The sequence below is a fragment of the Achromobacter denitrificans NBRC 15125 genome (assembly GCF_001571365.1).
Classification (GTDB): domain Bacteria; phylum Pseudomonadota; class Gammaproteobacteria; order Burkholderiales; family Burkholderiaceae_B; genus Achromobacter; species Achromobacter denitrificans.
Genome location: NZ_BCTQ01000007.1, coordinates 111,134 through 163,941 on the forward strand (window position 1 = coordinate 111,134; position 52,808 = coordinate 163,941).

The 52,808-nt window shown below is 68.5% G+C and carries 55 protein-coding genes and 1 tRNA gene (2 of these 56 running past the window's edge); 33 read left to right on the top strand and 23 right to left on the bottom strand.

Translation table 11 applies throughout. From position 1 onward, the window contains the following. The 10 genes in view from sctN to sctC are tightly spaced (at most 47 nt apart) and all read left to right on the top strand, a layout consistent with a single transcriptional unit that may run on beyond the window. On the top strand, positions 1-1,063 hold the 3' portion of the coding sequence (sctN, locus tag ADE01S_RS08240; protein ID WP_062681199.1) for a type III secretion system ATPase SctN. It extends 269 nt beyond the left edge of the window; 1,063 of the gene's 1,332 nt are visible here — the last part of the coding sequence; its start codon lies off the left edge, out of view; the stop codon is at positions 1,061-1,063. After that, on the top strand, positions 1,060-1,566 hold the full coding sequence (locus ADE01S_RS08245) for a type III secretion protein (RefSeq protein WP_062681200.1): 507 nt from the start codon (positions 1,060-1,062) through the stop codon (positions 1,564-1,566). Before sctN ends, ADE01S_RS08245 begins: the two co-directional genes overlap by 4 nt. Beyond that, complete coding sequence (locus tag ADE01S_RS08250; RefSeq protein WP_062681201.1) at positions 1,563-2,120, top strand: hypothetical protein; 558 nt, start codon at positions 1,563-1,565, stop codon at positions 2,118-2,120. Before ADE01S_RS08245 ends, ADE01S_RS08250 begins: the two co-directional genes overlap by 4 nt. A 15-nt stretch (positions 2,121-2,135) precedes the next feature. Beyond that, positions 2,136-3,215: a type III secretion system cytoplasmic ring protein SctQ gene (gene sctQ / locus ADE01S_RS08255; RefSeq protein WP_062681202.1), complete on the top strand. Its 1,080-nt coding sequence runs from the start codon at positions 2,136-2,138 to the stop codon at positions 3,213-3,215. Beyond that, entirely contained in the window at positions 3,212-3,883 is a 672-nt protein-coding gene (gene sctR, locus ADE01S_RS08260) for a type III secretion system export apparatus subunit SctR (protein WP_062681203.1), read from the top strand. The genes sctQ and sctR overlap by 4 nt, the downstream gene beginning before the upstream one ends. A 7-nt stretch (positions 3,884-3,890) precedes the next feature. Continuing rightward, complete coding sequence (gene sctS / locus ADE01S_RS08265) at positions 3,891-4,157, top strand: type III secretion system export apparatus subunit SctS (RefSeq protein ID WP_043544872.1); 267 nt, start codon at positions 3,891-3,893, stop codon at positions 4,155-4,157. A gap of 5 nt (positions 4,158-4,162) precedes the next feature. Further along, positions 4,163-4,963, top strand: coding sequence for a type III secretion system export apparatus subunit SctT (gene sctT / locus ADE01S_RS08270; protein ID WP_062681204.1), 801 nt, complete (start codon positions 4,163-4,165; stop codon positions 4,961-4,963). After that, positions 4,960-6,018, top strand: a complete 1,059-nt coding sequence (gene sctU, locus ADE01S_RS08275; protein ID WP_062681283.1) for a type III secretion system export apparatus subunit SctU — start codon at positions 4,960-4,962, stop codon at positions 6,016-6,018. The genes sctT and sctU overlap by 4 nt, the downstream gene beginning before the upstream one ends. Further along, the gene (locus tag ADE01S_RS08280; protein ID WP_062681205.1) at positions 6,015-6,410 is read left to right on the top strand and encodes a CesT family type III secretion system chaperone; all 396 of its coding nucleotides are present in this window, start codon (positions 6,015-6,017) and stop codon (positions 6,408-6,410) included. The genes sctU and ADE01S_RS08280 overlap by 4 nt, the downstream gene beginning before the upstream one ends. Positions 6,411-6,457: 47 nt before the next feature. Then, complete coding sequence (sctC, locus tag ADE01S_RS08285) at positions 6,458-8,359, top strand: type III secretion system outer membrane ring subunit SctC (RefSeq protein WP_062681206.1); 1,902 nt, start codon at positions 6,458-6,460, stop codon at positions 8,357-8,359. A gap of 8 nt (positions 8,360-8,367) precedes the next feature. Here the strand turns inward: sctC and ADE01S_RS08290 are convergent, their stop codons facing one another. From ADE01S_RS08290 to ADE01S_RS08305, 4 genes are all read right to left on the bottom strand, one after another. Further along, positions 8,368-8,979 carry an RNA polymerase sigma factor gene (locus tag ADE01S_RS08290; RefSeq protein ID WP_062681207.1) on the bottom strand — a complete coding sequence of 204 codons (612 nt, stop codon included), beginning with the start codon at positions 8,977-8,979 and terminating at the stop codon, positions 8,368-8,370. Positions 8,980-9,154: 175 nt separating this feature from the next. Continuing rightward, positions 9,155-9,727 (bottom strand): BspR family type III secretion system anti-sigma factor, encoded by a 573-nt coding sequence (locus ADE01S_RS08295; protein WP_062681208.1) that lies wholly within the window; start codon positions 9,725-9,727, stop codon positions 9,155-9,157. Positions 9,728-9,872: 145 nt separating this feature from the next. After that, positions 9,873-11,030, bottom strand: a complete 1,158-nt coding sequence (locus ADE01S_RS08300; RefSeq protein WP_062681209.1) for an ABC transporter substrate-binding protein — start codon at positions 11,028-11,030, stop codon at positions 9,873-9,875. Then, entirely contained in the window at positions 11,027-13,030 is a 2,004-nt protein-coding gene (locus ADE01S_RS08305; RefSeq protein ID WP_062681210.1) for a SpoIIE family protein phosphatase, read from the bottom strand. The genes ADE01S_RS08300 and ADE01S_RS08305 overlap by 4 nt, the downstream gene beginning before the upstream one ends. A 112-nt stretch (positions 13,031-13,142) precedes the next feature. On the opposite strand from ADE01S_RS08305, the gene ADE01S_RS08310 reads away from it, so the two are divergent. Further along, positions 13,143-15,611, top strand: a complete 2,469-nt coding sequence (locus tag ADE01S_RS08310; RefSeq protein WP_062681211.1) for an MFS transporter — start codon at positions 13,143-13,145, stop codon at positions 15,609-15,611. Positions 15,612-15,640: 29 nt separating this feature from the next. Here ADE01S_RS08310 and alr read toward each other — a convergent pair whose 3' ends face one another. Beyond that, positions 15,641-16,795 (bottom strand): alanine racemase, encoded by a 1,155-nt coding sequence (alr, locus tag ADE01S_RS08315; protein WP_062681212.1) that lies wholly within the window; start codon positions 16,793-16,795, stop codon positions 15,641-15,643. Between the two features lie 150 nt (positions 16,796-16,945). After that, complete coding sequence (locus ADE01S_RS08320; RefSeq protein ID WP_062681213.1) at positions 16,946-17,377, bottom strand: ATP-binding protein; 432 nt, start codon at positions 17,375-17,377, stop codon at positions 16,946-16,948. Positions 17,378-17,541: 164 nt separating this feature from the next. Between ADE01S_RS08320 and ADE01S_RS08325 the strand changes: the two genes are divergently transcribed. Then, a complete protein-coding gene (locus ADE01S_RS08325) occupies positions 17,542-17,877 on the top strand; it encodes an STAS domain-containing protein (protein ID WP_062681214.1) in 336 nt (111 codons plus the stop codon). A 9-nt stretch (positions 17,878-17,886) separates the two neighbouring features. Here ADE01S_RS08325 and ADE01S_RS08330 read toward each other — a convergent pair whose 3' ends face one another. Further along, positions 17,887-18,117 carry a hypothetical protein gene (locus ADE01S_RS08330; protein ID WP_062681215.1) on the bottom strand — a complete coding sequence of 77 codons (231 nt, stop codon included), beginning with the start codon at positions 18,115-18,117 and terminating at the stop codon, positions 17,887-17,889. A gap of 199 nt (positions 18,118-18,316) precedes the next feature. Here ADE01S_RS08330 and ADE01S_RS08335 point away from each other — a divergent pair, with 199 nt between their 5' ends. From ADE01S_RS08335 to ADE01S_RS08345, 3 genes are all read left to right on the top strand, one after another. Further along, positions 18,317-19,249 (top strand): NUDIX hydrolase, encoded by a 933-nt coding sequence (locus ADE01S_RS08335; RefSeq protein WP_062681216.1) that lies wholly within the window; start codon positions 18,317-18,319, stop codon positions 19,247-19,249. 82 nt (positions 19,250-19,331) lie between these two features. After that, positions 19,332-20,216 (top strand): carboxylating nicotinate-nucleotide diphosphorylase, encoded by an 885-nt coding sequence (gene nadC / locus ADE01S_RS08340; protein ID WP_062681217.1) that lies wholly within the window; start codon positions 19,332-19,334, stop codon positions 20,214-20,216. Positions 20,217-20,238: 22 nt separating this feature from the next. After that, on the top strand, positions 20,239-21,225 hold the full coding sequence (locus ADE01S_RS08345; RefSeq protein WP_062681218.1) for a tripartite tricarboxylate transporter substrate binding protein: 987 nt from the start codon (positions 20,239-20,241) through the stop codon (positions 21,223-21,225). 13 nt (positions 21,226-21,238) lie between these two features. Here ADE01S_RS08345 and ADE01S_RS08350 read toward each other — a convergent pair whose 3' ends face one another. Beyond that, positions 21,239-21,919 carry a tellurite resistance TerB family protein gene (locus ADE01S_RS08350; RefSeq protein ID WP_062681219.1) on the bottom strand — a complete coding sequence of 227 codons (681 nt, stop codon included), beginning with the start codon at positions 21,917-21,919 and terminating at the stop codon, positions 21,239-21,241. A gap of 183 nt (positions 21,920-22,102) precedes the next feature. Here ADE01S_RS08350 and ADE01S_RS08355 point away from each other — a divergent pair, with 183 nt between their 5' ends. Further along, a complete protein-coding gene (locus ADE01S_RS08355) occupies positions 22,103-22,501 on the top strand; it encodes an OsmC family protein (protein WP_062681220.1) in 399 nt (132 codons plus the stop codon). Positions 22,502-22,551: 50 nt separating this feature from the next. Here the strand turns inward: ADE01S_RS08355 and fabI are convergent, their stop codons facing one another. The 3 genes from fabI to gloB form a co-directional block, all read right to left on the bottom strand. Continuing rightward, positions 22,552-23,337 (bottom strand): enoyl-ACP reductase FabI, encoded by a 786-nt coding sequence (gene fabI, locus ADE01S_RS08360; protein ID WP_062681221.1) that lies wholly within the window; start codon positions 23,335-23,337, stop codon positions 22,552-22,554. Between the two features lie 121 nt (positions 23,338-23,458). Further along, positions 23,459-24,874 (bottom strand): transglycosylase SLT domain-containing protein, encoded by a 1,416-nt coding sequence (locus ADE01S_RS08365; RefSeq protein ID WP_062681222.1) that lies wholly within the window; start codon positions 24,872-24,874, stop codon positions 23,459-23,461. A gap of 7 nt (positions 24,875-24,881) precedes the next feature. After that, the gene (gene gloB, locus ADE01S_RS08370) at positions 24,882-25,703 is read right to left on the bottom strand and encodes a hydroxyacylglutathione hydrolase (protein ID WP_062681223.1); all 822 of its coding nucleotides are present in this window, start codon (positions 25,701-25,703) and stop codon (positions 24,882-24,884) included. Between the two features lie 20 nt (positions 25,704-25,723). On the opposite strand from gloB, the gene ADE01S_RS08375 reads away from it, so the two are divergent. From ADE01S_RS08375 to ADE01S_RS31770, 7 genes are all read left to right on the top strand, one after another. Beyond that, entirely contained in the window at positions 25,724-26,503 is a 780-nt protein-coding gene (locus ADE01S_RS08375) for a class I SAM-dependent methyltransferase (protein ID WP_062681224.1), read from the top strand. Between the two features lie 50 nt (positions 26,504-26,553). After that, the gene (gene rnhA / locus ADE01S_RS08380; RefSeq protein WP_062681225.1) at positions 26,554-27,015 is read left to right on the top strand and encodes a ribonuclease HI; all 462 of its coding nucleotides are present in this window, start codon (positions 26,554-26,556) and stop codon (positions 27,013-27,015) included. A gap of 199 nt (positions 27,016-27,214) precedes the next feature. Next, complete coding sequence (locus ADE01S_RS08385) at positions 27,215-28,309, top strand: efflux RND transporter periplasmic adaptor subunit (RefSeq protein ID WP_062681226.1); 1,095 nt, start codon at positions 27,215-27,217, stop codon at positions 28,307-28,309. 33 nt (positions 28,310-28,342) lie between these two features. Continuing rightward, entirely contained in the window at positions 28,343-31,459 is a 3,117-nt protein-coding gene (locus tag ADE01S_RS08390; RefSeq protein WP_062681227.1) for an efflux RND transporter permease subunit, read from the top strand. Positions 31,460-31,461: 2 nt separating this feature from the next. Then, the gene (gene dnaQ, locus ADE01S_RS08395) at positions 31,462-32,184 is read left to right on the top strand and encodes a DNA polymerase III subunit epsilon (protein ID WP_062681228.1); all 723 of its coding nucleotides are present in this window, start codon (positions 31,462-31,464) and stop codon (positions 32,182-32,184) included. Positions 32,185-32,244: 60 nt separating this feature from the next. After that, positions 32,245-32,319 (top strand) — tRNA-Val (locus tag ADE01S_RS08400). 381 nt (positions 32,320-32,700) lie between these two features. Further along, entirely contained in the window at positions 32,701-32,868 is a 168-nt protein-coding gene (locus ADE01S_RS31770; RefSeq protein WP_087881433.1) for a hypothetical protein, read from the top strand. A gap of 19 nt (positions 32,869-32,887) precedes the next feature. Here ADE01S_RS31770 and ADE01S_RS08405 read toward each other — a convergent pair whose 3' ends face one another. The 5 genes from ADE01S_RS08405 to ADE01S_RS08425 form a co-directional block, all read right to left on the bottom strand. Further along, positions 32,888-33,343: a YaiI/YqxD family protein gene (locus tag ADE01S_RS08405; RefSeq protein ID WP_062681229.1), complete on the bottom strand. Its 456-nt coding sequence runs from the start codon at positions 33,341-33,343 to the stop codon at positions 32,888-32,890. A gap of 4 nt (positions 33,344-33,347) precedes the next feature. Further along, entirely contained in the window at positions 33,348-33,614 is a 267-nt protein-coding gene (locus ADE01S_RS08410) for a ribbon-helix-helix protein, CopG family (RefSeq protein ID WP_062681230.1), read from the bottom strand. Between the two features lie 41 nt (positions 33,615-33,655). Then, complete coding sequence (locus tag ADE01S_RS08415; RefSeq protein ID WP_062681231.1) at positions 33,656-35,152, bottom strand: TAXI family TRAP transporter solute-binding subunit; 1,497 nt, start codon at positions 35,150-35,152, stop codon at positions 33,656-33,658. A gap of 2 nt (positions 35,153-35,154) precedes the next feature. After that, complete coding sequence (gene gltS, locus ADE01S_RS08420) at positions 35,155-36,363, bottom strand: sodium/glutamate symporter (protein WP_062681232.1); 1,209 nt, start codon at positions 36,361-36,363, stop codon at positions 35,155-35,157. A gap of 180 nt (positions 36,364-36,543) precedes the next feature. Further along, complete coding sequence (locus tag ADE01S_RS08425; protein WP_062681233.1) at positions 36,544-37,050, bottom strand: GNAT family N-acetyltransferase; 507 nt, start codon at positions 37,048-37,050, stop codon at positions 36,544-36,546. A gap of 163 nt (positions 37,051-37,213) precedes the next feature. Between ADE01S_RS08425 and ADE01S_RS08430 the strand changes: the two genes are divergently transcribed. Both ADE01S_RS08430 and ADE01S_RS08435 read left to right on the top strand, forming a co-directional pair. Then, positions 37,214-38,260, top strand: a complete 1,047-nt coding sequence (locus ADE01S_RS08430) for a glycosyltransferase family 2 protein (protein WP_062681234.1) — start codon at positions 37,214-37,216, stop codon at positions 38,258-38,260. Between the two features lies 1 nt (position 38,261). Beyond that, on the top strand, positions 38,262-39,845 hold the full coding sequence (locus tag ADE01S_RS08435; protein ID WP_062681235.1) for a glycosyltransferase family 39 protein: 1,584 nt from the start codon (positions 38,262-38,264) through the stop codon (positions 39,843-39,845). Here ADE01S_RS08435 and ADE01S_RS08440 read toward each other — a convergent pair. Then, on the bottom strand, positions 39,805-40,200 hold the full coding sequence (locus ADE01S_RS08440; protein WP_082775735.1) for a GtrA family protein: 396 nt from the start codon (positions 40,198-40,200) through the stop codon (positions 39,805-39,807). The genes ADE01S_RS08435 and ADE01S_RS08440 overlap by 41 nt on opposite strands. Positions 40,201-40,236: 36 nt before the next feature. Between ADE01S_RS08440 and ADE01S_RS08445 the strand changes: the two genes are divergently transcribed. Next, the gene (locus ADE01S_RS08445; protein ID WP_062681236.1) at positions 40,237-41,052 is read left to right on the top strand and encodes a ChbG/HpnK family deacetylase; all 816 of its coding nucleotides are present in this window, start codon (positions 40,237-40,239) and stop codon (positions 41,050-41,052) included. 16 nt (positions 41,053-41,068) lie between these two features. Here the strand turns inward: ADE01S_RS08445 and ADE01S_RS08450 are convergent, their stop codons facing one another. Beyond that, positions 41,069-41,932, bottom strand: a complete 864-nt coding sequence (locus ADE01S_RS08450) for a LysR family transcriptional regulator (RefSeq protein ID WP_062681237.1) — start codon at positions 41,930-41,932, stop codon at positions 41,069-41,071. A 126-nt stretch (positions 41,933-42,058) separates the two neighbouring features. On the opposite strand from ADE01S_RS08450, the gene ADE01S_RS08455 reads away from it, so the two are divergent. Beyond that, complete coding sequence (locus ADE01S_RS08455) at positions 42,059-42,541, top strand: multidrug/biocide efflux PACE transporter (protein WP_062681238.1); 483 nt, start codon at positions 42,059-42,061, stop codon at positions 42,539-42,541. A 25-nt stretch (positions 42,542-42,566) separates the two neighbouring features. On the opposite strand, the gene ADE01S_RS08460 is transcribed toward ADE01S_RS08455, so the two are convergent. Both ADE01S_RS08460 and ADE01S_RS08465 read right to left on the bottom strand, forming a co-directional pair. Further along, complete coding sequence (locus tag ADE01S_RS08460) at positions 42,567-43,454, bottom strand: alpha/beta hydrolase (protein WP_062681239.1); 888 nt, start codon at positions 43,452-43,454, stop codon at positions 42,567-42,569. Positions 43,455-43,492: 38 nt separating this feature from the next. Then, entirely contained in the window at positions 43,493-44,380 is an 888-nt protein-coding gene (locus tag ADE01S_RS08465; RefSeq protein WP_062681240.1) for a LysR family transcriptional regulator, read from the bottom strand. Positions 44,381-44,478: 98 nt separating this feature from the next. On the opposite strand from ADE01S_RS08465, the gene ADE01S_RS08470 reads away from it, so the two are divergent. Together ADE01S_RS08470 and ADE01S_RS08475 are read left to right on the top strand one after the other, a co-directional pair. Further along, positions 44,479-44,883, top strand: coding sequence for a CidA/LrgA family protein (locus ADE01S_RS08470; protein WP_062681241.1), 405 nt, complete (start codon positions 44,479-44,481; stop codon positions 44,881-44,883). Next, a complete protein-coding gene (locus ADE01S_RS08475; RefSeq protein WP_062681242.1) occupies positions 44,873-45,565 on the top strand; it encodes an LrgB family protein in 693 nt (230 codons plus the stop codon). Before ADE01S_RS08470 ends, ADE01S_RS08475 begins: the two co-directional genes overlap by 11 nt. 8 nt (positions 45,566-45,573) lie before the next feature. On the opposite strand, the gene ADE01S_RS08480 is transcribed toward ADE01S_RS08475, so the two are convergent. Further along, positions 45,574-46,218 (bottom strand): LysE family translocator, encoded by a 645-nt coding sequence (locus ADE01S_RS08480; RefSeq protein ID WP_062681243.1) that lies wholly within the window; start codon positions 46,216-46,218, stop codon positions 45,574-45,576. Further along, positions 46,218-47,138 (bottom strand): DMT family transporter, encoded by a 921-nt coding sequence (locus ADE01S_RS08485; RefSeq protein ID WP_062681244.1) that lies wholly within the window; start codon positions 47,136-47,138, stop codon positions 46,218-46,220. The genes ADE01S_RS08480 and ADE01S_RS08485 overlap by 1 nt, the downstream gene beginning before the upstream one ends. A 112-nt stretch (positions 47,139-47,250) precedes the next feature. On the opposite strand from ADE01S_RS08485, the gene ADE01S_RS08490 reads away from it, so the two are divergent. The 4 genes from ADE01S_RS08490 to fusA all read left to right on the top strand — a co-directional run bounded on the left by ADE01S_RS08490 (position 47,251) and on the right by fusA (position 52,055). After that, the gene (locus ADE01S_RS08490; RefSeq protein ID WP_062681245.1) at positions 47,251-48,711 is read left to right on the top strand and encodes an aminotransferase-like domain-containing protein; all 1,461 of its coding nucleotides are present in this window, start codon (positions 47,251-47,253) and stop codon (positions 48,709-48,711) included. Between the two features lie 39 nt (positions 48,712-48,750). Beyond that, positions 48,751-49,095, top strand: coding sequence for a protein tyrosine phosphatase family protein (locus tag ADE01S_RS08495; RefSeq protein ID WP_062681246.1), 345 nt, complete (start codon positions 48,751-48,753; stop codon positions 49,093-49,095). 98 nt (positions 49,096-49,193) lie between these two features. Then, complete coding sequence (locus ADE01S_RS08500) at positions 49,194-49,658, top strand: universal stress protein (RefSeq protein WP_062681247.1); 465 nt, start codon at positions 49,194-49,196, stop codon at positions 49,656-49,658. Positions 49,659-49,943: 285 nt separating this feature from the next. After that, entirely contained in the window at positions 49,944-52,055 is a 2,112-nt protein-coding gene (fusA, locus tag ADE01S_RS08505) for an elongation factor G (RefSeq protein ID WP_062681248.1), read from the top strand. 55 nt (positions 52,056-52,110) lie between these two features. Here the strand turns inward: fusA and ADE01S_RS08510 are convergent, their stop codons facing one another. Continuing rightward, positions 52,111-52,808, bottom strand: partial view of a DMT family transporter gene (locus ADE01S_RS08510; protein ID WP_242663438.1) — the 3' portion only. The gene runs 259 nt beyond the window's last position; the window shows 698 of its 957 coding nt (coding positions 260-957); the start codon falls outside the window, past its right edge — the gene reads right to left on this strand; its stop codon occupies positions 52,111-52,113.

Sequence of the window (52,808 nt, forward strand, 5' to 3'; positions counted from 1 at the left end):
GACCGGCCGCGCCCACATGGTGCCGGTGGGGCCCGGCCTGCTGGGCCGCGTGCTGGATGGCCTGGGCCGCCCGCTGGACGAGGCGGAGCTCGGCCCGCTGGAAGCCAGCAAGTTCTATCCGGTGTTCGCCGAGGCGCCCGATCCGCTGAAGCGCCGCATCATCGCCGAGCCGCTGGAGCTGGGCGTGCGGGCGCTGGACGGCGTGCTGACCTGCGGCGAGGGCCAGCGCATGGGCATCTTCGCGGCGGCCGGCGGCGGCAAGTCCACCTTGATGGGCATGCTGGTCAAGGGCGCCGACGTGGACGTCACCGTGGTGGCGCTGATCGGCGAACGGGGCCGCGAAGTGCGCGAGTTCCTGGAGCACGAGCTGGGCCGCGAAGGGCGGCGCAAGAGCGTGATCGTCTGCGCCACCAGCGACAAATCCTCGATGGAGCGCGCCAAGGCGGCCTACGTGGCCACCGCCATCGCCGAATATTTCCGCGACCAGGGCAAGCGCGTGCTGTTCCTGATGGACTCGGTGACGCGCTTCGCGCGCGCCCAGCGCGAGATCGGCCTGGCCGCAGGCGAGCCGCCCACCCGCCGGGGCTATCCGCCGTCGGTATTCGCGACCCTGCCCAAGCTGATGGAGCGCGCGGGCATGAACGAGCACGGTTCGATCACGGCGCTCTACACCGTGCTGGTGGAGGGCGACGACATGACCGAGCCCATTGCCGACGAAACGCGTTCGATCCTGGACGGCCACATCGTGCTGTCGCGCAAGCTGGGCGCGGCCAACCATTACCCCGCCATCGACGTGCTGGCCTCGGCCAGCCGGGTGATGAACGCCGTCATCACGCCCGAGCACAAGCGCGCCGCCGGCCGCCTGCGCGAGCTGATGGCCAAGTACCAGGAGGTCGAGCTGCTGGTGAAGATCGGCGAATACAAGCGCGGCGGCGATGCCGTCACCGACGAGGCCATCGACAAGATCGGCGCGATCAATACCTTTCTGCGCCAGCGCACCGACGAGCGCGCGACGCTGCCGGAGGCGCTGGCGCGCATGACCGAAATCGTGGGGACGTCATGAGCGTGTTCGACGAACTGCTGGCCATCAAGCGCTTTCGCGAAGGCCAGGCCGAGATTGCGGTGTCGCGCCAGCGCCAGCGTCATGCCGAGGCCGACGCCGCCCGGCGCGATTCGGAGTCGGCGCTGGTGTCCTACCGCGACGAGGCCGCGCGGCGCGAGACGGCGATGTACGGCGATCTGTGCAGCCGGGTGGTGCGAGTGCGCGAGATCGAGAACGTCCTGCAGGACGTGGCCGGTCTGCGCGAAGGAGAGCGGCAGCGCGAGCAGGCGGTGGAAGCCGCCGAGCGCCGGCTGGACGAAGAGAATCAGGCGCTGGCGGCCAGCCGCGAGCAGCATCGGCAGGCCGTGCGGCTGACGGGCAAGTTCGTGGAGCTGGCGCGCATCCACCTGGATGAACACCTGAAGGCGCTCGAACAGAAGGAAGACCTGGAAATGGAAGAGGCCGCCTCGGTATCGCGCGACCGCGAAGACTGGGAGCAGCACGAGGAGTTCGAGCCGGCATGAGCATAGACCGACGCATCGGGCTGGAAACGGCCATCCCCCAGGGCTCCGGCATGCTGTCGAATTCCGACGGCCAGGCCGCCGGCCGCCAGGCCAGCGACGCCGACCGCCACGCGTTCGAGCAAGCCATGGCGCGCGGCGAGCCGGACGCGGCGCCCGCGCCGGCCGCCGCGCCTTCGCCGTTCTCCCTGTTCGGCGCGGCAGTGGCGGCGGCGCCGGCTGGCGGCGAGGCGCAGGCCCTGGCGCGCGCCTTGGGCGACAGCGCCGAACAGCTGCTGGTGGCCGACGGCAGCAATGGCCGCCGACAGGTCCGCGTGGAATTGAAAGACGACGTGCTGCCCGGCGTCAGCGTGTCGGTCTACGAAGAGGAAGGCCGCTGCGTGGCCGATTTCATCTGCGCCAACGAGCGCTCGCGCGAACGTCTTTGCGCCATGGCGCCCGAGCTGGCGGCCGAGCTGGCCGACAGCCTGGGCAGGCCGACCCGGGTGCGCGTCGGCACGGACGACCCGGAAGACCCCTGCCTGTCGGAGACCGACGCCGATGCGCCGGTTCGCTGATCCCCACAGAATCCCATGACTGCCAGTCCCCATCCCTCCGTTTCCCCTCATCCCTTGCCGCGCCTGAGCGGCAATGAAGCGCGCGCCCGTTCGCTGATCGCGCGCCATGGCGCGGACCTGACGGTCACGCTCCGGCCCCAGGCCGGCGCCGACGCCGAACCCGCCCCGTGGCGCCTGGGCTTCACCCTGGGCGTGCCGGATGCGGTGCGCCAGTCAGCGACCCTGGCGGCCGACGTGGAATGGGCCGGCGCCCGCCTGCGCCTGGGCTTGCCGCCGTCGGCGCTCGACGCCTGGCTCGCCGCCCGGTTGCCGGGCATCGACCCCGGCGCCATGCCGGCGCCGCTGGCGGCCGCGGCCATCGAAACGCTGCTGGCCGAGGCGGCGGCGGCCCTGAACGAGGCGTCTCCCGGCGGCCCCGCGCGGGTCGTGGGCATGGGCGGCGCGCCCGCCGGGCTGCCGCAGTCCTGGACCATCGCCGCCCGCAATCCGGCCAATGGCGACACCGTCTACGCCACGCTGGACACGGACGGCCTGGGCCTGATGCTGCTGGCGAGCCTGATCGGCCGGGCCGAGCCGTCTGGCAACGGCGCCGACCTGGACGCGGTGCCGGTGCGCGTGGCCGCGCGCCTGGGCTGGACGGACCTGACGGCCGCCGAGCTGCGGGGCCTGCAGGCGCGCGACACGATTTTCCTCGACCACTACCTGGTTTCGCCCGAAGGCGAGCTGTGGCTGGCGGCGGGCGGGCAGGGCCTGCGCGTGCGCCAAGAACAATCCTCATACCTCGTTACCCAAGGCTGGACTTCCCTTATGACCGAGACGCCCCAACTGCCGGCCGATGCCGAGCCTGGCGCCAACGCCGCGTTCGACCCGGACGCGATACCCGTGCGCCTGACGTTCGAATTGGGCGAACGCCAGCTGACGCTGGGGGAGCTGCGCCAGCTGCAACCCGGCGAAACCTTCGACCTCGAACGTCCGCTGGCCGACGGCCCGGTGATCGTGCGCGCCAACGGGGCGCTGCTCGGCACGGGCGAACTGGTGGAAATCGACGGCAGGATAGGCGTGACCCTGCGCAGCCTGGGCAAGGCCGGCGCATGAGCGGCAGCGCGGATCCCATCAGCCTGGCGGTCGTCCTGGCGCTGCTGGCGCTGGTGCCGCTGGCCGCCGTCATGACGACCTCGTTCCTGAAGATCGCGGTGGTGCTGACGCTGGTGCGCAATGCCCTGGGCGTGCAGCAGGTGCCGCCCAATATGGCGCTCTACGGCCTGGCGCTGATCCTGTCGGCCTATGTCATGGGGCCGGTGGTCATGCAGATCGGCGACGAGCTGCGGACGCCGCCCGCCGCGGTGGCGCCCGGGGCGCCGGCGGCGGACCGGCTCGAAGGCATCATGGACGCGGTGGCGCGCGGCGCGGAGCCCATGCGCGCTTTCATGCTGAAGAACAGCCGGCCCGAGCAGCGGGATTTCTTCGTCCGCACCGCGCGCGAGCTGTGGGGCGAACAGGCCGCCCGCAACCTGAAGGAAGACGACCTGCTGGTGCTGATCCCATCGTTCCTGGTGTCGGAGCTGACGGCCGCTTTCCAGATCGGATTCCTGCTGTATCTGCCGTTCGTCATCATCGATCTCATCGTGTCCAACATCCTGCTGGCGATGGGCATGATGATGGTGTCGCCGGTCACCATTTCCATGCCCCTGAAGCTGTTCCTGTTCGTCATGGTCGACGGCTGGACCCGGCTGATCCAGGGCCTGGTCCTGTCCTACGGCTGAGCGCGCCATGGCTACCGTCGATCTCGTTTCCTACATGACCCAGGCGCTGTACCTGGTGCTGTGGCTGTCGCTGCCTCCGATCGCGGTGGCGGCCATCGTGGGCACCTTGTTCTCGCTGTTCCAGGCGCTGACCCAGATCCAGGAGCAGACGCTGTCGTTCGCGGTGAAGCTGATCGCCGTGTTCGCCACCATCCTGCTCACGGCGCGATGGCTCAGCGCCGAGCTCTACAACTTCACGGTTTCCGTGTTCGACCTCTTCTACAAGATCCACTGACGCAGATGATTTCGGGCATCACCTACGCTGAGGCGAAAGTCTTCCTGGGCACGCTGGCCTTGACGCAGCCCCGGATACTGGCGCTGTGCGCGATGCTGCCGCTGTTCAACCGGCAGCTGCTGCCGGGCATGCTGCGCTATGCCGTGTGCGCGGCCATCGGCGTCGTCCTGGTGCCCGCGCTGGCGCCGCGCTATGCCGTCATCGACCTGGGCACGCTCGACATCGCCCTGCTGGTGGTCAAAGAGGTGTTCGTCGGCATGGTGATGGGCTTTCTGGTTGCCATCCCGTTCTGGATCTTCGAGGCGGTGGGCTTCGTGGTCGACAACCAGCGCGGGGCCAGCCTGGGCGCCACCATCAACCCGGCCACGGGCAACGATTCGTCGCCCATGGGCATCCTGTTCAACCAGGCCTTCATGGTGTTCTTCCTGGTGGGCGGCGGCTTCACGCTGATGCTCACCATGCTGTACGACAGCTTCCGGCTGTGGGATCTGTGGGACTGGACGCCCACCCTGCGCCCGGAGAGCGTGCCGCTGATGCTGGACCAGCTTGGCCGTTTCCTGCGCCTGACGCTGCTGTTCGCCGCGCCGGCGATCGTGGCCATGTTCCTGGCCGAAGTCGGGCTGGCGCTGGTCAGCCGTTTCGCGCCGCAATTGCAGGTGTTCTTCCTGGCCATGCCCATCAAGAGCGCGCTGGCGCTGCTGGTGCTGGTGCTCTACATGAGCACGCTGTTCGAGTACGCCGGGGAGGCCACCGGGCAGATCGGCTCGGCGCTGCCGTTCCTCGACAACCAGTGGCGGGCGCCATGAGCGGCGAAAAGACAGAACAGCCAACCGGCAAGAAGCTGCGCGAGGCGCGGCAGAAAGGCGACGTCGCCCACAGCAAGGATTTCACCCAGACGCTGCTGGTGCTGGCGCTGTTCGGCTACATGCTGGGCAACGCGCACGGCATCGTCGAATCGCTGGGCCGGCTGATCCTGCTGCCTTCCACGCTGGTGGGCATGCCGTTCGAGCGGGCCCTGCCGGTGGCGCTGGACGCGGCGCTGCGCGAGGCGATCTTCCTGGTGCTGCCGTTCGTGCTGATCGTGCTGATCGTCGGCATGTTCTCGGAGTTCCTGCAGGTGGGGGTGGTGCTGGCCTTCGAGAAGCTCAAGCCCTCGGCCAAGAAACTCAACGTGATGGCCAACCTGCAGAACATGTTCTCGAAGAAGAACCTGGTCGAACTGTTGAAGTCCATCATCAAGATCGCGTTTCTTTCCGTATTGGTGACCCTGGTTGTGCGCGATGCTCTGCCGGAGCTGATGGCGGTGCCGCACAGCGGACTGGCCGGGCTGGAAGCGGGCGTGGGCGGCATGATGCGCACGCTGGTGGTGAACATCGCGTTCGCCTATGTGGTGATCTCGCTGGCCGACTTCGTCTGGCAGCGCATGCAGTACCGCAAGGGGCTGATGATGAGCAAGGAAGAGATCAAGCAGGAATTCAAGGAGATGGAGGGCGACCCTCACATCAAGCACAAGCGCAAGCACCTGCACCAGGAAATGGTGATGCAAGGAGCGGTGGGCAGCGCGCGCAAGGCGTCGGTGCTGGTGACCAACCCCACGCACCTGGCTATCGCCATCTACTACGAACCCGACGAGACGCCGCTGCCGATCGTGCTGGCCAAGGGCGAGGGCGCGTTGGCCGAGCAGATGATGCGGGCAGCGCGCGAAGCCGGCGTTCCCGTGATGCAGAACATTCCCCTGGCGCGTGCATTGATGGCCGACGCACAGGCCGACCAGTACATCCCCAGCGAGCTCATCGAACCGGTCGCCGAAGTATTGCGGCTGGTGCGCAAGATGGCCTCCGATCCGGAGCAGCAACCATGACAGCCCCGCACCCCCTGATTTCCGCCTACGCGCGCCGCCACGGCCTGCCGGTGCCCGCGCGCGCCGACGGCAGACTCACCGTCGTGATCGACGATACCTACCGCGTCCACCTGCAGGCCGCGCCCGACGGCTGGCTGGCGCTTACCGCGCGCCTGTGCGCGCTGCCCGCCGAAGGCGCCGCGCGCGACGCCCTGGCGCGCGAGGCCGGCAAGCTGGCCGCGGGCATGCTGAGCCGCCACGCGGCCGGCTGCGTCGTGGATCCGCAGGGCAGGGCGCTATGGCTGCAACAGACCTTGAGGCCCGACGGCGGCGACCTGGCGCTGGACGAGGCCATCGGCGCTTTCGCCAACGCCCTGTCGTTCTGGACGGGCGCGTTGCGGCGGCTGGCATGAACAAGATATCCGGGATCCCTACCCGAGGAGATAGAGTTTTGAAGCGGATGATTCTGGCGACCGCGCTGTCGCTGGGCCTGGCCGGCGGCGCGCCTGCGGCGCCCAACTGGCCCAATGTGCCTTATAGCTATTACGCGCGGGAAGAAAACCTGCAGACGCTGCTGCGCGAGTTCGCTGGCGGCTTCAGTCTGTCGCTGCAGATGGGGCCCAACGTCGCCGGCACGGTCAACGGCAAGTTCAATGCCAACACGCCCACCGAGTTCCTGGACCGGCTCGGCGGGGTGTACGGCTTCAACTGGTTCGTCTACGCCGGCACGCTCTTCGTCAGCCGCACGAACGACATGAAGACGCGCTCGGTCAGCGCCATGGGCAGTTCCATCAGCGCATTGCGCCAGGCCCTGCAGCAGCTGGGCATCCTGGATCCGCGCTTCGGCTGGGGCGAGCTGCCCGACCAGGGCATCGCCCTGGTGTCCGGCCCTCCGGGCTACGTGGACCTGGTCGAGCGCACCGTCGCCGCGCTGCCGATGGGCGCCGGCGGGCAGCAGGTGGCGGTGTTCCGCCTGAAGCACGCCTCGGTCAACGATCGCACCATCAGCTACCGCGACCAGAAGGTGGTGACACCGGGGTTGTCCACCGTGCTGCGCAACCTGATCACGGGTGGCGGCGGCGGGAACAACAACGAAACGCTGGCGGCCATCGCCGCGCCGCTGCGCGACAATCCGCCCGCGTTTCCGCAGGTCAACGGCGGCCCGGCGGCCGACAGCGCGCCGACGCTCGCGGCGGCCGGCATGCAGGCCCCGGCGCCGGTGGGCAAGCCCGGCTTGCGGTTGCGCGAACCCACCGTCCAGGCCGATGCGCGCCTGAACGCCATCATCGTGCAGGACATCCCGGACCGCATTCCCATCTACCGCAGCCTGATCGAGCAGCTGGACCTGCCCAGCACGCTGGTCGAGATCGAAGCGATGATCGTGGACGTGAACTCCGACCTGGTGAACGAGCTGGGCGTCACCTGGGGAGCGCGCGCCGGAACGACCAGCTTCGGCTACGGCAACCTGGCGCTCACGCCCAGCGGCGGCCTGCCGCTGGATAGCGCGGCGGGGCTATCGCCCGGCACCATCGGCGTCAGCGTGGGCAGCAACCTGGTGGCCCGCCTGCGCGCCCTGCAAACCAAGGGGCAGGCCAACATCCTGTCGCAGCCCTCCATCCTGACCGCGGACAACCTGGGCGCGATGATCGACCTGTCGGACACGTTCTACATCCAGACGCGCGGCGAACGCGTGGCCACCGTGACGCCCGTCACGGTCGGCACGTCGCTGCGCGTCACGCCGCGCCATATCGAATCGCGCGACGGCGCCCGCGTCGAACTGACGGTGGACATCGAAGACGGACGCATCCAGGAAGAACGCCAGATCGACAACCTGCCCACGGTGCGCAAGAGCAACATCAGCACGCTGGCCGTCGTGGGCAACGACCAGACGCTGCTGATCGGCGGCTACAACAGCAGCCAGAACACCGAGCAGGTCGACAAGGTGCCGTTCCTGGGAGACATCCCGGGCCTGGGCATCTTCTTCTCCAACAAGTCCAAAACGGTGCAGCGCCGCGAGCGCCTGTTCCTGATCCGGCCGCGGGTGGTCGCCATCAATGGCGAGGTGGTGGGCACGCCCGGCGGCGCGTCGAATATGGCGCCCATGCTGAACGCGACCTGGGGCGGCGGCGATACGCCCATGACGGCGGGGCAGTACCTGGACCTGGCGCAGAGCCAGCGCACGCGCGTGCTGTTCGGACCCAACGTGGAAGTGCGCAGCAGCGGCGGACCGGTGCGCGCGTCGGAATGGCTGCAGGGAATGCCGACCGCGGCGCCCCTCCTGGAAGGCAAATCCAGCGCCACGCAAGGGCCGGTGATCCAGGTGGAGCCGGTGGCCGCGCCGGGAACCGGGCGCGCGCCGTAGCGGGCGGCTCAGCCGTCCAGGCGCAGGCCCTTCTGGGCCAGCTTTTCGCGCAGCGCCGAACGCGCGCGCGACAGGCGGCTGCGCACGGTGCCGATGGGCACCGTGAGCAGCGCCGCGGCTTCTTCGTAGGAAATGTCGTCCAGCCCGACCATGAGCAGGATGTCGCGCATGTTCTCGGGCAGCTCGTCCAGGGACTCCTGCAGCAGGGCCATGGTCTGGTTCTGCTCGAGGATGCGGTCGGGGGAAAGGTCGGGGGAGGCCTGTTCTTCCAGCACGCTGTCGCTGACGAAGGCGTGGCGGCGTTCGGGCGCGCGCGACAGGTGATTGCGGACCAGGTTCAGCGCAATGCCATAGAGCCAGGATGACAGCTGCGATTCGCCGCGGAAGTTGCGGTACGAACGGGCCGCTTCGACGAAGGCCTGCTGGGCCAGGTCCTCGGCCTCGCTGGTATTGCCGATGTGCTTGATGATGAAGCGCTGCAGGCGGATGGAGTGGTCGCGCACCAGATCCCGCAGCAGGTATTCGTCGCCCGGGCCCCAGCCCGGCCCTTCTTCGTCGGAGCGAATGGGCGGCATTTCCGCTTCGGAAGAAGCGGGTGTGCTGTCGCTGGGGTAGGTCATGAGGTGGCGAAAAGAAACGTGTCTTAAGCTACAAGTTACTACCGAGATAACGAATTATCGCAGCTTAACTCCGTCACAATATTTCCAAAATCGAAATATTGGGCCAAAAGCCGGCTTTATGCGGCCATATATGTAAAAACAAGTAAGCGAGCGGGGTGCTGCCGCCAGCCGCGGGTCAGGCGGTTTTGAGCAGTTCGCGCAGCCAGCCCGCCGCGGTTGCCAGGGGAACGGGGCTCTGCCCCGACCGCGCCGCCTGATCGAAGCGGGCTTCCATGGCCTGGTCCAGCGCGGCCCGCCGCTCGGCGCCCAGGCTCGCGGGCGCCACGCCGGCATCCTTGCAGGCCTGCTGGAACGCGGGGGTATTGCCGGCCGCCGAGGTGGCCAGGCGCGTCATGAAGTCCACGCCGGACAGCGCGTGGGTGGAGGTTTCGGCCATGTCGATGGCGGCGGCCACGGTGCGCGCGGACAAGGGCTTGCCGGGGCTGGGCTCCAGGCCCAGCTCGCGCGCGACGGCGCTGGCGATGCCCTGGCCGTAGCTGTGCGCCAGCGTCTGCGCGAACATCGCGGCCGTGTCGACATCCGGGGCCACCCAGGCCACGCTGCGGCCGCCGGGCGTGGTGCCGGTGCCCAGCACCTGCAGCCTGCCGCCGGCGATGTCGACGTAGACGTCCTGGCCGCCTTCCGCCGCTTTGGCGAAGGCATCCAGGGAAGGAAATGGCGACGAAGGGGTAACCGATGAAATTGTCATGCAGCCAAGAAATCCGGCGTGTCCGATGCGTGGCCGTGGCGGTCCTACGACCCTGTGCGTGAGTAACTCAAGGTCTACTTTAGTTCCACGGCCGCGCGTTGCGCTTTATTTTATGTCATTGCGCGTGCCGGGCCGAAACACCGGGTTACTGCGCTTCGTACACTTCGTCGGCGGCCAGCAGGATGTCCACGGGCGGATCGAAGCCGATCACGCGCGCCGTTTCCAGGTTCAGCGCGATCTTGGCCGGGTCGATCCAGACCTGCGACAGGTCGCGCGGCTTGGCGCCGTTGAAGATGCGCGCCATGGTTTCCGCGTAGAACAGGCCGACGTAGGAATAGTCCGCCTGCGCCAGGCTGAGCAGCAAGCCATGCTTGACCTCTTCGGAGCCCAGCATCGAGAAGCTGGGCACGCGCGCCTGCCGCAGGATCTCGGCCACGGTGTCGATGGAGGCCGGGGTCACGCCCCGGTGCACCGTGACGTAGGCCGCGTCCACTTGCGGCGCGAGCTTGGCATAGCACTCCATCGCGTTGCGCGTGGCGACTTCGGGCGGAATGCCGTTGGACGGCGCGTTGCAGGTCAGCACCTCGAAATGCTGCTCGCGCGCCACCTGCTCGACCGCCTCGACGGCGCTGTAGGTACGGCCCTCGGGGCTGTCCTCGTAGACCAGCCCCAGCCGCTTGAAGGGCACGATCTCGTGGAACAGGCGCACCTGCCGCTGATAGCGTTCGGGCTGGACGCGCGCATGCAGGTTGTCTTGCCCGCTGTCCTGGGCCGAGCGCGTGATGCGGGCGCCGATGGCGTCGCTGGTGGAGGCCACGATGGTCGGCACGGGCGTGCCCATGGCGGCCATGTCCTGGCCCGCCCAGGTGCCCATGGCGATGATCAGGTCGATATCGCGACGGGTCGAGAGACGCTGCTTGATGGCCTCGCGCACCGCGGGCCGCTGGGCCGCGTCGAAGTTGCCCGGCTGCCACCAGGCGTCGCGCACGAACTCCAGGGTGTCGCTGCGCGCGTTGTCGGCCAGGAACTCCCACATCTGCCGGCCGCTCAGGCCATCGGGCATCGCGGGCAGGGACAGCCAGCCGAGCTTCTGCAGGCCCTCCACCGTGACGCGCAGGGTGCGGGGATATTCGCTGTAGTCGCCGCTTTCGAAGTAGCCGATGCGCCATTTCGCGCCGTCCGGCTTGGCGGCGGGCTTGGTGGGGAACACTTGGGCGGCGGGCGTCGCGGCCGTCTGCGCCATGCTTGCGGCGGGCGCCAGCAAGGCCAGGCACAGCATCAGGGTGGGCAGCGATTTCTTCATGGGCGGCGGATCACGATCAGGGTGATGTCATCGGATTGTTCCGCGCCGTCGGCGAAGGCCTGCACGTCTTCGAGCAGGCGCTTGGACAGCTTGGCCGAAGGCACGGGGGGATTGGACAGGACGGCCAGCAGGCGCGGATCGCCATACTGGGCGTTGTGGGGATCGACGGCCTCGGTGATGCCGTCGGTATAGCCCACCAGCATTTCACCCGGCGCCAGCACGGCGGAGAGGCCGCGGTATTCCAGGTCTTCCTGCACGCCGCAGGCGGGGCCGCTGCGGCCTTCCAGCAGGCGCACCACGCCGTCCGCGCCGATCACCGCCGGCGGCAGGTGGCCCGCGTTGGCCCATTGCAGTTCGCCGGTGGTCAGGTCGAGCACGCCCAGCAGCAGCGTGACGAACATCATGTTGGGGTTGTTTTCGGACAGCCGGTTGTTGATCTTCTGCATCATCAGCGCCGGGTCCGTTTCGTCTTCGGCCGTGGCGCGGATGAGCGTCCGGGTCACCGCCATGAAGAGCGCGGCCGGCACGCCCTTGTCGGACACGTCGCCGATCGCCAGGCACAGGCGCCCGTCGGGCAAGGTGAAGTAGTCGTACAGATCCCCGCCCACTTCCTTGGCCGGCAGCATCACGGCGTTCAGGTCGATTTGCTCGCGCGTGGCGCTGGACAGAGGCACGGGCAGCAGCCCCAGCTGGATCGCGCGGGCGATGTTGAGCTCGCTTTCGAAGCGTTCGCGCGCGGTGGTTTCGCGCATCAGGCGGGCGACGTTCTCGCGCAGCTTGTCGTTCATGAACAGGAAGGAGGCGGCCAGCCGGCCGACCTCGTCCTTGTGCCTGTCCGGCAGCGCGGCGATGTTCGCGGGCACGCTGGCCGCGGCGGTCAGGTCCTGCTCGGGCAGCAGGCGGGCATAGTGCGTGAGCGTTTCGAGCGGGCGCACGACGCGCGCCGCCACCAGCCACGCGCAGACCAGCGCCACCAGCATCATGCCCACGAAAATCAGGGCCTGGCGATTCAGCAGCTGGCGCGCCGGCGCGGTCAGGTCGCTTTCCGGCACGGCCGTCACCACGGTCCAGCCCAGCGGCGCGAACCGCGCGCTATCGATCTGCCACGGGCCGCCTCCGCCGTCGAAGCGCAGGCTTTGAAGCCCGCCGTCCGCGCCCTGGCGGGCCAGCAGGCTGCGCAGCGTCTCGCCCTTGCTGTCGGTGGCGTCGAGCAGGCCCGCCTGCCGTCCGGGTAGCGGCACCACCATGCGGCCGTCGTCGGCGGTGATGAAGATGAAGCCCGATTGCGCGAGCGTCAGCTTGGCCAGCATGCCGCGCACCGAGCTTTCCATCTGCTCGCGGCGCGTCTGGATCTGATCGATGACGTCCTGGGCGCTGTCGGTGATGACGAAGACCCAGTTCCACGGCCGGAAATAGCCGAAGTACGCGTAGCGCGTTTCGCTGTCGCCGCGTTGCGCGGAGGGCGGCCAGCGATAGATGGCGAAGCCGTATCCCGATGCCCGGCTTTCTTCGTACAGCGCCTGGGCGAGCGGACGGTTCTTGAAGTCGGACAGCTGCGACAGATCGCGGTCGATCATGTCGGCGTTGCCGCTGGCCACGACCTGGAAATCCGCGTCGTAGACGAAGGCGTAGCGCCGGTCGTCGAGCTTCAGGCGGTTGATCCAGGCGCGCGCCATGCCGCGCGCCGCGCCCGGCGTCATGAGGCCGCGATCGGCCATGTCGGCGTAGGAATTCAGCGCCGCAGCCACCACCGTGCCCGTCTGCATCAGCTGCCGGCGGCCGCTGCGCACCGTGGTGATCTTGTCCGTGAGCAGCGCCGCCCAGCGGGCCTCGGCGTCGCGCAGCACCAGTTCCATCACGTTGCTGACGGCGTGGCGTTCGCTGTTCATCACCGTGCGCGTGACGTTGCGCTGCGAGGTCAGCATCACGAACGCGGCCACCGCGAGAAGGAGCGCTACGACCAGAAGAAAAATCTTGCTACGTAGCGACCGGACGGGCATGGAGGCGGTGGCGGTGGGGGAGGACGATGAGGGTGTAAAAAAAGATGCAATTTGCATTAATTGTAAATACCATTGGTGCCCGTGTGTAAATACTTTGCGGTGTTTCAGCCTCATGCGTAGCGAGCCTATTCAAATCGTGCTGGAGGGACTGAGACGCCGCCCGGTACTGGAAGTCACCCTGGCCTGTCTGGCCGTGCTGTTGCTGGCGCAGGCGCTGATCGGCGCGCTGAGCCTGTCCGCGTTGAACCGGCTGGTGGTCGACACCACCGCCGACCGCGTGGAAGTCATCGCCCGCCGCGCGGCGGGCAACATCGAAAACGGATTGCGACTGGGCAAGCCGCTGGAGCAATACTTCGGCCTGCGCGACAGCCTGCTGGACAGCGTGGCCGGATCGCGCGACCTGCTTGGCGCCGCGGTGTTGCGCGCCGACGGGCAGACGCTGGCCGTACAGGGCGCGCAGCCCGACGGCGCCGTCGCGCTCGCGCAGGCGCTCGATGCCGGCGCCGCCCGCGACAACCGCGCGACGCGGCGCGCATCCGGCGCGCTCATGTCGGTGGCCGACGGCACCGTGACCCTGGCCGTGCCGCTGGCCGGCGCGGGCGGAAGCGTCGTCGGCGCCGTGGTGCTGTCGGCGGCCAAGGACGGCGAGGCCAGCCGGAGCCTGATCGTCGAGAACCTGCAGGTGCTGCTGGCCGTGACCGCGTTGGTCGGCCTGGGTCTGGCCGCGGTCTTCAAATACCTGGTGCCGCTGACCTCGCTCGCCGCCGGCGGCAGGGCGCGCTTCGTCGTGCCCCTGCTGGCGCTGATGTTGGCGCAAGGCGTTTATGCGGCCTACACGATTTCCACGTTCCGCAGCGGCTGGCTGGAGGTGACGCGCAACAACGTCGGCCTGCTCGCCGAAGGTTTGCAGCGCGATCTGAACCGCGTGCTGGGCTACGGCCTGACGCTGGACCGGCTGCGCGGCGTGGACGCGCCGTTCTCGCGCCTGGCCGCGACCTTTCCCGCCGTGGCGCAGATCGAACTGGTAAACGGCGAGGGGCGCGTGCTGAGCCGCGCCGACGCGAAAGGCGCGCTGGGGGTGGCGGGGCTGCCGGTGGCGCGCCCGCAGTCCGACGACCTGACGCTGGTGTTGCCGCTGGGCGCCTCGAATCCCGATCCGCGGGCGCGCGGCGACCTGGTGCTGCGGCTGTCCGACGACGTGATCGCGGCCGGCGTGCGCAGCCGCGCGCTGGACGCGGTGACCGTCGTGGCGGTGGCGCTGGTGGCCGCCATCGAGATGTTGCTGCTGCTGTCGCTGCTGATGAACCGGGCCTTCGCCGCGCGCGCGACCTTGCCCGACGGCAGCCGCGTGGGCCCCGATGACGAGTCCGAGGTCGGCCGCATCGCGCGTCCCGTGATGTTCGGTTTCCTGTTCGCCTGGGCCTTGCCGCTGGGTTTCCTGCCGCTGTATGCGCGCAGCCTGCCGTCGGGCGGACTGGACCTGCCGGCCAACCTTCTGCTGGCCTTGCCGATCTCCGTCGAAATGGGCTGCGGGCTGCTGACTTCGCTGCTCGCGGGCAGCCTGACCGACCGCAAGGGTTGGCAGGTGCCCGTGCTGGCCGGGCTGGCGGTGTCGTGCGCGGGCATGCTGGCCTGCGCGCTGGCCGGCGATCTGCTGATGTTCAGCGCGGCGCGCGGCCTCGTGGGCCTGGGCTACGGCCTGACCTGGATGGGGCTGCAGGGCTTCATCGTCACGCGCAGCCCCGCCCAGTACCGCGGCCGCAACATGACCGGCGTGATCGCCGGCCTGTTCGCGGGCCATCTGTCGGGCGCCGCGGTGGGCGCGATGCTGATGGAGCAGACGGGCTTTCGCGCCGTGTTCGGCGTGGGCGCCGCGATGCTGGTGCTGCCGCTGGCCGGCGTGCTGGTGCTGATGCGGCCGTACATGGACCGCGGACGCAAGCAGGTGGCGCAAGCCGCCGCGCGCACGCGTGCTCGCTTGTCCGACACCTTGCGGCTGTTGTGCACGCGCGATTTCGGCCTGCTGCTGCTGGGCAGCGTCATCCCGTTTTCGATCGCGCAGGTGGGCCTGCTGTCGTTCGCGCTTCCGCTGTACCTGGAAGCCGAGGGCGTGGCCGCGTCCAGCATCGGGCGCGTGCTGATGATCTATGGCCTTTGCGTGATCTACGTCGGGCCGCTGATGGGCCGCGTGGTGGATCGCAGCCGCATCAAGAAAAGCTGGATCGTGCTGGGCGGCCTGATCGGCAGCGTGGGCATGCTGGGCCTGTACTTCAACAGCGGCCTGCTGGCCGCGGCGGCGGCCGTGCTGCTGCTGGCGCTGGCCAGCTGCTTCGCCGGCGCATCGCAGTCGCCCTACATGCTGGCGCTGCCGGACGTGCAGCGCTATGGCGCTGCCGGCGCCACCAGCGTCATGCGCGCCGCCGACAAGCTCGGCCAGATGGCCGGGCCGCTGGTGGTGGGCGCCATGTTCGGCGCGGCCGGCATGGGCGCGGGATTGGCGGCCACGGGCATCATCTACCTGTGCGCCACGCTGCTGTTCCTGGTGCTGGCTCCGGCCAGGCCCAGGGATGGCGCTGCCTGAGGGCGTGCCGCGCCGGGCGCGGTCGCCGTTCAAGGCCCGGGGTCCCGGCCGGCCAGCTGCACCGGCACGCGCGCGCTCAGGCCGGTGAGCAGCTCGGCCGCGATGGTGCCCGCCGAGGCCGCCACTTCCTCCACCGCCAGGCCCGACGCGCCCCATAGCGTGACGGGCGCGCCGATGCAGGCGCGCGGAACCGGCGCGAGGTCGACGGCCATCATGTCCATCGAGACGCGGCCCAGCAGCCGCGTGCGCACGCCATCGACGATGACCGGCGTGCCGGTGGGCGCGTGGCGCGGATAGCCGTCGGCATAGCCGCAGGTGACGATGCCCACCGTCGTGGCGACGGGCGCGAGGAACGCGCCGCTGTAGCCCACGCCCGCGCCGGCGGGCACGCGCTGTATGCCCACGATCTGCGAGTGCAGCGACATCGCGGGCCGCAGATTCAGTTGCGCGGCGCTGCGATCGGCGAATGGGCTGGCGCCATACAGCGCCAGCCCGGGGCGCACCCATTGCGTGCCGGCGGCGCGCGCGCCATGCAGCAGCAGCGCGGCCGAATTGCTGGTGGACACGGGGCCGGGCAAGCTCGCGATCACCGTGCGGAACGCGGCGTCGGCGGCGTCGATGCCGTCTTCTTCATCCGCGCGGGCATAGTGGTTCAGGTGGCCGATCTCGCCGATGACGCCGCGCCGTGCGAGGGCGCGCGCCGCCTCGAACGCGCAGCCGTAGTCCTCGGCGCAGAAGCCGGTGTGATGGATGTCGCCGGCATAGCGCAGCCAGACGGCCGGCCGCTGCGCGAGCGGAGCCTGCGTCAGCCAATCGAGCTGGGCGGCGTGCGTGATGACCAGGTGCAGGCGGGGCGAATCCAGCAGCAGCGCGTCGGCCGGCGAGTAGAGGCCGCCGTAGACCAGGATGGGGCCGTCCCAGCCCATGCTGCGGCACGCGCGCGCTTCGGTCAGATGCAGCACCGCCAACCCGTCGGCCGCGCGCAGCGCGGGCAGGATGCGCGCCACGCCGTGCCCGTAGGCGTCCGCCTTCACCGTCGCCCAGAGCCGGGGCGCGCCATCGCCGGCCGGCAACGCGGCGCGCAGCCGAGCCAGGTTGTGGCGCACGGCGTCCGCGTCGATGCGGGCGTGCAGGGGGCGTGCGGTCAGTCCTTGCGGGTGATAGGGGGCGTTCACGGGCGGCATCAATGCAAAGCGTCGCGCAACCGGCGCGCAGTCCTTGCATGAGTGACAGTTGGGCCCGTTTCGTTCGGTACTTTCTGCCTATCGGGAACGGAAACCGATAGCGTGGTTCGATCGGCCCCGCGGAGCGCCTTGCGCCGCGCGCGATCCGCCTTACTCGGCGCGCGCGACCAGCGTCAGCCGATTGCGGTCGCCGCTGCGCGCATAGCGCAGGTCATGCAGGTAATGCCGCATGAGCCGCAAGCCGTGGCCGCCGATCTCGGCCTCGTCCAGCGTGGCGGCCAGGTCGGGCGGGGGCGTCTTGGTGGGATCGTGGGGGCGGCCGTTGTCGGTGATTTCCAGCGCGATCCCGGTGTCGTCCCGGCGGCACAGCAAGGTGACCGCGGGCGGCGATCCCGCGGCGGCGGGATCGTCGAAGGCGTAGTCCACGATATTGGTCAGCGCCTCGTCCAGGCTCAGCGACAGTCCGAAGCCCAGCTTGGGCGGCCATGCGTCGCGCTCGGCAATTCCTTCGAGCCATTGCAGCGCGGCGGCAACGGCGTTCTGGTCGGGAACGAGGTCCAGCGTATCGGGCTGAGGGGGCATGAGTCGCCTTGCGTTCAGTGGAGCACGTGCAGGCGCAAGTATGCACGATAGCCCCGCGCGGCGAACAGGGTGTGAGAGAGTGCGCGGGCTCGCGTATCATCTCGCCATCGCGCCGCCGTCCTCTTGCGCAGGCGCCCGGCGCCGGCCACTTTTCGGGAACCGCTATGAATCTCGCAATAGAAAAAATCGGAGAAGTCCTGGTCGTCTCGCCCGAAGGCCAGATCAACAGCGCCAACGCGGCGGGCATCGAGTCCGACCTGCTGTCCCACGTCGAAAAAGGCGAAACCCGCTTCGTGCTGGATCTGTCCAACCTGAACTACATCTCCAGCGCGGGGCTGCGCGTCGTGCTGGTCTTGGCAAAACGCCTGAAGCAGGGCGCCGGCGCGCTGGTGCTGTGCGCCCTGCAGCCGCATGTGCGCGAAGTGTTCGACATCAGCGGCTTTCTCGCCATCCTGACCGTGGTGGACACGCGCGACGACGCGGTGGCGAAGGTTGCCTGACGCGCGGGCTCAGCCCTTGCGGTTTTCGTAGGATGTGTCGAGCACGTCGTCTTCGGGCGTGATGACGCCGGGTTCGCCCGGCTCCGCGATGGCGCGGCCGCGGCGGGGCATGCCCGCGACGAGCGTGCTGCTCTGGTCGGGCATCGGCATCACTTCGGTGCCTTTGCGCGGATCGGGAGGCACGGGCTTTTCAGCGACGTCGGCCTTGGCGGCGTTGGGATCTGGGGCAGTTTTCAACATGATGATTGCTCCGCTTGCGGGCGTCCCAGGATGGCGACGCGCCTGATTCCAACTTCATCTTAGGACGGCGCGGCGCCGCGGTGGCGGCCTGTTCTGTCACGTTTGCAAGGGGCTGTTGCAGGCCCCCAACCTTATAATTTCGGGCGCCTCGCGGCTTTGCGGCAAGGCGCCCGCTGTTCACATTTTCCATACGCCTACCTTGACCGAATCCGTCGAACGCTCCGTCCATGCAGAACTCGTTGCCGTGCTCGTCGCCGTCACCAACGGCGAGCCGCGCGTGCTGACGACCGAAGACGCGCGCGCCTTGCCCGCGGGCCCCTTCGAACTCTCGCACCGTTCGTTGCAGGCAGGCCTGCGCGCCTGGGTCGAAGCGCAGACCCATCATCCGCTGGGCTACGTCGAGCAGCTCTACACCTTCGCGGACGGCGACCGCTCCGACGAGTCGGGCGCGCGCGTCATGTCGGTGAGCTACCTGGGGCTGACGCGCGAGGCGGGCGAAACCGGCGTGGCGCAGGTCGGCTGGCAGGACTGGTACCGCTACTTTCCGTGGGAAGATCGCCGCGCCGGCACGCCCGCGCTGGTCGAGGAGCTGATCGTGCCGCGGCTGGCGGCCTGGTGCGAAGACAGTACGGAGGCGGCCGTGCGCAGGCGCCGCCACCAGCGCGCCGCCATCACCTTCGGGCTGGAAGGCGCGTCCTGGAACGAGGACATGGTGCTGCAGCGCTACGAATTGCTGTTCGAGGCGGGGCTGGTGCCCGAGGCCGCGCGGCGCGGCCGGGGCAACGGCGCCGCCGTGCCCGGCGAGCCCATGCGCCACGACCATCGCCGCATCCTGGCCACCGGCATCGCGCGCCTGCGGGCCAAGATCAAGTACCGCCCGGTGGTGTTCGAATTGATGCCCGAGCAGTTCACCCTGTTGCAATTGCAGCTGGCGGTCGAGGCATTGGCGGGGCGCGGCCTGCACAAGCAGAATTTCCGCCGCCTGATCGAGCAGCAGGCGCTGGTGGAAGAAACCGGCGAGATGGCCACCGGCACGGCCGGCCGGCCGGCGAAGCTGTTCCGGTTCCGCCGCGACGTGCTGCTCGAACGCGCCATCGCCGGCAGCAAATTGCCCCTGTCCCGCGCAATGTGAGGCTTGACAAGCCTTATGCTCGCTCTTAGCATAAATGGTGCGCAATCGTTGCGCGCCTTTTTTTACTCTCTAAATACTCAAAATGAGCATTAAAGCCGCAGCGTCATCGACCGCCTCCCGACTGGCCGTCCCCCCCTTGCCGGAAGTCATGCTGGAGCCGCTGGTGCGCGCGGCCTTGCTGGAAGACCTGGGTCGCGCCGGCGACCTGACCACCGATGCCATCGTGCCCGCCGACGCCGTCGCCGAAACGCGGCTCGTGGCTCGCCAGGAGGGCGTGCTGGCCGGGCTGGACCTGGCGCGCCTGGCGTTTCGCGCCATGGACCCGGGCATCGAATTCGTCGTGTCGCAGCGCGACGGCGCGGACCTGCGCCCGGGCACGGAAATCGCCCGCATACGCGGCAATGCCCGCGCCATGCTGACCGCCGAGCGCGTGGCCCTGAACTTCCTCTGCCACCTGAGCGGCGTGGCCAGCGCCACGGCCTCCATCGCGCGCGCCATCGCGGGCTACGGCGCCCGCGTCACCTGCACGCGCAAGACCATGCCGGGCCTGCGCGCCGTGCAGAAGTACGCCGTCCGCGTGGGCGGGGGCAGCAATCACCGCCACGGCCTGGACGATGCGGTGCTGATCAAGGACAACCACATCGCCCTGGCGGGCGGCGTCGCCATCGCGGTCGAGCGCGCCCGGGCCGGCATCGGCCACATGGTGAAGATCGAGCTGGAAGTCGACACGCTGGAACAGCTGGAAACGGCCCTGTCGCTGGGCGTGGACGTGGTGCTGCTGGACAACATGAGCCTGGACGACCTGCGCCGCGCCGTCGAAATGGCGCGGGGCCGCGCCATCACCGAAGCCTCGGGCCGCATCACGCCCGAAACCGCCGCGGCGGTGGCCGCCACCGGCGTCGACCAGATCGCCGTGGGCTGGATCACGCACAGCGCCAAGGTGCTCGATATCGGCCTGGATGCCTGAGTACCCGCCGCCGCTTCGCAACATGAAACGCCTGCTTCGATCCATCTTTCCGCTGGCCCTGCTGTCGCTGGCCGCCTGCGGCAATCCGCCGTCCGGTGAACCGTCCGCGGACGCTGCCTATCCGACCCATCCGATCACCATCGTGGTGACGTTCCCGCCCGGCGGCGGCACCGACCTGCTGGCGCGCCGCATCGGCGCCAGCCTGCAGGAGCAGCTGGGCCAGCCCGTGGTGGTCGAGAACCGCCCGGGCGCCAGCGGCAACATCGGCGCGCGCGTCGTGGCCGAGTCGCCGCCCGACGGCTATACGCTGCTGATGGTGAACAGCTCGTTCGCCATCAATCCCGGCGTCTATCGCAATCCGGGCTTTTCGCCCGCCCAGGACTTCACGGCGGTCATCAACGTGGCCTTCGTGCCGTCGGTGTTCGTGGTGCCGGCCGGTTCAGGCCTGCATGGCCTGGAAGACGCGCTGGCCGCGGCGCGGGCAGGCAAGCCCCTGCCGTTCGCGTCCTGCGGCAACGGCACGCCGCAGCACCTGGCGGGCGAGATGCTGGCGCGCGCCGCGGGCGTCTCGCTGCAGCACGTGCCGTACAAGGGCTGCGGTCCGGCGTTGACGGACGTCACGGCCGGGCAGGTGGACATGGGCGTGGTGACGGCGTCCAGCGCGGCGCCGCTGATCGCGGCGGGCAAGCTGCGCGCCCTGGCCGTTACGTCGCCGGCGCGTTCGCCGCTGCTGCCGGCGGTGCCGACGGTCGCCGAGCAAGGGGTGGCCGGGTATGCGCTGGACCAGTGGCACGGGCTGCTGGCGCCCGCGGCCACGCCGCCGGCGGTGGTGGCCAGGCTGAATGCGGCGGTGGCGAAAATCGTGCAGCGCCCGGACGTGCAGGCCTCGCTGCGCGAGCAGGGCTTTACGCCGGCAAGCAGCACGCCCCGCGGGTTCCAGGAAATGATCGCCGCGGACATGGGCCGCTACGGGGCCCTGACGGCGGCGATCGGCTTGCGCGCCGACTAGGCCGGCCGCGGCTTCAGGCCGCGGCGGCGCGGGCGTGCTGCTCCAGCTGTTCCTTCAGACCGGGCTGCAGCTTGAGCTGGCGGGCCAGTTCGTCCAGGTAGGCGCGCTCCATATAGCTTTCCTCGTCCACCACCAGCAGGCTGGCGAGGTACATCTCGGCGGCCATCTCCGGCGTGCGGGCGGACTGCGCCACCGCGGCCGGATCCAGCGGCCGCGACAGTTCGGTTTCCAGCCAGCGGCGGTCCTGGGCGTCCGAGGACAGCTTGGACAGTTCGGTTTCGAGCAGGGCGCGTTCTTCGGGGCCGATATGGCCGTCGGCCTTGGCCGCGCCGATCATGGCGGTGAGCACGGCGGTGCTGTGCTGTTCGGCTTCCGGCGCGGGCAGGCGATCCAGCGTCTGGGGCGGCGCGGCGGGAGCGCCGGCCTGGTTGCGTTGCCAGTCGCCATAGGCGCGGTAGGCCAGGGCGCCCAGCGCCGCCATGCCGCCATACATGGCGACCTTGCCGCCGATCTTGCGGGCCTTCTTGCTGCCCAGCAGCAGCCCGAGGGCGCCCGCGCCCAAGGCGCCGCCGCCCAATCCGGTGAGGAAGGACGAACCCTTGCCGCCGGTGGCGTTCTGCACGCGATTGGTGGTGTCCGACAGCAGGCCTTGCCCGGACTGCAGCAATTGATCGAGAAGTTGTCTGGCGCTCATGCGGCCCCCTATAAATGTTCGGTATTGCGGATAGGAATATCCGACCGCCGGCGGGCCAGGAAGTTCAGCTTTTCGTCAGGCGGGCCGGGCGGGAAGCCGAAACGTGCGCCGGCAGGTGCTACAACGTGGGTTGGGGCCGCCCTCGCGGCCATCCGTCAGCGCCTCACCAAGGAGATCCGATTCATGAGCATCCGCGTGCGCCAGAATGCGCCCAATACCCTGCAATTCACCGCCGTGGCCGAGGGCCACGAGTTGCCGCTGGCGATGCCGCAGCCGCAGGGCGAAGGCCCCGATCCGCATGATTATTTCGACACCGCGCTGGGCGGCTGCAAGGCGATGACGCTGATGGTTTATTCGCAGCGCAAGGGCCTGCCGCTGGAATCGGTGGGGGTGGAGGTGGTGCGCGACGCCAGCGAAGAGCGCAAGGGCGTCTACCGGCTGACGGCCAAGCTGACGCTGCATGGCGAGCTGTCCGACGCGCAGATCGACGAACTGCTGGCGGTGGCCGAGAAGTGCCCGGTCCACAAGCTGATGACCGCGGTGGACGTGCAGGTGTCCACCGTGGTGGTGCGCCCGGCCTGAGCGGCCGGACGCGGCGGGCGGGGCGTTGCGCGCCGCCCCCCCCGGGGGGATCAGTCTTCCATGCCCGGGACGACGGTGGAGAAGCCGGCGTCCACGTGGGTGATTTCGCCCGTCACGCCGGCGGCCAGGTCAGACAGCATGAAGGCGGCGACGTTGCCCACGTCTTCGATGGTGACGTTGCGGCGCAGGGGGGCCTGGGCTTCCACGAACTTCAGGATGGCGGTGAAGTCCTTGATGCCGCTGGCGGCGAGCGTCTTGATCGGGCCGGCGGAAATGCCGTTGGCGCGGATGCCGCGCGGGCCCAGCGCCGTGGCCAGGTAGCGCACGCTGGCTTCCAGCGAGGCCTTGGCCAGGCCCATCGTGTTGTAGTTCGGGACCACGCGCTCGGCGCCCAGGTAGGTCAGCGTCAGCACCGAGCCGTTGCGGCCTTCCATCAGCGGCAGCGCGGCCTTGGCCATGGCCGGGAAGCTGTAGGCGGAGATGTCGTGCGCGACGCGGAAGGCTTCGCGCGACAGCCCGTCCAGGAAGTTGCCGGCGATGGCTTCGCGCGGGGCGAAACCGATGGAGTGCACCAGGCCGTCCAGGCCGTCCCAGTGCTGGCCGAGCTCGGCGAAGGCGGCGTCGATCTGGCTGTCTTCGGCCACGTCGCAGGGCAGCACGATGTTGCTGCCGAATTCGGCCGCGAATTCGCCCACGCGGTCCTTGAAGCGGTCGCCCACGTAGGTGAACGCCAGTTCCGCGCCCTGTTGGTGACAGGCGCGCGCGATGCCGTAGGCGATGGAGCGGTTGGAAAGCACCCCGGTGACCAGGATGCGCTTGCCGGCGAGAAAGCCCATATATCTATCCTTTGTTTTTTCCTTCTGGAGACCGCCTATTTTAAGGAGTTCGGCGGCTCCGCGACATCGATGAAAAAGGGCGCGCCCATCGCGGGTGCGCCCTTTTGGCGTTCGCCTTGGGTCAGCCGCGGGCGTTGGTGCCCGGGACCCGCAGCGGGGTGCCGACCTTGAGGGCGCTGCCCTTGATGTTGTTCAGGGCACGCAGGGCGTCTACCGAGGTGCCGTACTGCTTGGCCAGCGAGAACAGGGTATCGCCCTGGCGGACCTTGTGGGTGCGGACGTTCGGGCGGGCGCTGGCGACGCGGGCGGCCGGGGCCTGCGCGGCGCGGCCGCGCGCCGCGGGCGCCTTGTCGGTGGACGGCGCCGACTCCAGCGCGCCGACCGGCGGCGCCAGGGAGGCCAGTTGCACGCCGCCGGTGCCGGCTTCGCCGGGCACCAGCAGGGATTGGCCGGAAGCGGATTTCTGGCGCGAGCCGATGTCGTTGATTTCGCGCAGCCGGCCTTCGGTCACGCCGAAACGCTTGGCGATCGAGGCGTAGGACTCGCCGCGGCGCGAATGGTAGATCTTCCAGGCGCTGAGGTCACCCTTGTAGTTGGTCAGGTTGGCGTTGAAGATTTCGACGCGGTCGGCCGGAAGCAGCAGGGTGGGACCGTGGTCGCCGCGGATGACCGGGCGGTTGAACGAGGGATTGAGCGCCTTGAACTCGTCCAGCGGCATTTCGGCCAGCTTGGCGGCGATTTCCAGGTCGATGTCGCTGTTCTTCTGCACCGTCACGAAGTAGGGCGTGTTGCCCACCGGGGGCAGCGCCACCGCATAGCGCTGCGGGTCGGCGATGATGTTCTTGATGGCCTGCAGCTTGGGCACGTAGTTGCGGGTTTCATCGGGCATGTTCAAGGACAGGTAGTCCGTGCCCTGGCCCGCCGCCTCGTTCTTGGCCATGGCGCGCTGCACCGAGCCCTCGCCCCAGTTGTAGGACGCCAGGGCCAGGTACCAGTCGCCCTGCATTTCAAACAGCTTTTCGAGGTAGTCCAGCGCCGCGTTGGTCGAGGCGATGGGGTCGCGGCGCTCGTCGCGCCACCAATCCTGCTTGAGGTTGAAGTGCTGGCCCGTGGCCGGCACGAACTGCCACAGGCCCGAGGCCTGCGCGCGCGACAGCGCGGTGGGGTTGTAGGCGCTTTCGACGAAGGGCAGCAGCGCCAGTTCCGTCGGCAGGCCGCGGCGGTTGATCTCGTCGACGATGAAATACAGGTACTTGCCGGCCCGTTCCGCCATGCGCTGCACCGACTCGGGGTGGGACGCGTAATAGTCGGTCCACTGCTGCGAGAGGTCGGTGTTCAGGTTGGGGATGGCGAAACCGCGGCGGATGCGGTCCCAGGCGTCGGCAGGCGGGTTGGTGAGGTCTACCGTTCTGGACGTGTCCCGGGCGATGTAGCGCCCTTGGGAATTGGTAGTGAGGTTTTTGTCGGGGGATTTGGTTCCTGCGCAACCGGCGAGGACTGCCAGCATGAGCGGCAGAAGGAGTCGGGATAGATTCATCGGGCTGTCACTTGAATTCGTTCTTCCATTCACGAAGGGAGGCAAATACCTCGACCGGCGTAGCTTGGGTGTGGCCGGCCCAGCGTTCTGCCGCGCGGACGACCTCGGTTTGTTGCGTGCGCAAAAACGGATTCGTCGCGCGTTCCTGACCGATGGTCGATGGAAGCGTGGGTAGGCCTTCTGCTCGTAATTGCCGGGCCCGCTGAAGCCATTGTTGCAGGTTGCGGTTGGCCGGTTCGACTGCCGACGCCCAGCGCAAGTTCGCTAGAGTGTACTCGTGCGCGCAAAAAACCTGTGTATCCGGCGGTAAAACAGAAAATTTTTCCAAGGAATCAAGCATTTGCGCGGGAGTGCCTTCAAAAAGCCGGCCACAGCCGCCCGCAAACAAGGTGTCGCCGCAGAACAAAACGGGTTCAAGGCCGGCGGCGCGGCCGGTGTAGGCGATGTGGCCGGCGGTGTGGCCGGGCACGTCCAGCACGCGCAAGTCCAGGTCCAGTTCGGGGATCGACACGCGGTCTCCCTCGGCCAGCGGCACGTCGCAGCGCGGCAGCCGTTCGCGCGCCGGACCGTATACGGTAATGCCCTCGATGCGGGACAATTCGGATACGCCGCCGACGTGGTCGCCATGATGGTGCGTGAGTAGAATGGCGCGCAGCCTCAGGCCTTGCTGCTCCAGCAATCGCAGCACGGGGCCGGCTTCGCCGGGGTCGACCACGGCGGCCTGGCCGTCGCGGACGATCGCCCAGATGTAGTTGTCGGTGAAGGCGGGTAGCGGCAAGACCGCGGCGTTGCGCTCGCGGCCGCCTGAATGGGCGGTCAAGGCTTGCATGGGATTCGAAGGAATAGAACGTGGCAGAAGATACTCCGCCGATTGTAGAACTGGCCGAATGGTTCCAGACTCCGCCGGGACAATACGTCCTGGCCTGGGAGCGGGCGCAGTTCGACGCGGCTGTCGCGGACGTGTTCGGATATTACGCCTGGCAGGTCGGCCTGGCCGACATGAATCTGCTTCGGGCCAACCGCATGCCCTTCAAGGGCTACGTGGGCACCGAACGCCCCTCGGATGATAGCGCGGCCGGCTGGCAGTCGCGGGTGGTGGTGGCCCAGCCCGAGGCCCTGCCGTTCGAATCCCAGAGCGTGGACCTGCTCATCCTGCCGCATGCCTTCGAATGCACGCAGGAACCCCACAACGTGCTGCGCGAGGTCGAGCGCGTGCTGGTGCCGGAAGGGCGCGTGGTGATCTCGGGGTTCAACCCCTGGAGCATGTGGGGCGCGCGCACGCGCATGCCCGGCATGGAGCCCTGGCTGCCGCAGCCGCCCTCGTCGCAGGTGTCGTTGCCGCGCCTGAAAGACTGGTTCAAGCTGCTCTCGCTGGAGGTCGAGGAAAGTCATTTCGGCTGCTACGCGCCGGCCTGCCGCAGCGAGAAATGGCTGCAGCGGTGGTCCTTCCTGGAGTCGGCCGGGGCCCGCTGGTGGAGCGTGGGCGGGGCCGTTTATCTGGTGTCTGCCGTCAAGCGGGTCGCCGGCATGCGTATCATTGGGCCCGCCTGGAAGACCAAGCCCAAGCGCGCGCGCGCCGCGTCGGTGGTGGTCAACCGCCAGGCGGACGACGGCTTCGACCGCTCCTGAGCGGCCGGCCGGCAAGGATTCAGCACGAACAAGGAAAACCAGGCAGCACCATGCAGGACAGCAAAGCGAACGAGCAGAAAGTGGAAATGTGGACCGACGGCGCCTGCAAGGGCAACCCCGGCCCCGGCGGCTGGGGCGTGCTGATGCGCGCGGGCAGCCACGAGAAGACGCTGCATGGGGGCGAGCTCCAGACCACCAACAACCGCATGGAACTGCTGGCCGTCATCCAGGGCCTGCGGGCGCTCAAGCGCCCGTGCGCCGTCACCATCCATACGGACTCCCAGTACGTGATGAAGGGCATGACGGAATGGCTGGCCAACTGGAAGCGGCGCGGCTGGCTGACGGCGGACAAAAAGCCCGTCAAGAACGCCGAGCTGTGGCAGTTGCTGGACGAGCAGGTGGGCCGCCATACGGTGTCGTGGCGCTGGGTGCGCGGCCACGCCGGCGATCCGGGCAACGAACGGGCCGACCAGCTGGCCAATATGGGCGTGGAAGCGGCCCGCCGGGGCTGATCCGATCCCGCCGGCGGCGGCGGGCATTGGGATATACCCTCAAATCCGGCTTTCGGGGTGAATTTAGTTCTTCATCCGGCTTCTGGATTGTTCCAGTATGTAAATCCGGGTGCTAAAGTGCCAACCCTCATCCCAGTTCCTGCGGCGCCGTCCGGGCGGAGCTAGCTCGGCCCGCGCCCCGATACCGCCTCATTCGCGCATGAAAAAAGCAGTACTGCTGGCCGCCGTAGCGGCAGGGTTGGCCGCGGGGGCCGCGCTCGGCGTTTTTGTGCCGCGCTGGCTCGCGCCCGGAACCCCCCCTCCCCAGGCCGCCGCCTCCGGCGCCGCCAAGCCGTCCGCGACACCCGTAGCGCCCGTTAGGGTCGAGGTGGCCGCCGTCAAGGAAATTCCCTTCTCGCGCGGCCTGTCGGCCGTGGGCAGCCTGCGCTCCGACGAGTCCGTCGTGCTGCGGCCCGAGGTCGCCGGACGCATCCAGTCCATCGAATTCAAGGAAGGCCAGCCGGTGAAGCGGGGCGACGCCCTGATCCGCCTGGACGATTCCGTGCCGCGCGCCGAACTGGCGCAGGCGCGGGCCAACCTCACTCTGGCGCAGAGCCACTACCGGCGCTCGGTGGAGCTGCAGGGCAAGGGCTTCGTCAGCCAGCAGGCCCGCGACGAGGCCGCCAGCACGCTGAAGGTGCAGGAAGCCGCCGTGGCGCTGGCGCAGGCGAGGCTGGACAAGATGACGATCACGGCGCCGTTCGGCGGCATCGTGGGCTTGCGCAGCGTCTCGGTGGGCGACTACGTCAACCAGGGCCAGGACCTGGCCCCGCTGGAGGCGATCGACCCGCTCAAGGTGGACTTCCGCGTGCCCGAGATGTACCTGAGCAAGGTGGGCGTGGGCCAGCAGCTGACCGTGCGCCTGGACGCGCTCCCGGGCCAGGAGCGCCAGGGCGTGGTCTATGCCGTCAGCCCGCTGGTCGACGCCGGCGGCCGCTCCATCCTGCTGCGCGCCACCGTCGCCAACAAGGACGCGGTGCTGCGGCCGGGCATGTTCGCCCGGGTGCAGCTGCTGTTCAGCCAGGACAAGGCGCTGGTCGCCCCGGAGGCCGCGCTGTCGCCCTCGGGCGAAACGCAGTACGTTTACCGGGTCAGGAACGGCGTGGCGGAGCGGCGCGAGGTCACGATCGGCGAGCGCCGCGAGGGCCGCGTGGAAATCCTGACCGGCGTGGCCGCCGGCGACAACCTGGTGGTATCCGGCCTGCAGCGCGTGACGGACGGCGCGGCCGTGACCGTGCTGGGCAACGGCGCGTGACGCCGGCCCCTTTCCATTTTTGGCGATAGCGCAATGCGTATCTCGGAAACCTGCATCAAGCGGCCGGTGTTTGCCTCGGTCCTGTCGCTGATCATCGTGCTGATCGGCCTGATTTCGTATTCGCGCCTGACGGTGCGCGAGTACCCGAAGATCGACGAGCCCATCGTCTCGGTGGACACCACCTACAAGGGCGCCTCGCCCGAGGTGATCGAATCCCAGGTCACCAAGCCGCTGGAGGACCAGCTCGCCGGCATCGAGGGCGTGGACGTGATGACCTCGCGCAGCCGCTCCGAACGCAGCCTCATCAACATCAAGTTCAACCTGTCGCGCGACCCGGACGCGGCCGCGGCCGAAGTCCGCGACAAGGTGTCGCGCGCCCGGCGCTTCCTGCCCGACGAGATCGACGAGCCCATCATCGGCAAGGTCGAGGCGGATTCCCAGCCCATCATCTATATCGCGGTGGAGTCCGGCTCGTATTCCGCCATCCAGACGTCCGACTACATCAACCGCTACATCAAAACCCGCCTGTCGGTGCTCCCGGGGGCGGCGGAGGTGCGCGTCTTCGGCGAGCGCCTTCCGTCCATGCGTATCTACGTGGACCGCGACAAGCTCGCCGCCTACGGCCTGACCGTGCAGGAAGTCGAGTCCGCGCTGCGCAGCCAGAACGTGGAAATCCCGGCCGGGCGCATCGAGTCCCGCGCGCGCGAGTTCTCGGTCGTGTCCTCGACCGACCTGCAGACGCCGGCGCAGTTCGAGGACGTGATCGTCGCCAACGTGAAGGGCTATCCCGTCCGCCTGCGCGACGTGTCCAAGGTGGAGATCGGCGCGGCCAACGACCGCGTGCTGTCGCGCTTCAACGGCAAGCCCGCGATCAACATCGGCGTGACGCGGCAGTCCACCGCCAACCCGCTGGAACTGTCCAAGGCGGCCCGCGAAGAAGTGGCCCGCCTGAACGAGAACCTGCCGGCCGGCATGAAGCTGAACATCGCGTACGACTCGTCGGTGTTCATCGAGCGTTCCATCGATTCCGTGTTCCACACCATCGGCGAGGCCATCGTCCTGGTGGTGCTGGTCATCTTCTTCTTCCTGCGCAACCTGCGCGCCAGCATCATCCCCATCGTCACCATCCCGGTGTCGCTGGTGGGGGCCTGCGCGCTGATGTACCTGTTCGGCTTTTCGATCAACACCCTGACCCTGCTGGCCATGGTGCTGGCCATCGGCCTGGTGGTGGACGACGCCATCGTGGTGCTGGAGAACATCTTCCGGCACATCGAGGACGGCATGCCGCGCAAGGAAGCCGCCCTGCGCGGCTCGCGCGAGATCGGCTTCGCCGTGGTCGCGATGACGATGACGCTGGTCACCGTGTACGCGCCACTGGCTTTCGCCACGGGCCGCACCGGGCGGCTGTTCATCGAATTCGCCCTGGCGCTGGCCGGCGCGGTGCTGGTGTCGGGCTTCGTGGCGCTGACGCTCACCCCCATGATGTGTTCGGTGCTGCTGCGCCATCAGAGCAGCCATAGCCGCTGGTACAACCTGATCGAGGGCTGGCTGAACGCCATGAGCAACGGCTACCGGCGCGTGCTGTCGGCCTCCTTGCGCCACCGCTGGGTGGTGGTGGCGATCGGCCTGGCGGTCGCGGCCGGCAGCGGCGTGCTGTTCAAGGTGGTCAAGAGCGAACTGGCGCCCATCGAGGACCGCGGCGTGGTCTTCGGCATCGTCAGCTCGCCGGAAGGCGCCACGCTGAACTACACGCTCGAAAGCATGCTGGGCATCGAAAAGTTCTACTCGGAGATTCCGGAGGCCAGCGGCAGCCAGGTGACCGTGGGCTTTCCCACCGTGACCGACGGCACCGCCATCCTGCGCCTGAAGCCCTGGGAGGAGCGCAGCCGCAAGCAACAGGCCATCACGCAGCAGCTGCAGCCGCAATTCGCCTCGCTGCCGGGCGTGCGCGCCTTCCCCACCAATCCGCCGTCGCTGGGCCAGTCCGCGCGTTCCAAGCCGGTGGAATTCATCATCATGAGCCAGGCCTCCTACGCGGAACTGGCGCGGCTGACCGACGTGTTCCTGACCGAGCTGCGCAAGTATCCCGGCCTGATCAACCTGGACACCGACCTGCGCCTGAACACGCCCGAGCTGCGCGTGCGCGTGGACCGCGACAAGATGGCCGACGTGGGCGCCAACGTGGACACGGTGGGGCGCACGCTGGAGTCGATGCTGGGCGGCCGCCAGGTCACCCGCTACAAGGACGAGGGCGAACAGTACGACGTCATCGTCCAGGTGACGCCGCGCGACCGCGCCAACCCCACCGATATCTCCGGCATCTACGTTCGGGCGCGCGACGGCAGCATGGTGCAGCTGGACAACCTGCTGGGCGTGCACGAAGGCGTGTCGCCGCAGTCGCTGAACCACTTCAACCGCCTGCGCGCGGTGAAGATCGACGGCGCGGTGGCGCCGGGCTACGCCCTGGGCGAGGTGCTGGCGCACATGCACCAGGTGGCGCGCGACGTGCTGCCCAACACCATCGTGACCGACCTGGACGGCCAGTCGCGCGAGTTCCGCGACTCCTCGGGCAGCATCTACCTGGTCTTCGCCATGGCGCTGGCCTTCATCTACCTGGTGCTGGCGGCGCAATTCGAAAGCTGGCGCAATCCGTTCATCATCATGCTGTCGGTGCCGCTGTCCATGACCGGCGCGCTGCTGGCGCTGTGGCTCACTGGCGGCACGCTGTCGATCTACAGCCAGATCGGCCTGATCACGCTGGTGGGCCTGATCACCAAGCACGGCATCCTGATCGTGGAGTTCACGAACCAGCTGCGCGACGAAGGCAAGGAACTGTTCGAGGCCGTGACCGAGGCCAGCGTGCTGCGCCTGCGGCCCATTTTGATGACCACCGGTGCCATGGTGCTGGGCACCGTGCCGCTGGCGCTGTCCTCGGGCGCGGGAGCGGAATCGCGCCAGCAGATCGGCTGGGTCCTGGTCGGCGGGCTGATGCTGGGTACACTACTGACCTTGTTCGTCGTGCCGGTGGCCTACACGCTGATTGCCACCGCACGCAAGAAACCCGGCCAGGCCGGCAGCGAAGCGCATCATCCGGACCCCGCTCCGGCTCCCCGCACGCCGCCCGCCTCGCCCGCCCAAGCGTCGGAATAGTTATGCGCCAGATCATCTTTGACACCGAAACCACGGGACTGGATCCCGCCCAGGGCCACCGCATCGTCGAGATCGGCTGCGTGGAGCTCGTCAACCGGATGGCCACGGGCAACAACCTGCACATCTACCTGAACCCGGACCGCGACAGCGACCCCGAGGCGCTGGCGGTGCATGGCCTGACCACGGAATTCCTGTCCGACAAGCCGCGCTTCGCCGAGGTCGTGGACGAATTCGTGCAGTTCATCCAGGGCGCCGAGCTCATCGCGCACAACGCGGCGTTCGACGTAAAGTTCTTCAATGCCGAACTCGCCAAGACCGGCCGCGGGCCGATGACCGAGTTTTGCGAAACGATCACCGATTCGCTGCTGCACGCGCGCTCGATGTTCCCCGGCAAGCGCAACTCGCTGGACGCGCTGTGCGACCGCTTCGGCATTTCCAACGCCCACCGGACGCTGCACGGCGCCTTGCTGGACTCGCAGCTGCTGGCGGAAGTCTGGCTGGCCATGACCCGCGGCCAGGACGCGCTGCTGATCGATGTGGACGACGGCGACAGCGCCGGCGGCAGCGGCGTGGTGCTGGCCAGGTTCGATGCCTCGGGCCTGCCCGTGCTGAAGGCCAGCGACGAAGACCTCGCCGAGCACGAAGCCTACCTGGCGGCCCTGGACAAGTCCGTGGGCGGGGAGTGCATCTGGCGAAAAATCGACGCGCCGGTCGCGGCCGCATGAACTTTTTTCGAGGCGACTTGCACATCTTTAAAAAAACGTGCTAATATTTCGCCTCTTTCGGGGTGGTTAGCTCAGTGGTAGAGCACTGCCTTCACACGGCAGGGGTCACTGGTTCGAACCCAGTACTACCCACCAAAGACCCTTGAGAGACAAACGCCAGCCACAAGCTCGCGGTTGTCGGCGCCCAAGGTAAAACGGCGCAATGCAAAAAGCCAGCCCTCGCGGTTGGCTTTTTTGTTTTGGCGCTTCGCATCGTAAAAGAAGGCGGCGCGCCTGTGGCGGCGGTCTGTCCGTTGGCCTGCCCGTTGCTGAGCCTGTCGCGTGGCCGCCACCGCCGCAGCGCCTCGGCGCGCGCCCATGGCCCGATCCATTGCGCGGGCGCGGCCCATTCATTACTCTTCTCTTGATATGTCGCAAGCGGGCCTTCATCGATTGAGCCGCATCGACTGCGGGCCTGTCTATCATTGATAACAAAGGCTCGGCCCAAAGTCGGGCCTAGGCATACAGGAGAAGGCGATGCCCCCGAATACCAACACCATGCTGATCATCATAGTCACGGGCGTTGCGCTCATGCTGGTCGGCTTCGGGCTGCGCGATCGCAATATCGGCATGGGCCTGATGGGGCTGGGCCTGATCACCGCCATCGGCACGATCATCTACAAGGCCTACATCACCTTCTATTGACGGCCGGCGGGTCCGGACCTCAGCCCTGGCGCGCGACGCGCGCCAACAGGGTGTCGAGCTGGTTGGCGAATGCCTTCCGGTCGGCGTGGCTGAACGACGAAGGGCCGCCGGTGTCGATCCCGCTTGCGCGCAGTTCTTCCATCATGTCCCGCATGGCCAGCCGTTCGCGGATGGTTTCCGGCGAATAGCGTTCGCCGCGCGGGTTCAGCGCCATCGCGCCTTTTTCCAGCACTTGCGCGGCCAGAGGAATGTCACCGGTGATCACCAGGTCGCCGGGTTCCGCCCGTTCCGCGATATGGGCGTCGGCCACGTCGAAGCCGCGCGGCACCTGCACCGCGCGGATCAACGGCGAGGGCGGGGTATGCAGCGGCTGGTTGGCCACCAGGGTCAGCGGCGTCTTCCAGCGCTGCGCGGCGCGGAACAGGATGTCCTTGATGACCGCGGGGCAGGCGTCGGCGTCGACCCAGATATGCATCGCGCTATTCGCCCAGCGCCTTGCGCAGCGCTTCGGCGACGATGTCGTTGGTGGAGACGCCGCGCTCGGCCGCCGCGGCGCGCAGCCGATCGGCGTCCGCCTGGGACAGCTTCAGGGGGAAGGGCACCAGGCCGGCGGCCTGGTCCAGCTTGCGCTGCTCGCGGCGGTCCGGCGCATTCGAGGCCGTGCCGTAGCGGTCCGGCGTGCCGGACTGCTTGAGCTGGCCGGCCAGCTTCAGGGCCTGGTTTTTCTGCAAATCGAATTTGTTCATGGGTATTCCTGATGAGGAGCGCCATCATAAGCGCAACCGCCTCATCGCGGTTTGCCGTGTTCCAGCGCCGCCAGGCCTTCCTGGGCGCCGTCATGCAGCGGCACCGTCACGCCGCGCCGGGCATTCGCAATGGAAACCTGGGCGCCCTGGGTCGATCCGGCGGCCAGCAGGTCCTGGCCGGTCAGGTAGACGGCGCGCACGATCACGAGGGCTTCGTCCCGGGTCAGGTCGGCCGTGGTGAGCAGCAGCGCCGCCATGCCCACGGTGGGTATCGGTTCCGTCTGGTTGGGGTAGGTGCCGGCGGCGATGTCGAGCGGCATCAGGGAGCTGTCCGAGGCCGTCAGCGCCTTGATGGCGGCGGGGTCCAGGGGCAGCAGTTTCAGGCGGGCCTGCGTCAGCGCGTCTCGCAGGGGCGTGGCTGGCACGCCGATCACCTGGGCGGCCGCGTCGACCGCGCCGGAATTCAAGGCGGGCAGGGAGGCCGCGAAGGGCGTGTTGGCCACGGCGTAGTCGCGGCCGGACTGCAGGCCGTGCGCCGCCAGCACCGCTTCCAGCGTGGCGCGCACCGCCGAGCCCTCGGGGCCCAGCGCGATGGTCTTGCCTTTCAGGTCGCGCACGCCGCGGATGGAGGCGTCGTCGCGCACCACGATGTGGACCAGCTCGGGATAGAGGCTGCCCAGCGCGCGCAGGCCGGTGAACGGCCCTTGCGCCGCGAACGGGCCCTTGCCGTCGTAGGCCAGACGCGCCGTGTCGGCCTGCGCCAGCCCGACCACCGCGTCACCGCTGCGCAGGAGCGCGATGTTCTCTGCGCCGCCGCCGGTGATGAGCGGCGACACGCGGATCTGCTGGGTGCGGGCCACGTCGGTCAGGGCGCGGGCGAACGCCAGGTATTCGCCGCGGTCCGGGCCGCCCGCCAGCGGATAGCCCTGCTGCAGGCGCGATAGCCGGCCGTTGATGCGGGCCACCGAGCGCTCCAGCTCCTGCTGCACCACGTGCTGCGCGGTGCTCGACGCGCTGTAGGCCACCGAATGGGTGATCTGGTCCAGGGTGTCCAGCAGTTGGCGCGTCACGGGCGGCGGCGCGCCGGTATCCAGGCTGGGCGCTTCGGCCGCCTTGAACCCGGCGGGCGTCACCAGCGTCCAGGTCTTGCCGTCGTGTCGGTAGATGGCGCTGGCATGCGCCACGATGCGGTCGCCGGCCTGGTTGCCGCCGGATTTCACGCCGCTGATGCTGCGCGGGCCCGCGCCCAGCAGCGTGACCAGCGAGGCCGCGCCGGGCTGGTCCCAGGCGCCGAGCGAGATGTCGCGGCCCAGGTCCAGGGCGACGTCGTAATAGACCACGCGGCGGCTTTCGCCCGCCGGCGCGGTATTGTCCGTGGCGGATCCCATGCGCTTGAGTTCGGCGATCCGGAACAGGCCGTCGCCGTAGGCGGTGGCCAGGCTGCGCTCGACGTCGGCGCGCAGCACGTCCGTGTCGGGCGCGCGGCCGCAGGCCGTCAGGGCCAGGCAGAGAAGCAGGAGAACGAGGCGTTTGAACATGCTTACATCCCTCCCACGAACGGCAAGGAGATCAGCGAGGTCAGCACGATCACGTTGAGGATGTCGACCAGGAACGCGCCGGTGACCGGCACCACGATGAAGGCCTCGGGCGCCGGGCCGTGGCGGCGCGTGAGCGCCTGCATGTTGGCGATGGCGGTGGCGGTGGCGCCCAGCGAGAAGCCGCAGAAGGCCGCCGACATGATGGCCGCTTCGTAATCGCTCTTGAGCAGGCGGAACACCACCCAGGCCGCGTACACCGCGCAGACCGCGGTCTGCACCGCCAGCATGAGCGCCAGCGGGCCGGCCAGGCGCGCCACGCTGGACAGGTCCAGCGTCATCATCGTCATGCCCAGGAAGAGCGAGAGGGCGATCGTGCCGATGATGTCGGTGACGCGGTCGTCCAGCTTCAAGCCCAGGTGCTCGCCGCCATTGCGGATGAGCACGCCCGTGGCCAGGCACCAGAGGAAATTGGGCAGGCTCACCGGGGCGTCCTCGACCAGCGCCGCGAGGTAGCCGCCGACGACCAGGGCGACGAAGGCCGCCGTCAGCGACACGATGAAGGTGCCGGCGGTGGCGGGGCCGGTGTTTTCGGTCAGGTCGGGCGCGTCATGCGTGGCGCCGGGGGCGGGGTCCAGGCTGCCAGACAGCTTGTGCCGCCGCATGAGCCATTCCGCCACCGGGCCGCCCACCACGCCGCCCAGCACCAGGCCCAGGGTGGCGGAAGTCATTGCCAGCGCCATCACGTCCTGGATGTTGTTGAAATCGGCGAAGCGCGTGGCGTAGGCGGCGCCCGTGCCATGCCCGCCCACCAGGGTGATGGTGCCGCCCAGCAAGCCCATCAGCGGATGCATGTCCAGCAGCCAGGCCATGCCCAGCCCCACGGCGTTCTGCAGGACCAGGAAGGGAATCAGGGCCAGCAGGAAGGCGATCAGCCTGGGGCCGCCCTTGGCCAGCAGCTTGAGGTTGGCGGTCAGGCCGATGCAGCCGAAGAAGAGCAGCAGCAGGGTCGGCTTGATGCTGGTTTCGAGCGAGACGGAAATCCCGCCCCAGGTCGACAGCAGGTAGGCGATCAGGGCGAACAGCAGGCCCCCCACGATGGGGTCGGGAATGCTGTAGCGTGCCAGCAGGCCGATCCGGGTGGTCAGCACCCGTCCGACGACGAGCACCAGGCAGCAGGCCAGGAACGATTGAACGGGCGAAAGCGAGATCATAGATGCCTTGGCGCCCTGGGAGGGCACAGTTAGATTTCCGGCTACGGGAACCCAGCCGCTTCACACGCATGGGCTTATGTTACGTCTGCCGTCGCGGCGTTGTACATGGGCCGAAGGGCGGGCAGGCGGGGGGCGGCGCTTGCCGTCGGCGCCGCGGCGGGCAGCGCGGGTCGGGGCCGGCTAGAGCGGCAGGGCGCGCGACATATAAAGGGCCTGCGGCCCATAGCCGGCGAGCTTTTCGGCCAGGCCGGCGGAGGCGGGGTCCATGGGCGAGTAGCCATGGCGCCGCCAGTAGCCGGTCGCGGACCCCAGCGATACCAGGCTGGCGCGGCCCAGGCCGTTGTCCAGGGCGCAGGCGGAGGCGGCGCGGACCAGCGCCTGGCCGACTCCCAGCCCCTGGGCGGCGGGCACCACGGCGCAATCGTGCAGGAACCAGTGGTCGGCGCCCGCCGGCAGCGATTGCAGCGCAACATCCAGGGCGGGAGGCAGCCCAGCGTCCCAGGGGTAGGACACGAGGTATCCCAGCAGGCTTGCGCCGCCGGCCGACGGGGCGGCCGCCTGGGCGACCCAGCAGTGCGCGGGGGCGAGCGCGAGGCGGTTCAGGAAGAAATCGGCGCTTTCCAGCAGGAACTCGGGGTAGGCCAGGGCCTGGGCGGCCAGGATGCCGTCCACGTCGCTGGCAAGCATGGTCCGGACTCGGTATTGCATGGCGATCGGGAATACAGGGAATCGGGGGCATTTTAGCCACGCCGGCCCGTCCCCGCTTTGCCGGCGGGTATTTCATGAAAATTCGACGAGCCCCTCCTCATACTGCCCGCCATAGTGTCCTGCAATCCGAGCTCAGAGTTCTATGCACATCCAGTTCCGGTCCGATCCCATCGCTCCGCAAGTGTTGACCAAAACGTACCCCGTGGAATCGCTTTGGTCGACCCAGGCGGCCAACGTGCCGTACGACACCTGCGTGACTTGCGTCATTCCCTGCCTGAATGAATGCGAGAACCTGCGGGTGCTGCTGCCTTTGCTGCGCAGCCGGCTCTCGGCCCTCTGCTCCGGCTGGGAAGTGATCGTGGCCGACGACGGCAGCACGGACGGCACCGAGGAACTCATGGCGGAATGGACGGAGCACGAGGGCTTTCGCTACGTGCAGCTGTCGCGCAATTTCGGCAAGGAAGCGGCGCTCAGCGCGGGCCTGGAGGCCGCCACCGGCGACGTCGTGATCTGCCTGGATGCCGACCTGCAGCATCCGCCGGCCCTGATCGAACAGATGCTGGCGCGCTGGGCCGCGGGCGCCGAGATGGTCTACGCCGTGCGCGAAAGCCGCGACGACGAATCCTGGATCAAGCGCTCGGGCGCGCGCTGGTTCTACAAGCTGCTGAGCGGCGCGCGCGGGGTCGACGTGCCCGCCCATGCCGGCGATTTCCGGCTGATGGACCGCAGCGTGGTGGACGCGCTGAACGCCTTGCCGGAACGCACCCGCTTCATGAAAGGGCTGTATGCCTGGGTTGGATTCAAGGGCGAGGCGCTGGCCTACACGCCGGACGAGCGGATGCATGGCGACAGCCGTTTCGGCAGCATGCGTCTGTTCCGCCTCGCGCTGGACGGGCTGACCGCCTTCACGACCTGGCCGTTGCGTCTGGTCAGCCTGGTGGGCGTGGCCTTCGCCGTGCTGGCGCTGGCGTACGCGGGCTATCTCGTGGGCGATTACCTGCTGTCGGGCAACCCGGTATCGGGCTGGACCACCATCGTCACCGCCGTGCTGTTCTTCGCCGGCGTGAACCTGATTTCCCTGGGCGTGGTGGGCGAGTACGTCGCCCGGATCTTCGACGAGGTCAAGGGCCGTCCGCTGTTCGTGGTGCGCCGGCGCCAAGGGCGCGCTTCCCGTCCGGAACCGCGCTGACATGTTCGCCACGATGCTCCGGGGGCGCTCCGTCTGGACCCCGCCGGCAGGACGCTTTCTGCTCGCGATCGGGATTTGGCTGGCATGGCTGGCGTGGCTCAGGCCCCTGACGCTGCCCGACGAGGGCCGTTACGCCGGCGTGGCCTGGGACATGCTGCGCAGCGGCTCGCATGCCGTGCCGTTGCTTGACGGCATGCCGTATTTCCACAAACCGCCGCTCTATTACTGGCTGACGGAACTGTCGTTTTCCGTGTTCGGCGTGCATCCCTGGGCGGCGCGCGTGCCATCCTGGCTGGCGGCCTGGGGCGCGGCGGCGGCGCTGTACGGCTTTCTGCGCCGCTACCGCGACGCGGCCTCCGCCACGCTGACCGTGCTGATCCTCGCCACCATGCCGTTCTTCTACGGCGGCGCGCAGTTCGCGAACCTGGACATGCTGGTGGCCGGCATGATCACGCTATGCCTGCTGGCCGCGGCCGACACGGTGCTGCGCGCCGAACGCGGGCAGGCGTACCGCTGGATGTCGCTGGCCGCCGCCGCGCTGGCGGCCCTGGCCGTGCTGGCCAAGGGTCTGATCGGCGTGGTGCTGCCGGGCGCCATCCTGTTCCTCTGGCTGGCGTGGGGGCGGCGCTGGCGCGGCCTGGCCGCGCTGCTCTGGCCCCCCGCGGTGCTGGTGTTCCTGGCGGTGGCGGCGCCCTGGTTCGTGCTGATGCAGATGCGCTTTCCCGGCTTCTACGATTATTTCTTCGTCTATCAGCATTTCCAGCGTTTCGCGGCCAGCGGCTTCAACAACGCCCAGCCGTTCTGGTTCTACCTGCCGGTGGTCGCCGGCCTGAGCCTGCCGTGGTCCCTGTGGGGCGGCGGGGTCCTGCGCAAGGCATTCTGGGCCGACGGCCCGGCGCGCGACCTGCGGCGGTTCGCGCTGCTGTGGCTCGCGGTGGTGATCGTGTTTTTTTCGCTGCCCAATTCCAAGCTGGTGGGCTATGTGCTGCCCGCGCTGGCGCCGCTGGCCTTCCTGCTGTCGGAAGTCATCCTCGGCGCCTGGCGCGCCGAGACCGAAGCCGTCACGCCGCGCCTGGTGCGCCTGAGCGCCGCCGTGGCCGCGGGCATCTGCCTGGTCGCGGTGGGCATCGCCGCCAACAACGCGCGAGGCAGCGCCGGCCCGCTGGCGAAGGTCGTGCGGGAACAGGCGAAGCCGGAAGACACTTTCGTGTCGCTGCATACCTATCCCTTCGACCTGGCCTTGTACGCCCGCGCTCCCCGGCCGACCTGGGTGGTGGACGACTGGCTCAATCCGGAGGTGCCGACGCGCGACAACTGGCGCAAGGAACTGTACGACGCGGCCAAGTTCGATCCGGCCACCGGCCAGGAAGTGCTGGTCAGCCCCGCGGAGTTCAACGCCCGCCTGTGCAAGGCGCCGGACGGGGCGCGTTATTGGGTGTGGGGCACCACCGCGGACAACCCGGTCTACCTGCCGCTGCGGGGGCTGTCGCCCGTGGTCACCAGCGCCAAGTACGCCATGTGGCGCGTCGAGGTGGACGCCGCCCTCAGGCAGCGGGTTTGTGGCGGAACGCCCAAAGCCGGCTAGCGATGAAGGTGGCGACGGCCAGCCCGGCCAGTATCAGGGCGAGCAGGATGTCGTAGCGGATGGCGGTGCTGTGCAGCAGCCAGGCGTATGAAGCCTCGTTGATGGCGAAGCCGGCGGCTGACACAAGGAAGAAACGACGCGCTGCTACTGTCCAAGGGGTTTTTGAATGTCGGAACGTAAGCCGGTAGTGGCCCGCGAAGGAAACCGCGAATGCGACCAGCCAGCCGATCAGGTTGGCGGCCAGCGGCGGCATCCCGAAGGCCTCCACGCAGCCGACGGCAACGGCCCAATGCGTGGCAGCGGCGGCGCAACCGACGGCAATGAAAGTGCTTACTTGTCGCAGCAGGGCGCGCATGGAAACCGTGGGGAAATGGAAGTAAGGGGTATTGCGATGAGCAAACGTATCGTGGTCTGCGGTGACGATTTTGGCATGAATGCGGACATCGATGAAGGCATGATCGAGCTGGCCGGCATGGGCCGCCTGAGCGCGGTAAGCTGCCTGGCGCTGGGGCCTTCGTTCGCCGCCGATGCGCGCCGTCTGGCGCCGCTGGACGTGGACGTCGGCCTGCACGTGAACTTCACGGAATCGCTGGAGCCGCGGGCCGAGCCGATGCCCACGCTGGGCAGGCTGATCCTCAAGGCCTACGCCGGCCGTCTGGACAGCGCCTGGATCGATGCGCAGCTGACGCGCCAGTTCGACGCGTTCGAAGCCGCGCTCGGCCGCGCGCCGGACTATGTCGACGGCCACCAGCACGTCCATCAGTTGCCCGGCATCCGTTCGCGCCTGTTGCTGCTGCTCAAGCGCCGCTACGGCGAGAACCGGCCCTGGCTGCGACAGACCACGCCCGGCATGCAGAGCGGCATCCCGCTGCGGGAAGCTTTCAAGGCCCGCGTCATCGGCGCCCTGGGCGCCGCGGCGCTGGCCCGCGAGGCGCACAAGGACGGCTTGCGCACCAATCGCCGGTTGCTGGGCGTCTACGGATTCGACGGCGGCAAGCGGCGCTATGCGGACCTGCTGCAGAACTGGCTGTTCAACGCGCGCGACTGCGACCTGCTCATGTGCCATCCCGCCGTGGGCTGCAAGGACGGCAGCGCCATGTCGCGCCAGCGCCGCGCGGAGTTCGACGTGCTGGCCAGCCCCAAGCTGGGCGACTGGCTCAACATCAACGGCGTGCACATTTCGCGCCTGCCGGCGGTGGCGCGGTGACGCGCCGGGACAGGCCCTAGCCGCCCGTCAGGCTTTGCAGCAGCCAGGCGCCGGCGGGGCCCAGCGCCCGGCGGCGGGACCAGACCGCGTCCACGCGGATGTGGCGCGGCCAGCCCGGCGCCTTCAGCTCGGCCAGCTGGTCCTGGCCGAAACGCTGGATCATCCAGCGCGGCAATTCAGTCCAGCCAAACCCCCGGCTGGCCATTTCCAGCAGCATGAGATAGCCCGGCGCCGACCAGGTCGAATAGGCGGGCTCGGCCTCTTTGTCGCCCAGCTCGTAGGTGCTCAGGCGCAGCGCGCGCTCGGACTTGAGCTGGTCTTCCGTCACGCTGGGCAGCTTGGCCAGCGGATGGCCGCGCCCCACGCACAGCACGATTTCCGACAGCTCGGCCAGCGTGGCGTGGGCCACGTCCGGCGGATAGGTTTCCTGGGCCGCCATCAGCCCGAGGTGCGCGCGCCCTTGCTGCACCAGCGCCACCACGTCCTCGTACTCGGCAATCAGGCATTCGAAGCGCAGCGCCGGATAGCGCTGGTCGATCTGGCTGAGCATGGTGTCGAAGGTTTCCGACTGGAACGTATCGGACAAGACCACAGTGAGCCGCGGCTCCAGGCCCTCGGCCAGCTGGCTGGCGCTGCGGTTCAGGCGGTCGTTCGCGGCGAGCACCTGCAAGGCCTGTCCCAGCAGGACCTGGCCCGCCTCGGTCAGCACCGGTTGCCGCTGGCTGCGGTCGAACAAGGCCACGTTCAGGTCCACCTCCAGGTTGGCGACGGTCTCGCTGATGGTGGACTGGCTTTTGCCCAGCTTGCGGGCCGCGGCGGAGAAGGAGCCCTCCGAGGCGACCTGGGCGAACGCCGCCAGGGATTCCAATGAATGGCGCATAAGGGGTGCCTGGAGTTCGGGGGCTGAAGATGCTGTATCGGTTTTTCCGATGAATACTATCTTTATGGTAACGGAAATATCGTCGAAAATCGCTTCCGTTCCGTAGCAACCGACCTCAGGTGGGTCATGACGCAAGCCAAGAAAACCCTCAAAGAACGTTTCTTCCACGCCTTTCTCTTCGAAATCCTCGCCATCGGCCTGTGCGCGCCCGTCGCGGCCTGGGCCATGGGCAAGTCCCTGTTCGAAATGGGCGTGCTGACCGCGGTGATCGCCTGGATCGCGCTGGTCTGGAACATGATCTACAACGCCGGCTTCGACCGCATCGAGAACCGCTTCGGCTGGACCCGCAACTTGCGGGTGCGCGTGGTGCACGCCTTCGGCTTCGAGCTGGGGCTGATCCTGATCGTGATCCCGCTGGCCGCCTGGTGGCTCAGCATCAGCCTGTGGGAGGCATTCGTGCTGGACATCGCGCTGGTGCTGTTCTACCTGCCTTACGCCTTCTTCTACAACCTCGCGTACGACCGCTCGCGTCCGCGGGTCATGAAATGGCTGAGCCGCAATGACGAGCCGGCCGCCTCGGCCGTGGCGCGCCAGACGCCCTGCGCGTGAATTCCCGCGCGGCGCGCGGGCCGGTTCAGCCCGCCTTGCGCTGGTAGGCGCGGCTGGCGTCCCGCATGAAGGTCTTCACGGCGGTTTCGTATTGTTCGCCGCTGCGGAAGGCGCCCGAATGCGAGGCGCCTTCGATCTTCACCAGGCGCTTCAGGTCCGGTGAAACGTTGCGGGCCGCGGCGAACAGCTCGTCGCTCATGGTGTGCGGCACCACGCGGTCCGCGGTGCCGTGCATGAACAACATGGGCGTGTGCAGCGCGGCCAGCTTGTCGACCGAGTCGAACGGCTGCGTGACCAGCAGGCTGGCGCCCGGCACCTTGCCCCAGCGCAGGGTGCCCAGCATCGCGCCGATGCTGGTGAAGCTAGATTCCACGATCAGGCCGGCGAAGTCCGGTTGCTCGGGCCGCGAGGCCAGGTCGATCGCGATCGCGCCGCCCAGGCTGTGGCCGTAGACGAAGCGGCGCGACGGGTCGGGCTGGAGCCGGGCCAGTTCCTTCAGCCCGGCGATGGCGTCTTCCTGCGCGCTTTGCTCGGACGGCAGGCGCGTGGTGGAGGCGCCGAAGCCGCGGTAGTCGATGGCCAGCACGGAATAACCCATGCGCGTCCAGCCGTCGATGCGGAAGGCGCTGCCGTTCAGGTTCCAGCGGGCGCCGTGCAGGTACAGCACGGTGGGGGCGTTGGCCTGCGGGCTCTGCCAGTACCAGGCGCGCACCTGGTCGCCGTCGGCCAGCGTCAGGTCGTAGACGCGGGTGCCCGCGGCGGGCTCGCGCCACCAGGTCTGGGGCTCGGCCTGCGGCGAAAAAATGGTCTGGCGCTGCCAGGAATCCAGTTGCGTGCAGCCCACTACGCCGGCGCCCACGAGCAGGGAGGCGGCGAACAGACGGCGGAAGGCGTGGCGGGAAAGGGCGGGCATGAACGATGTGACCCGGGCAAGGCGATGAGGTTCCGGCATCAGCATACTTCGGGATGCACCTCGCGGGTCAAGGCCAGCCAGGCCTGGGCGGCATGCGACAGGTAGCCGCCGCGGCGCCAGACCAGCACCATTTCCCAGTCCGTGCCCGCGTCGCGCAGCGGCACGCGCGAGACGCCGGCATGCAATTCCTCGCGCGCCTTCAGGCGCGGCAGAAAGGCGACCCCCAGGCCGGCGGCCACCAGCGCCACGATGAAATCGACCTGGCCGCTGCGCGCCGCGATCGCGGGCGCGAAGCCGGCGCGCTCGCAAGCGTCGTGGAGAATGCGGTTCAGGGCGAAGCCCGTTTCAAACAGGATGAAGGGCGAATCGCGCAGTTCGCGCAGGCTGACGGCCTCGGCGCGCGCCTTGGGGTGGTCGGCCGGCATCAACGCCACCAGCGGTTCGCGCGCCACCGGCTGCCATTCGAAGTGGTCCGGCACGGGCTTGAGCGAGGCCGCCAGCTCGATTTCCCCCGCCATCACCATCTCTTCCAGGCGGCGGCTGCCGTGTTCCACCAGGCTGATCTCGACCTGCGGATAGCGGCTGCGGAAGCGCGCGAACATGGGCGCGAACAGCGTGCTGCTGCCCAGCGGCGGCAGGCCCAGGCGCAGGACTCCGCGCTTGAGGCCCTTCAGTTCGTCCAATTCGGCATACAGGTCGTCGCGCTGCGCCAGCATGGCCACCGCGCGGCGATACACGATCTCGCCGGCGGCCGTCAGCCGGGGCGGCTGGGCGTGGCGGTCCAGCAACGGCATGCCCAGTTCGTCTTCGAGCTGGCGCACGGCCTTGCTCACGGTGGGCTGGGTCGCGAACACGGCCTTGGCCGCCTGCGAGAAGCCGCCTTGGCGCACCACCTCGACCAGGGCGCGCAAGGGGCGCAGTTCCATGGTTATGCCTGATTGGAATAGGTTGAATTCAACGAATTCATTTTATCTATGGCGAGCCCGGGCGTAAAACAGAAGCTTGCCGCTGGAACGCCCTCCCGATGTCCTTGTCCCGCTACCCCATCCTCGCCCGCAGCGCGCTGCGCCGCAGCCGCGTGCTGCAAATCTGCTTGATCGTCCTGTTCTCCTGGCTGGGCCAGGCGCTCGCCCAGGTCTCCGGGTTGCCCGTGCCCGGCGGAGTCATCGGCATGGCGATCGTGCTGGTCCTGCTGGCGACACGCCGCCTGCGCGTGCGCAACGTGCATCGCGGCGCCAGCTGGCTGCTGGGCGAAATGCTGCTGTTCTTCGTGCCCGCCGTGATGTCGTTGCTGGACCACCGCGAGTTCCTGGGGCTGCTGGGCTTGAAGCTGCTTGCCGTCATCCTGCTGGGCACCGCGCTGGTCATGGCCGGCACGGCGCTGACCATCGATCTCTGCTACCGCTGGATGAACCGTCATGCCGGCTGATTTCAATACGCTGTTCTGGCCCGCGGCGACCATATTCGCCTACGCCTGCGCGCGGCTGTTCTACCGACGCTACGCCTACTGGTGCACCTCGACCCTGGTGGTCGCGCCCGCGCTGCTGCTGGCGCTGGCGGTGGCGCTCCACGCCGGCTACCGCGACTATATGGCGGGATCGCACTGGCTGATGGCCATGCTGGGGCCGGTCATCGTGGCCTTCGCGCTGCCGCTGTACGAGCAGCGCGCGCTGATCCGCCGCTATTGGCCGGTGTTGGCCGCGGGCGTCGCGGTGGGCAGCCTGATCGCGGGCGCCAGCGCCTGGATGCTGGGCAGCCTGCTGGACCTGCCGGCCGACCTGCGGTTGAGCCTGCTGCCGCGGTCGGTGGCCACGCCCTTCGCCGTGGCGGTGTCCGCCCACGTGGGCGGCGTGCCCGATCTGACCGCGGTGTTCGTCATCGTGACCGGCGTATTTGGCGCGGCCATCGGTCAGTTCATGCGCCGCTGGCTGCCGTTGCGCTCGGCCCTGGCACGCGGCGCGCTGTTCGGCATGGGCGCCCACGGCGCCGGCACGGCGAAGGCCCGCGAACTCGCGGCCGAAGAGGGTGCGGTCGCGGGCCTGGTGATGGTGATGGCGGGCCTGTTCAACGTGCTGGTCACGCCGGCCGTGGTGGTGGCCCTGCAGGCCTGAGCGCCGCGTCAGTGCACCAGTTCGAGCGCCACCGGATACAGCGACGCCACCAGCAGCAGCGCCATGCTCACGTTGAAGGCGCGGATCGCCCAGGGACGATGGAGCACGCGGCGCAACGCCGTGCCGAAAGTCACCCAGATGCCGATGCTGGGCAGGTTGACGACGCCGCAGACCACGGTGGCGATCACCAGGTTGGCGAAGAAGCCATTCTGCGGCGTGTAGGTCGCGACCACGCCCACGGCCATCACCCAGGCCTTCGGGTTGACCCATTGGAAGGCCGCGGCCTGCAGGAAGGTGAAAGGCTTGCCGCGCGTTTCGCCATCGTCCATGGAGCCCGAATTGGCGATTTTCCAGGCCAGGTAGAGCAGGTAGGCGGCGCCCGCGTACTTCAGCACGGTGTACAGCTGCGGCACCTGCTGGAACACCGAGCCCAGGCCGATGCCCACCAGGAAGATCATCAGCGTGAAGCCCAGGTTCACGCCCAGCAGGTGCGGCACGCTGCGGCGAAAGCCGAAGTTCAGGCCCGAGGACGCCAGCATCACGTTGTTCGGGCCGGGCGTGATCGAACTGACCAGCGCGAACATCGCCAGCGGGCCCAGCAGGGACAGCGACATCAGGGGCACGTCGGCCCAATTGGAGGGGAGCAGATTCATTATTTTCGGGTCCTGACGATGGCACGGCGTCCGCCGGCGATCACGACGATCACGGCGGCGGCAAAGAAGAAGGTTGCCGGTTCAACGGCTTCCTCGAACAGCAGGGCCGCCGCCACGACCGTGAGGAAAGGCTGCAGCAATTGCACCTGGCCGACCCGGGCGATACCGCCCACGGCCAGGCCGCGGTACCAGGCGAAAAAGCCCAGGAACATGGAGCCGAACGCCAGGTAGGCGCAGGCGAGCACGACCGAGGTGCCGGGCCAGCTGGCCTGCGCCGCCATCCAGCCCACCGGGAGGGCCACGACGGGGGCGCTGATCACCAGCGCCCAGCATATTGTGCGCGCGCCGCCCAGCGTGCGCGAGGCCCGCGCGCCTTCGGCGTAGCCCATCCCGCCCAGAACCACCGCCACCAGCAACCAGAGATCGCCCAGGGACAGCGTGCCGTGGCCCTGGCGCAAGGCATAGGCCGTGACCAGCGCGGCGCCCACCAGGGCCCAGGCCCAGAAGGCCGGAGACGGACGCTCGCCGCTGCGCAGCGCGGCGAAGGCCGCGGTCGACAGCGGCAGCAATCCGTTGAACACCGCGCCGTGCGACGAGGGCACGGTCTGCATGGCGAAGGAAGAGGCCAGCGGCCAGCCCACGACGATGCCCAGCGCGGCGAGGATCACGCCGGGCCACTCCTGGCGGTTCGGCCGGCGCGCGCGCGTCAGCCAGAGCAGGGCGGCAGCGGGCACCGCTGCCACCAGCGCCCGGCCCAGGCCGACCAGCAGCGGCTGCAGGTCGGCCACGGCCAGGCGCGTCATGGGCAGCGTCAGCGAAAAGACCAGCACTCCCAGGAATCCATAGGCATAGCCTTCCCAGGGCGGGCCCGAGGCGCCGGCCGCGGCCTGGGAGGAGGGGTAGAAAGCGGGACGGGTCATGACAGCCACCAGTTGCGGGATTTCGTTATTGCTGCCACTCTACGCATAGTCATCGGTACAGTACCGGTACACTTTTGCATGTCACTTTAATCACTGGCCTGGTGAAATCCCCATGACAGTTGCTTCCGCTACGCCGTCTTCCCTGCCTTGGCAGCCCGTGCGCCAGGCCGACGCCACCCTGGTGGCCCAGCTCGCCGACGGCTTGGCCCGCCGCATCGACGAACAGGGCTTGCGGCCGGGCACGCGCCTGCCCTCCATCCGCAAGATGGCCGAACAGTCCGGGGTCAGCCGTTTCACCGTGGTGGAAGCGTACGACCGGCTCGTGGCGCGGGGCCTGGTGCAGTCGCGGCGGGGCGCGGGCTTCTTCGTGCGGGCGCGCAGCGGCCCGCTGGCGGCGGTGGCCGCGGCTTCCCCCAATTCCCTGGCGCCACCGGCCCGGATCGACGTCGCGTGGCTGCTGCGCAGCATGTTCCGCGAGACCAGCGCCCTCGGCATGCCGGGGGGCGCGGGGCTGTTGCCGCCGGACTGGCTGGATCCGGAAATGGTGGCCGGCGCGGTGCGCGCGGTGGGCCGCTCGGTGCGAGGCCACCTGGTGAGCTACGGCCATCCCCAGGGCTTCGCGCCGCTGCGCCAGCAGATCGCCGCGTCCTTGCAGAACGACGGGGTGCCGGCGCATCCGGAACTGAACCTGCTCACGACCAACGGCGTCACCCACGGCCTGGACCTGATCGCCCGGTACCTGGTCAAGCCGGGCGACACTGTACTGGTCGAGGATCCGGCCTGGTTCGTCATCTTCGGGCGCCTGGCCGCCTTCGGCGCGCGCCTGATCGGCGTGCCGCGCGGCCCGGACGGCCCCGACACGGCGCTGCTGGAGCAACTGGCCGCCCAGCACAAGCCCAAGCTCTTCATCGTCAACAGCGCCGTGCACAACCCCACCGGGCACACGCTGTCGGCCGGCGCGGCCTACGACATCCTGCGGATCGCCGAGAGGCACGACTTCATGGTGGTGGAGGACGACACCTACGGCGACCTGCATCCCGGCGGCGCGATGAAGCTGGCCGTGCTGGACCGCCTGAACCGCGTGATCCTGGTGGGCGGCTATTCCAAAATGCTGGCGGCCAGCCTGCGCGTGGGCTATCTGGCGGCCAATCCCGACATCCTGCAGAAACTGGCCGACCTGAAGATGCTGGCCGGCCTGACGTCGCCCGAGCTGGGCGAACGGGTCGTGCACCGGGTGCTGATGGAAGGCCAGTACCGGCGCCACATCGAGCGCGTGCGCGCGCGGGTGGACGACGCCCGCCAGCGCTGCCTCAAAGGGCTGCTCAAGCTGGGGCTGACGGTGCACCACGAGCCGTACGCGGGGATGTTCGTCTGGGCGGATTGCGGGCGCGATACCGAAGCGCTGGCGCGGGTGGCGGCCGACCACGGCATGCTGCTGGCGCCGGGCACGCTGTTCTCGCCGTCGCAGGCGCCCTCGACCATGCTGCGGTTCTCGGTCACCATCGCGGACCATCGGGGTATCTGGGCCGATCTTGAAAAAATCTTCGCGCAAACCCGGTCAGGCAATCAATAATAATGGGTAGCGATATCTCCAGCCATTGAAGGAAACGTCATGTCCGCACCCATCAAGCCCCTGACCCAGAATTTCGCCGTGGCCCCCCAACTCGGTCCCGACGACATGGCGGACGTCGCCGCCGCGGGGTACAAAAGCGTCATCATCAACCGTCCCGATTTCGAAGGCGGCCCGGACCAGCCCACCGCCGCGGATGTGTCCAAGGCGGCGCTCGCCGCCGGCCTGCAGGTCGAGTACCAGCCTGTGGTGGGCAGCGCCATGACCGCCGCCGACGTGCAGCGTTTCGCCGAACTCCTGCGCACGCTGCCGAGCCCCGTGCTGGCGTATTGCCGCACCGGCACCCGCTGCACCAACCTGTTCGCCGCCTCCCAGCAGCTGGGCTGACGCCAGGATTGACGCGCGTCAAGGATGCCGGGTTCAATTGATGTGAACCTGGCGGGTTTCCGGTAGCATTGAGACTCCTCTCAAACAGGAGCAGGCAGATGTTCAAGAAGATCCTGATTCCCACCGACGGTTCGCCGCTCTCGGCGCAAGCCGCCAATGCCGGTATTTGCTTCGCCCGTTCCGTGGGCGCTGAAATCGTCGCCCTCTACGTGACGCAGCCTTTCGCCGCCACGATCGGTTTCGACGGCATGGCCGCGGCCTATGCCATCACCGACGAAGACTACGAAAAGGCCTCGGCCGAGCAGGCCGACAAGTACCTCAAGCAGATCACCGATCGCGCCGACACCGCCGGCGTGAAGTCCGAGGCGCGCGCCGTATCCAATTTCAACGTCGCCGACGGCATCGTGCAAGCTGCCGCCGACGCCGGTTGCGACCTGATCTTCATCGGCAGCCACGGCCGCAGCGGCCTGTCGCGCCTGCTGCTGGGCAGCGTCACGGCCAAGGTCCTGTCGCTGGCCAGCACCGCCGTGCTGGTCTATCGCGTCAAGGAAGAAAAGAAGTAAGCGCCTGCCTCCAGGCCCGGCCGCCCGCGGGTGGCCGGGGCCGTTGCAAGGCACGCAAGCCCCTCTTGTCGGAGGGGCTTTTTTTCGTCCTGTTCCAGGCCCGCCCCACACCGTGGCTTCGCACGCCGGCCTTTGTATGTTGAGGCCGGCACGCGTAATATTTGAGGATCAGCGCGGGCGCGATTTCGCCACCCCCAAAGCACTCTCTGCGGCATGGCGCCCGCCGCGGCAACGCCCGGTCGGGCTTGCCGTCTTTGCCTGGCGGCTCACTCCAAGGAAGAGGCCATGACTCGCAAGACGCGTATCGAGCTATACCGCAATATCGGCATCAGCGCCCATATCGACGCGGGAAAAACGACGACCACCGAGCGCATCCTCTTTTACACCGGCATCACTCACAAAATCGGCGAAGTGCACGACGGCGCCGCGGTGATGGACTGGATGGAGCAGGAGCAGGAACGCGGCATCACGATCACCTCGGCCGCCACCACCGCCTTCTGGAAGGGCATGGCCGGCAACTATCCCGAGCATCGCATCAACATCATCGATACGCCCGGCCACGTGGATTTCACCATCGAGGTCGAGCGCTCCATGCGGGTGCTCGACGGCGCGGTGATGGTCTACGACGCCGTGGGCGGTGTGCAGCCGCAGTCCGAGACCGTATGGCGGCAGGCCAACAAGTACGGCGTGCCGCGCCTGGCCTTCGTCAACAAGATGGACCGCGTGGGCGCGGACTTCCTGCGCGTGCAGCGCCAGATCGCCGAACGCCTGAAGGGCGACGCCGTGCCCATCCAGCTGCCCGTGGGCGCCGAGGACCACTTCGAAGGCGTGATCGACCTGGTCAAGATGAAAGCCATCATCTGGGACGAAGCCAGCCAGGGCGTGCGCTTCGAATACCAGGACATCCCGGCCTCGATGCAGGCGCAGGCCCAGGAATGGCACGACAAGATGGTCGAAAAGGCCGCCGAAGCCAACGAAGCCCTGCTCGAAAAATATCTGTCGGGCGAGCCTCTGACCGAAGCGGAGATCAAGCAGGGCCTGCGCATGCGCACCGTCGCCAACGAGATCGTGCCCATGCTGTGCGGCAGCGCCTTCAAGAACAAGGGCGTGCAGGCCATGCTCGATGCCGTGCTCGACTACCTGCCGTCGCCCGTCGACGTGCCGGCCATCAAGGGCCATGACGAGCGCGACCGCGAGATCGAGCGCCATCCCGCCGACAACGAGCCGTTCTCGGCGCTGGCCTTCAAGATCATGACGGACCCCTTCGTCGGCCAGCTGGTGTTCTTCCGCGTCTATTCGGGCGTGGTGAAATCGGGCGATTCGGTGTTCAACCCCGTCAAGGAAAAGAAGGAAAGGCTGGGCCGCATCCTGCAGATGCACGCCAACGAGCGGCGCGAGATCACCGAGGTCTATGCGGGCGACATCGCGGCCGCGGTCGGCATCAAGGACGTCACGACCGGCGATACGCTGACGGACCCCTCCCACGTCATCATCCTGGAGCGCATGGTGTTCCCGGAACCGGTGATTTCCCAGGCCGTGGAGCCCAAGACCAAGGCCGACCAGGAGAAGATGGGCATCGCGCTGGGCCGGCTGGCCCAGGAGGATCCGTCCTTCCGCGTGCGCACCGACGAAGAGTCGGGGCAGACCATCATCTCGGGCATGGGCGAGTTGCACCTGGAGATCCTGGTCGACCGCATGAAGCGCGAATTCGGCGTGGAGGCCACCGTGGGCAAGCCGCAGGTGGCGTATCGCGAAACCATCCGCAAGACCTGCGACGAGGTCGAAGGCAAGTTCGTGAAGCAGTCCGGCGGACGCGGCCAATACGGTCACGTGGTGCTGAAGCTGGAGCCGCAGGAGCCCGGCAAGGGCTATGAGTTCGTCGACGCCATCAAGGGCGGCGTGGTGCCGCGCGAATTCATCCCGGCGGTCGACAAGGGCATTCGTGAGTCGCTGAACGCCGGCGTGCTGGCGGGCTATCCCGTGGTGGACGTGAAGGCGACCTTGTTCTTCGGTTCGTACCACGACGTGGACTCGAACGAGAACGCGTTCAAGATGGCGGCCTCCATGGCCTTCAAGGAAGGCATGCGGCGCGCGGACCCCGTGCTGCTTGAGCCCATGATGCACGTCGAGGTGGAAACGCCCGAGGACTTCACGGGCAACGTCATGGGCGATCTGTCGTCGCGGCGCGGCATGGTGCAGGGCATGGAGGACATCGCCGGGGGCGGCGGCAAGGTCGTGCGGGCCGAGGTGCCGCTGGCCGAAATGTTCGGCTATTCGACCTCGCTGCGTTCGCTGACCCAGGGCCGCGCGACCTACACCATGGAGTTCAAGCACTACACCGAGGCGCCGCGCCAGGTGGCGCAGGAAGTGATGGCGGCTCACGGCGCGGGCCGTTGAGCCGGCCCGTCGCCGGCCGGAATCCGCGCGCTTCCTCCCGGAGGCGCGCGGGGCCCTAGGCCGCCGCGGCGGCGGGCGAGGCGGCCGCGCGCATGCGAGACGACGCCAGCCTCACGCCCAGCAGGATCATGACGAAGCCGTAGGCATGGAACAGCTGCGGCGCTTCGCCCAGCAGCGGCCAGGCCAGCAGCGCCGCGTAGACCGGCACCAGGAACATGGACAGGCCGGCGGTGGCGGGGCCGGCCTGGCTGATCAGCCGGCCGTACACGTAGTACGCGCCCAGGCTGGGCACCACCGCCAGGAACAACAGCACCGCGGCCAGGCGTGGATCGGCCCAGGGCGGCATGGTGCCCGAGGCGGCTTCGATGGCGGCAAACGGCGCCAGGGCCAGCACGCCTCCCAGCATCAGCGTGGCCAGCCGGGCGCTGTCCGGCACCGCGGGCAGGCTCAGGCGTTTCTGCAGCACCGTATAGAGCGCCCACCCGGTGGCCGCAAACAGCACCCACAGGTCGCCTTGGCCGAATGCCAGATGGGCGAGCGCCTGCGCATCGCCGCGCGACAGCACCACCAGCACGCCGCCCAGCGCGAGCGCCAGGCCCGCGCCGCGCAGGGCCGACAGGGGCTTGCGCCAGATCACGGCCTCCAGCAGGGCCACGAGGATGGGGCTGCAGGAAAAGATCAGCGCGATGTTCGTCGCGCTGGTGGTCTGGGCGCCGATGTATTGCGGCGCCACCGCCACGCCCATGCCCAGCA

Excerpts from the sequence above, each read along its gene's own strand:
- ADE01S_RS08405 (WP_062681229.1), bottom strand. The coding sequence starts at position 33,343 with ATGCATATCTGGGTCGACGCCGACGCCTGCCCCGCGGTCATCAAGGAC.
- sctR (WP_062681203.1), top strand. The coding sequence starts at position 3,212 with ATGAGCGGCAGCGCGGATCCCATCAGCCTGGCGGTCGTCCTGGCGCTG.
- ADE01S_RS31770 (WP_087881433.1), top strand. The coding sequence starts at position 32,701 with ATGCCCCCGAATACCAACACCATGCTGATCATCATAGTCACGGGCGTT.
- ADE01S_RS08435 (WP_062681235.1), top strand. The coding sequence starts at position 38,262 with ATGTTCGCCACGATGCTCCGGGGGCGCTCCGTCTGGACCCCGCCGGCA.
- ADE01S_RS08410 (WP_062681230.1), bottom strand. The coding sequence starts at position 33,614 with ATGAACAAATTCGATTTGCAGAAAAACCAGGCCCTGAAGCTGGCCGGC.
- ADE01S_RS08450 (WP_062681237.1), bottom strand. The coding sequence starts at position 41,932 with ATGCGCCATTCATTGGAATCCCTGGCGGCGTTCGCCCAGGTCGCCTCG.
- sctU (WP_062681283.1), top strand. The coding sequence starts at position 4,960 with ATGAGCGGCGAAAAGACAGAACAGCCAACCGGCAAGAAGCTGCGCGAG.
- ADE01S_RS08480 (WP_062681243.1), bottom strand. The coding sequence starts at position 46,218 with ATGAATCTGCTCCCCTCCAATTGGGCCGACGTGCCCCTGATGTCGCTG.
- ADE01S_RS08440 (WP_082775735.1), bottom strand. The coding sequence starts at position 40,200 with ATGCGCGCCCTGCTGCGACAAGTAAGCACTTTCATTGCCGTCGGTTGC.
- gloB (WP_062681223.1), bottom strand. The coding sequence starts at position 25,703 with ATGCAAGCCTTGACCGCCCATTCAGGCGGCCGCGAGCGCAACGCCGCG.
- ADE01S_RS08390 (WP_062681227.1), top strand. The coding sequence starts at position 28,343 with ATGCGTATCTCGGAAACCTGCATCAAGCGGCCGGTGTTTGCCTCGGTC.
- ADE01S_RS08445 (WP_062681236.1), top strand. The coding sequence starts at position 40,237 with ATGAGCAAACGTATCGTGGTCTGCGGTGACGATTTTGGCATGAATGCG.
- ADE01S_RS08490 (WP_062681245.1), top strand. The coding sequence starts at position 47,251 with ATGACAGTTGCTTCCGCTACGCCGTCTTCCCTGCCTTGGCAGCCCGTG.
- ADE01S_RS08470 (WP_062681241.1), top strand. The coding sequence starts at position 44,479 with ATGTCCTTGTCCCGCTACCCCATCCTCGCCCGCAGCGCGCTGCGCCGC.
- sctS (WP_043544872.1), top strand. The coding sequence starts at position 3,891 with ATGGCTACCGTCGATCTCGTTTCCTACATGACCCAGGCGCTGTACCTG.
- fusA (WP_062681248.1), top strand. The coding sequence starts at position 49,944 with ATGACTCGCAAGACGCGTATCGAGCTATACCGCAATATCGGCATCAGC.
- nadC (WP_062681217.1), top strand. The coding sequence starts at position 19,332 with ATGAGCATTAAAGCCGCAGCGTCATCGACCGCCTCCCGACTGGCCGTC.
- ADE01S_RS08345 (WP_062681218.1), top strand. The coding sequence starts at position 20,239 with ATGAAACGCCTGCTTCGATCCATCTTTCCGCTGGCCCTGCTGTCGCTG.
- sctC (WP_062681206.1), top strand. The coding sequence starts at position 6,458 with ATGATTCTGGCGACCGCGCTGTCGCTGGGCCTGGCCGGCGGCGCGCCT.
- ADE01S_RS08475 (WP_062681242.1), top strand. The coding sequence starts at position 44,873 with ATGCCGGCTGATTTCAATACGCTGTTCTGGCCCGCGGCGACCATATTC.
- ADE01S_RS08425 (WP_062681233.1), bottom strand. The coding sequence starts at position 37,050 with ATGCTTGCCAGCGACGTGGACGGCATCCTGGCCGCCCAGGCCCTGGCC.
- rnhA (WP_062681225.1), top strand. The coding sequence starts at position 26,554 with ATGCAGGACAGCAAAGCGAACGAGCAGAAAGTGGAAATGTGGACCGAC.
- ADE01S_RS08245 (WP_062681200.1), top strand. The coding sequence starts at position 1,060 with ATGAGCGTGTTCGACGAACTGCTGGCCATCAAGCGCTTTCGCGAAGGC.
- alr (WP_062681212.1), bottom strand. The coding sequence starts at position 16,795 with ATGCCGCCCGTGAACGCCCCCTATCACCCGCAAGGACTGACCGCACGC.
- sctQ (WP_062681202.1), top strand. The coding sequence starts at position 2,136 with ATGACTGCCAGTCCCCATCCCTCCGTTTCCCCTCATCCCTTGCCGCGC.
- ADE01S_RS08350 (WP_062681219.1), bottom strand. The coding sequence starts at position 21,919 with ATGAGCGCCAGACAACTTCTCGATCAATTGCTGCAGTCCGGGCAAGGC.
- gltS (WP_062681232.1), bottom strand. The coding sequence starts at position 36,363 with ATGATCTCGCTTTCGCCCGTTCAATCGTTCCTGGCCTGCTGCCTGGTG.
- ADE01S_RS08485 (WP_062681244.1), bottom strand. The coding sequence starts at position 47,138 with ATGACCCGTCCCGCTTTCTACCCCTCCTCCCAGGCCGCGGCCGGCGCC.
- ADE01S_RS08495 (WP_062681246.1), top strand. The coding sequence starts at position 48,751 with ATGTCCGCACCCATCAAGCCCCTGACCCAGAATTTCGCCGTGGCCCCC.
- ADE01S_RS08355 (WP_062681220.1), top strand. The coding sequence starts at position 22,103 with ATGAGCATCCGCGTGCGCCAGAATGCGCCCAATACCCTGCAATTCACC.
- ADE01S_RS08320 (WP_062681213.1), bottom strand. The coding sequence starts at position 17,377 with ATGCCCCCTCAGCCCGATACGCTGGACCTCGTTCCCGACCAGAACGCC.
- ADE01S_RS08280 (WP_062681205.1), top strand. The coding sequence starts at position 6,015 with ATGACAGCCCCGCACCCCCTGATTTCCGCCTACGCGCGCCGCCACGGC.
- dnaQ (WP_062681228.1), top strand. The coding sequence starts at position 31,462 with ATGCGCCAGATCATCTTTGACACCGAAACCACGGGACTGGATCCCGCC.
- ADE01S_RS08325 (WP_062681214.1), top strand. The coding sequence starts at position 17,542 with ATGAATCTCGCAATAGAAAAAATCGGAGAAGTCCTGGTCGTCTCGCCC.
- fabI (WP_062681221.1), bottom strand. The coding sequence starts at position 23,337 with ATGGGCTTTCTCGCCGGCAAGCGCATCCTGGTCACCGGGGTGCTTTCC.
- ADE01S_RS08465 (WP_062681240.1), bottom strand. The coding sequence starts at position 44,380 with ATGGAACTGCGCCCCTTGCGCGCCCTGGTCGAGGTGGTGCGCCAAGGC.
- ADE01S_RS08455 (WP_062681238.1), top strand. The coding sequence starts at position 42,059 with ATGACGCAAGCCAAGAAAACCCTCAAAGAACGTTTCTTCCACGCCTTT.
- sctT (WP_062681204.1), top strand. The coding sequence starts at position 4,163 with ATGATTTCGGGCATCACCTACGCTGAGGCGAAAGTCTTCCTGGGCACG.
- ADE01S_RS08500 (WP_062681247.1), top strand. The coding sequence starts at position 49,194 with ATGTTCAAGAAGATCCTGATTCCCACCGACGGTTCGCCGCTCTCGGCG.
- ADE01S_RS08305 (WP_062681210.1), bottom strand. The coding sequence starts at position 13,030 with ATGCCCGTCCGGTCGCTACGTAGCAAGATTTTTCTTCTGGTCGTAGCG.
- ADE01S_RS08385 (WP_062681226.1), top strand. The coding sequence starts at position 27,215 with ATGAAAAAAGCAGTACTGCTGGCCGCCGTAGCGGCAGGGTTGGCCGCG.
- ADE01S_RS08415 (WP_062681231.1), bottom strand. The coding sequence starts at position 35,152 with ATGTTCAAACGCCTCGTTCTCCTGCTTCTCTGCCTGGCCCTGACGGCC.
- ADE01S_RS08295 (WP_062681208.1), bottom strand. The coding sequence starts at position 9,727 with ATGACAATTTCATCGGTTACCCCTTCGTCGCCATTTCCTTCCCTGGAT.
- ADE01S_RS08430 (WP_062681234.1), top strand. The coding sequence starts at position 37,214 with ATGCACATCCAGTTCCGGTCCGATCCCATCGCTCCGCAAGTGTTGACC.
- ADE01S_RS08330 (WP_062681215.1), bottom strand. The coding sequence starts at position 18,117 with ATGTTGAAAACTGCCCCAGATCCCAACGCCGCCAAGGCCGACGTCGCT.
- ADE01S_RS08300 (WP_062681209.1), bottom strand. The coding sequence starts at position 11,030 with ATGAAGAAATCGCTGCCCACCCTGATGCTGTGCCTGGCCTTGCTGGCG.
- ADE01S_RS08310 (WP_062681211.1), top strand. The coding sequence starts at position 13,143 with ATGCGTAGCGAGCCTATTCAAATCGTGCTGGAGGGACTGAGACGCCGC.
- ADE01S_RS08460 (WP_062681239.1), bottom strand. The coding sequence starts at position 43,454 with ATGCCCGCCCTTTCCCGCCACGCCTTCCGCCGTCTGTTCGCCGCCTCC.
- ADE01S_RS08290 (WP_062681207.1), bottom strand. The coding sequence starts at position 8,979 with ATGACCTACCCCAGCGACAGCACACCCGCTTCTTCCGAAGCGGAAATG.
- ADE01S_RS08250 (WP_062681201.1), top strand. The coding sequence starts at position 1,563 with ATGAGCATAGACCGACGCATCGGGCTGGAAACGGCCATCCCCCAGGGC.
- ADE01S_RS08365 (WP_062681222.1), bottom strand. The coding sequence starts at position 24,874 with ATGAATCTATCCCGACTCCTTCTGCCGCTCATGCTGGCAGTCCTCGCC.